This window comes from Nitrosomonas sp. GH22, from assembly GCF_009833115.1.
Taxonomy (GTDB): Bacteria; Pseudomonadota; Gammaproteobacteria; order Burkholderiales; family Nitrosomonadaceae; genus Nitrosomonas; species Nitrosomonas eutropha.
The window spans coordinates 287,811-345,481 of the sequence record NZ_QRCA01000009.1; the positions used below are offsets into that span (position 1 = coordinate 287,811).

Consider the following 57,671-nt stretch of genomic DNA (forward strand, 5'->3'; position numbering starts at 1 on the left):
GCAAGAATGACAGCGTCACCCTGGTAGGTTTTGGAACTTTCAAGGTTGGGGAACGGGCTGCCCGTACGGGACGTAATCCGCGTACCGGTGCCGAGATAAAAATCAAGGCAGCTAAAGTGCCCAAATTCACTGCTGGCAAAGCGCTGAAAGATGCTGTAAACTAGCGCTCCTTCGATAGCAAAGAAAAGATGGGTGGGTTCGGGTGCTTAGCTCAGCTGGTAGAGCGTCGCCCTTACAAGGCGAATGTCGGCGGTTCGATCCCGTCAGCACCCACCAACAGCATTATTGGGTAAAGTTATCTTGTAGCTGATCTCTTATTAGAGAGTGTAATACTGGGAGTGGTAGTTCAGTTGGTTAGAATACCGGCCTGTCACGCCGGGGGTCGCGGGTTCGAGTCCCGTCCACTCCGCCATATCTTTACTTTGCGTAATGTCCGGTCATGATGATATAACATCTTTTCCTCCCCCTGTTTTTCCCTGTTTCCTTTTTTTCGGGTATTCGCCGTGTTTGATTTTGTAAACCAAAAGAAGACGATAGTTCAGATCGTGCTTTTTATTGCCCTCTTGCCGTTCTTGTTCTGGGGGCTGGAGTCGTATCAAGGCATGGGTAGTGCGAGTGATGTTGCATCTGTTGATGGTGAGGAAATCAGCCGCCAGGAATATGAGCAGGCTTTACGTAATCAACAGGAAAATCTGCGTAATATGCTGGGGGAAAATTTTGATGCCAGTCTGCTGGACAGCCCGCAGATGCGTATGGCTGTTCTGGAAAATCTGATCCAGCAGAAGCTGTTGCGTCATGAGGCCGGGCGAGTTGGGCTGGCCGTACTGGATTCCCGTCTGACTGCCGAAATTCAGAATATCGCTCTTTTCCACGAGGACGATAAATTTTCGTATGAGCGTTACCGTGAATTGCTTCAGCGCCAGGGAATGTCTCCCGCAATGTTTGAAGCGAGGCTGGCGGGTGATCTTATGCGACAACAGCTGCTGGAAGGTATTACCGGAAGTGTGATCGTCTCCAAAACTGTTGCGGACAGAATAGCCTCACTCAGTGAAACCAAGTACGAGATTAATCGGGTGACAATCAATCCTGAGCAATATATTAATCAGGCTGAACCCGATGAGGCTGCTATTCAGTCATACTATGACAGTCATCGTCAGGATTTCACGTTACCAGAACGGGTTCGGATCGAATATGTTGTGCTTTCTTTGGAAGAATTAGCGAAGCAGGAGCAGATTTCTGATGAGGAAATCAAAAAATATTTTGATGAGCATCAGGATGAGTTTGGTCGGGTCGAGGAACGGAGAGCCAGTCATATATTGCTGACCGTTCCGGTTGATGCAACTGAAGAGCAAAAGGCAGCCATTAAGGCTAAGGCAGAACAAATTCTAGAACAAGTAAAGCAGGATCCGGACAAATTTCCAGAATTGGCTAAGGAGTTGTCAGAAGATCCGGGTTCGGCGAAAGCAGGCGGAGATCTTGGTTTCTTTGCACGTGGCTTGATGGTCAAAGCCTTTGAGGATACGGCGTTTGAGATGCAGCTGGATGAAATACGCGGCCCGGTAGAAACTCCGTTTGGTTTTCACATTATCAGGCTGACCGCAGTGAAAGATGCGAATGTGGCTAAATTTGATGAAGTCAAGGAAGGCATCAGACAAACGCTCCAGCGTCAGAAGGCTGCTGACAGATTTGGTGAGCTATCCGAAGATTTCAGCAATATTGTTTATGAGCAGAGTGATACATTGCAACCTGTAGCGCAGATGTTTAATCTGTCTGTTCAGCAAAGTGACTGGATTGATCGTAATTCGAAGGAGCCGTCAGTTATTGCCAATGAACGTATGCTTCAGGCGATATTTTCGGAGGGCGCTATTCGTGACCATTACAATACCGAGGCGATTGAAGTGGCTCCTGATACCTTCGTTTCGGCCAGAGTACTTGAGCATCGTCCCGCCAGTGTGCAATCAATCGGACTGGTCAAGGATAAGATTATCGAACTTCTAAAGCAGCAAATCGCAGCTGCAACCGCCGAGGAAGAAGGCAAACAGAAGCTTGCCAAATTGCAGGCAGGAGAGACTGATGAATCCCTGGAATGGGGAGAGCCAGTGGAAATTTCCTATACTCAGAAAAGAGGGAGTGATGAAGAGATGCTACACGCACTTTTTCAAACAGATGTGGAAAAACTCCCTGCTTATACTGGAGTCAAGACCAAGAAGGGTGGTTTTGACCTGATCCGGATCAATCAGGTGAAAGTACCAGCTGCTGAAAGTGGATCATCCCAATATACTATGCTCATCAATCAGTTGCAGCAGGTACACGGTCAGGAAGAATTAAACGCCTATCTTGCTGGCCTCAGGCAACGCTACGAAGTAAAAATCAAGCCAGTTGAGGAGAATGACTGATAAGAAGAGCAGTAGTAGCCTGCAGGCTACTACTGCTCATCAGTGTCCAGATTAAATGCGACGGTATTGAACCCGGCATCAACATAGGTAATTTCGCCGGTAATACCACTGGCCAGATTGCTGCAGAGAAAAGCAGCTACGTTACCAACCTCCTCGGTGGTCACATTTCTTTTCAAGGGTGCAACTTTCTCGGCATAACCTAGTAACCTGCCAAAATTACCAATTCCTGCTGCCGCCAGCGTTTTAATTGGACCGGCTGAGATGGCATTCACCCTGATCCCTTGTTTACCAAGACTTGACGCCATGAAGCGAACGTTAGCTTCCAGGCTCGCCTTGGCCAACCCCATCACATTATAGTTCGGCATCACACGCACAGCGCCGAGATAGCTGAGTGTCAGCAAAGCGGCCGATCTTCCCTGCATCAGCGGCAGGGCAGCTTTTGCCAGTGCAGCAAAGCTGTATGAACTGATATCATGTGCAATATGAAAGGCTTGCCGATCGACGTTTTCCAGATAATCACCAGTCAGAGCGGCGCGTGGAGCGAAGGCGATGGAGTGCACGATTCCATCCAGTCCATCCCAATGGCTCGCCAATTCACTGAAACAGCGGGTAATTTCTTCATCTTGGCTGACATCACAACGAAACAGCAGGTCGCTGTTAAATTCGGCAGCTAGCTTGCCAACGCGCTCGCGTAAATCTTCTGATTGATAAGTAAATGCCAGTTTGGCCCCTTCGCGATGCATCGCCTTGGCAATGCCGTAAGCAATGGATCGGTTGCTAAGCAGGCCTGTAATCAGAATTTGCCGGTCAGCTAGAAATCCCATAATCGAAAACTCCAATTAGTATTTGTTTGTCTTAAAACGTGCCTTGGCCGTATGAGGTTTTTTTACGGTTTAGCTTGCTGGATTGCTGTCCTTGTATAACATGTAGTGCGCATTGTATCACCGCTCATGGGCTCCGTCTTTCTGGGCAATGTCCCTTGCAATCTTGCTGGATGAGCCTTGATTCAATTGACGGGTTGTCTGGTATGATAAACCGATCTCTGGTTGCAGTTCGCTACAGAATATATGTTGCTGAATGATATATCCTGGCTGAACGGTTTCCAAAGCTTTCCTGGCCGATTTTCCGGTTCCTTTCTTCTCCATCAGCGCTATGACTTCTTCAACAATATCAGCAGTTTCAGAAGCAGTACAAAGAAAGATTATCAACGCCATTGCGACAGAGCTCAGTGTTGCGCCACAGCAGGTCAGCGCAGCGGTAGCCTTGCTGGATGATGGCGCAACCGTGCCTTTTATCGCGCGATACCGTAAGGAAGCAACGGGCAATCTGGACGATACACAACTGCGTCTGCTGGAAGAACGATTGATCTATCTGCGCGAGCTGGAAGAACGGCGGCAGGTCATCCTGACCTCGATTGGGGAGCAGGGAAAACTCTCCGATGAATTGCGCTACATAATCGAACAAGCTGCAACCAAGCAGCTGCTGGAAGATATTTATTTGCCCTACAAACCGAAGCGTCGAACACGGGCACAGATCGCGCGTGAGGCCGGGCTGGAACCCTTGGCAGACACTCTTCTGACAGATCCGACGTGCGACCCAGAACAGGAAGCCGCAAACTATATCAAGGTGGTGTCAGCAGCCGAAGGAGTAGAGGCAATCAATGTTCCCGATGTAAAAACAGCACTGGAAGGTGCGCGTGATATTCTGGCTGAACGTTTTGCGGAGACAGCGAAGCTGCTCGCCATTCTGCGCAATAAACTTTGGCAGGAAGGCGTGGTGACTTCAGTGGTTGTTGCCGGTCAGGAAATGTCGGAGGAAGAAAAATTCCGTGATTACTATGCTTATGCCGAGCCAGTGCGCTTGATTCCCTCACACCGCGCGCTGGCATTGTTCCGTGGCCGGGCACTGGGAGTGCTTAGAATTGATCTGGACCTGGATGAAACTTCTCGTGAAGTAATTCCACATCCTTGTGTTGCCATGATTGCTGCACATTTCAAAATCGAAAATCGTGGCCGGAAAGCGGATAAATGGTTGGGGGATGTTTGTCAGTGGGCCTGGCGTGTCAAAGTGCATCCGCATCTCACTGCGGAACTGTTGTTGCAGGTGCGCGAGGCAGCAGAAACTGAAGCAATCAGGATTTTTAGCCGCAACCTGCGTGAATTGCTGCTAGCCGCTCCGGCGGGGCCCAAAGCTGTACTCGGGCTTGATCCGGGTTATCGTACTGGCTGTAAAGTGGCTGTGGTCGATGCCACTGGGAAATTGCTGGAAACGACGACGATTTATCCGCATCAGCCACAAAGTAACTGGCAGGGTTCACTGGCAAGCATCGTGCAACTGGTGCTCCGGCATGGTGTTGAGCTGATTTCAATTGGGAACGGGACAGCGAGCCGGGAAACCGATAAATTAGCCACCGAGGTCATTCGGCTGGTGGCAGAGCAACACCCCGAATTGAAGTTGATCAAGCTTGTTGTCAGTGAAGCAGGTGCCTCGGTTTATTCAGCTTCTGCACTGGCTGCTGCAGAATTTTCCAATCTGGACGTAAGCTTGCGCGGCGCGGTTTCCATTGCCAGACGTCTGCAAGATCCGCTGGCAGAACTGGTCAAGATCGAACCCAAATCAATCGGTGTTGGTCAGTATCAGCATGATGTAAACCAACGTACTCTGGCGCGATCACTGGCTGCTACGGTTGAGGATTGTGTTAATGCGGTTGGTGTGGATGTCAATACCGCATCAGCACCTCTGTTAGCACAAGTTTCCGGCCTTAATCGCGTACTTGCCCAGAATATCGTCAGCTATCGCGATGCTCATGGTCGGTTTCCAAATCGGCGAACGATTCTCAAAGTGCCGCGTGTGGGTGAAAAAACATTTGAGCAGGCAGCGGGCTTTCTGCGCATCAACGACGGGGATAATCCATTGGATCGTTCCGCTGTTCACCCGGAAGCCTATCCGGTGGTGGAGCGCATTCTGGCGCGTTTGAGTAAAGGAATCGGGCAGGTAATGGGGCATCCGGAAACACTCAAAGGGCTTACTGCTGAAGAATTTACCGATGAAACCTTCGGTTTGCCAACTGTGCGCGATATTCTGTCCGAGCTGGAAAAGCCTGGCCGTGATCCGCGCCCGGAATTTAAAACCGCTACCTTTCAAGAAGGGATTGAATCACTGACTGATCTGCAATCCGGCATGATTCTGGAAGGCGTTGTGACTAACGTGGCTGCGTTTGGAGCATTTGTTGATATTGGCGTGCATCAGGATGGTCTGGTGCACGTTTCCTCACTGGCAAACAAGTTCATCAAGGATCCCCACCAGATTGTTAAGCCAGGACAGATCGTCAAAGTCAAGGTGCTGGCAGTGGATACCGTACGTCAGCGTATCAGTCTAACCATGCGGATTGATGATGTGCCTGAAGCAACCGAACAGCCTAAAATACATACAGTACATAAAGAAACAGGTAAAGACAACCGCCAGCCCCGGCGTGCTTCTCGTCAACCACAGGTTGCATCCAGAGTAGATAAATCCACATCTGTCAGTGCACTGGCTCTTGCACTGGCGCGGGCGAGGGAAAAGAAATAAAGCTGGATCTATGAGAGAAAAGATAACTTATACGCATGGATACCACGATTCAGTGCTGCACTCGCATAGAAATCGTACTGTCGAAAACTCTGTTGGCTATATTAAAGACAGGATTATCCCCGGGAAAAATTTACTCGATATTGGGTCTGGTGCTGGCACTATTACCGTTGATTTTGCCAGACGGTTAGCGCCTGGCCAGGTTACTGCTGTAGAAATAACTGCTTTAGCACTTGAGTTGACCAAAGCAGAAGTTGAGCGGCAGCATCTGGAAAATGTGAATTTTTTGGTTGGTGATGCCACCACGCTGGGGTTACCCGACAATAGCTTCGATATAGTACATGCGCACCAGGTCCTGCAGCATGTGGGCAATCCTGTACAGGCGCTCCGTGAAATGAGGCGTATCTGTAAGCCTGATGGAATCGTGGCAGTTCGGGATAGTGATTATGGTGGGTTTATCTGGTACCCCATGATTCCTGCACTTGATCAATGGATGAAATACTATCAGGAGGTGACCCGAAGTAACGGTGGAGAGCCTGATGCTGGTCGCTATTTACTCTCTTGGGCGCAACAAGCCGGGTTTACAGAAATCAAATCAACCTCCAGTACTTGGTGTTTATCCACTCCGGGTAGTCGTGCCTGGTGGGGTAGTATGTGGGCAGATCGAATTTTGAAATCGGACATAGCTGATCAGCTTCGTAATGACGGCATTGCAACAGAACAGGATCTTGAGTGCATAGCACAGGCCTGGCTGGCCTGGGCTGCCAAAGAGGACAGTTGGATGTCCATTGTCCATGGAGAAATAGTTTGTTGCCCTTGAATTACCAAAAAATTTCTTTCAGGAGACTTACGTCTCCGATATGCGCTCAATCACGCAGTACGGACAAGAAATTATGCGACTATAAATTGACAGAGTTATTGATCAGTATCAGACATTACAGCATGTTGCGTTTTGCAATATTGACCATTTACTTTGCGGTGTCTGGTGGGCTGTTAGTTAAATTTTTCGATTCTGGTTTCTCTCAACATTATCCTGAATTGCTCTGGTTATTTCAGGTTGGCGGGGGAACTGTCACCATTGCATTTTTCATATATGAAATTGTTCTGGATGATAATTTAAGAAGGTTATGGAAATCTGTTGCCGCGACTGTCAGAAAAAAGGATGATGTCTTGTTAAGCCATCGCCAGTGCTGGAAAAACATTTTGGTTCCGGTTGCAACGTATGGAATTTTTATTGGGACACTCGTTTTCTGGCTAGGTATCGCTTAGGAACACTATCCCTGTAATTAATTGTGCATTGGAGTGTGCATGGTGAAATCCATGTTTCACGGAAGGTGTATCGCAGCACATCATTGATGGTGATAAGGAGATTTAGTCTACAAAGCCACCATGATAATAACCGGTTTGCCATTATTCTTCCGGCCAGCGTATGGCAAACTGTTCCAGTAGAATATTCTTCAATTTATCGGATGGAACATGGTGCGCTATTACGCGACCATCTGGATGACGATGCCTGAATTCTCCATCCAGTAGTGAAAGACGTCCACCATTGGGCAGAGCGCGCGCAGCCATGATCTGTTTTGTAAAACTGGATTCCGGATATGTGCTGGTGTACCAGTTGGCTACTTTCTGATCGCTGGCTGGCATTTCTTCACCCCAGAATTCGTATATGTCCAGCCAGTGGTTATCTGTCCAAACCTGATGAAACCAGCGCCCAGCCTCATGCATCAGCCGGCGGCGATCATGCAATGTATCCTGCTCCAGATTTTCCTGCCACAGCAGAGCCTGTGTCAGCGAATAGCCACCTACACCAACATCGGTCAGCCATTGCTGACCACCCAGCTCGACGCTGATAAACAGGTGGGTACGTGCTGGCATCTCCAAACGATCGGTTACTCGCAGGCGTACCCGTGCCGCCAGCGGTCGTGCCTTGAACCCAAGTTGTAAGAGAATCTGTAGAAACAGACCATTTTGCTCGAAACAGTATCCGCCGCGCTTTGCCAGAACCAGTTTATTAAACAGAGCTTCTGTTTCCAGATGGATCGGTTTTTTCAGAAATACATCTAGATTTTCAAATGGTATCGTCTGCGTATGTGCGCGAGTCAAAGCATGCAATACCTCCAGTGTATTTTCTACCGCACCCTGATAGCCAATCCGTTCGAAGTATTGTGATAAACAGACAGGTGGTTCTTTGTTCATTTTTGATAAAAATCGGTGTATCATAAAGAAAAAATGTGCTGGCCTGACAGCAGGAACTGGTTTCTGGTAACAATACTCAGCCTGGTTGAAGTATGCTCGGAGAAGCCATCCTGTAAAAATACCGGAAATGCTTACAGATTGGTATCGGTTATGACTGCTGGCCTGATCCCGCTGTACTTTACCTGAGCATGCTTGCCAAGCGCGACGATCACAACTACGAGTGTAGCCACCAGCCAGGTGGTGAGGTCCGCACGCTCTCCCAATAGCAATACTGATGCAATAATGGTTAGAAATGGCTGCAATAGCTGGGTCTGGCTGACTTTTGAGATTCCACCCAAAGCGAGCCCGTGATACCAGGGAAAGAAGCCGAGATATTGGCTGATGACCGTGAGATAAATAAATCCAATCCAGGATTCCATAGGTAGGTTCAACGTGGTAGGCGCGTAAAGTACGGTCGGGATGATTAGGACGGGAAAGGAAAAAACCAGCGCCCATGAAATCACCTGAGGCCCGCCTAACGATTTGGATAGCCTCGCGCCTTCTGCATAACTGACGCTGGCACAAATCACTGACCCGAAAAGCGCGAGGTCGGCCAGATGAAGCTTGCCACCAGCCTGATTCAGTGAATAGCCGACTACCACTGCCGCGCCTATCAGTGCAAATAGCCAGAATTTGCCAGATGGGCGCTCGCCTGAAAACAGGGCGGCTGCAACTGCGGTTGCCAGTGGAAAGATGCCGAGAACAACGCCACCATGTGACGCATCAACATAACAAATTGCCCAGGCAGCTAGTAATGGAAAGCCAATCACCGCGCCGAGAGCCACAATTACCAGGCCTTTCACCTCTTCGCGGGTTGGCAGGCGCTGGCGGGTGAGCCATAGAAAAATAGCCGCCAGCAAAGCAGCCCCCGCCCCCCGGCCAAGTGCTACAAAAACCGGGTCAAGTGCAGTAACTGCTGCGCGCATGGCTGGCAGTGTGAGTGCAAAGAAAACTACAGCAATAAATCCATAGAAATAGCCAAGATTCTCGTTACGCGTGTTTGTCATGAAGATCTCGATCAAGATAGGAAGAAGTTCCGGGATGACAGATCTACACCCCGGTGCATGCACTTGTCTGGTGGTTATTCGGAGAGATCAGACAAGTTTGATCAACCCCGGGTAAAGCGCTACCAGTGCCAATGTCAATATCTGCAGCAGGATGAACGGGATAACACCCCGGTAAATATCAAGAGTGGTGATGGATGGCGGTGCAACACCCCGCAGGTAGAATAATGAAAATCCAACTGGCGGAGTGAGGAAAGAAGTTTGTAGATTGAGCGCGACCAAAATACCAAACCAGAGTGGATCAATTCCCAGCTTGATCAGTAGAGGGGTGATCATGGGAATAAAAATATAGGCGATTTCAACAAAATCGAGAAAAAATCCCAGCAAGAAGATGATTAACATCATCAGCAGAATGAATCCCCATTTACCGCCTGGTAAATGGGGCAACAGTAGTTCGGCCGCTTCATCACCACCGGTATAGGTAAACACCATTGAAAAGAATGTAGCACCTGCCAGGATGGTAAATACCATGGTTGTGATCTTAGTGGTTTCCATGGCAACCTGGTGCAGCATGCTGATTTTGAACTTTCCGTTCAGCATGGCCAGAATGATTGCACCGACCGATCCCATCGCAGCTGACTCAGTCGGCGTGGCAATACCAATGATAACTGTTCCCAGTACAATTATGACCAGGGACAAAGCCGGGATGATTGTTTTGAAGGCGTGCCAATATTGCTTGATGAGGGAGCCACTTTTGTTGGGTATAGGAGGGGCTGCTTCTTTTCTGAACCAGGCAAGTATCAGGCAATAAATGATATAAATGACGACCAGCAGCAGGCCAGGTACCAGTGCCGCTCGGAAAAAACTGCCGACCGGCCTTTGTAGTACGTCGCCCATGATAATCAGCACAATCGAAGGGGGAATAATTTGCCCCAACGTGCCCGATGCGCAAATTACCCCGGTAGCCAGCCGCTTGTCATAACCGTATTTCAGCATGATAGGCAGGGCGATCAATCCCATGGTAATGACTGAAGCGCCTACCACGCCGGTGGCCGCTGCCAGCAGCATCCCTACGATGACAGTTGATACCGCCAGACCACCCCGGATACGACCAAACAGGGAACCCATCGATTCCAGCATACTTTCCGCAATGCCGGATTTTTCCAGGATCAGCCCCATGAAAATGAACAGTGGTACCGCCATCAGGGTGACACTGGTCATGATTGAATGCATGCGCTCGGCGACCATCAGGAACAGATGCAATCCCTCGAAATACAGGCCATAGAAAAGTGCTACGCCACCAAAAGTAAAAGCAACCGGAAAGCCGAAAGCCAGCATGATCAGGCAAACCAGGAACATGGACAGCGCAATCATTTGGCAATGGCTCTGGTGAATATTCTGTCTGAGAGTGACAGAATGGCGGTCAGAAAAACTATCCGGACAAGGCTTGACAAGATCATGATTCTTTCTGCTGTGGGGCGGCGTAATCAGTCAGAGGTGGGTTATGTTTTTCCGCCAGCAGCCGCAGATTACGCAAGATTTCTGCCAGTGACTGAATCAGTACCAGACCATAGCCAATTGGTAGTAATGCCTTGAATGCAAAGCGGTAGGGCAGCCCGCCAGGATCGCTGGATGTTTCCTGTAACTGATAGGAATAACTGACGAAATCCCAGGAGCTGTAGAGAATTAGCGTACACATGGGGATGACAAAAATAAGATAACCGCAGATATCGATGATTGCTTTGCGGCGTGGTTTCAGATGGGCGTAAATGATATCTACCCGTACATTGGCGTCTTCTCGCACAACGTAAGCGGCACCCAGCAGGAATATTGCTGCGAACAGGTGCCATTCCAGTTCCTGCATGGCGATTGAGCCGCCGTGAAAAAAGTAGCGTGTGATGACATCAGTGAACACCACGCCGATCATTAGCACGCACAGCCAGCCTGCCAGCCAGCCTGTTGCGCCGGAAATCCTGTTAATCAGGCGTTCCAGTTTGCATAAGATTTCCACTTTGAATCCTTTCAAGGGGATGGGACAGTCGTTGATTTTCCAGTGGTTCTGGCGATATTTTATGTGCTGATAGCTTAATGTCCTGCGATGATCATGCGTTCAATCAGCAGCGAACCACAGTGGCGTGAGCCGCGCACGATGATATCGTCACCAACGGCAACAATACCGGACAACATTTCCTTCAGATTTCCGGCAATAGTGATCTCCTCAACGGGGTAGCTGATCTCACCGTTTTCCACCCAAAATCCGGCGGCGCCCTGGGAATAATCTCCAGTGACGAGGTTGACACCATGGCCAAGCAATTCAGTAACCAGTAACCCTTTATTCATTTTTTTCAGTAGAGCATCGAACGGCAGTGATACATCGTTTTCCAGGATCAGATTATGATTGCCACCGGCATTACCAGTGGAACGCATACCAAGTTTACGCGCTGTGTAGCTGCCCAGAAAATACCCTTGCACGATACCGTTTTCCACCACCTTGCGCGGATGAGTCGCCACCCCTTCATCGTCAAACGCACAGCTTGCCAGACCTTTTGGCAGGTGCGGCAACTCACTGATCTGAATGGTTGCAGGAAATACCTGTTTGCCGATGCTGTCCAGCAGAAAGGAGGATTTGCGATAAAGGCTGCTGCCACTGATTGCCTTGACAAAATACCCCAGCAGACCGGAAGAAATAGTTGATTCAAACAGCACCGGCACTTCGCAGGTAGCAATTTTTCTGGCACCGAGGCGTGCCAGGGTGCGCATACCGGCTTTTTGGCCTATTTCCTCAATGGCTTCGAGATCGCTGGCCGCACGCGCAACGCTGTACCAGTAATCGCGCTGCATGTTATTTTGTTCCCCGGCAATGACCGCGCAGCTGATGCTATGGCGAGATAGTGGATAACCCGCATTGAAGCCATGACTGTTGGCATATACAAACCGGGAAGCACCGGCCGATACACTTGCGCCTTCCGAATTGGTGATACGTTTATCTGTTGCCAGTGCTGCGGCTTCACACCGGCGTGCCAGCTCAATGGCTGTTTCAACAGACAGTGACCACGGGTGATAGAGATCAAGGTCAGGGAAAGAAGTCGCCAGCAGATCCTTGTCAGCGAGTCCCGCATAAATATCGTCAGCCGTGTATCGGGCAATCGACAGAGCGGCAGAGATGGTTTCGCGAATGGCCTGTGGAGAAAAATCCGAGCTGCTAGCATTGCCCCGCTTATGTCCAATATGAACGGTGACAGATAGCCCTTTGTCGCGTGTATATTCAATAGTCTCCACTTCCCCCTGGCGCACGGTGACGTTCTGGCCAGAGCCATCGGAAACATGCATCTCGCATGCGTCGGCACCTCCTTTTTTGGCAAGTGTTAGCACATCATTTGCAATTTGCTGCAGGGTCTCGTAGGGGTAGGTGAATGGCTGCAGCGGTTCCGGATAATTAGAATTATTCATGTAATTGGGTTGGAGACGGTTTATCAGAGCATTGAAAACAGATCCGTTTTCAGATCAGGGCTGATCCGGCCGAAAACGGAACAAAAGAAGAATGATCGTTACAGCTACAGGTTGCTTAGTGATGATCGAAGGTGGTTTTGAATCCATCCATGTGGCATGGACATTACTCTTCAGTGTGCCATGCTTATTACTAAGGTTCCCTAAAGCGGGTTATGATACCAGTTTCTTGACTGTTCCCGATACGTGTGACTGTGCCCAACCATCAGCAGGATATTTCCGACTCCGACCTTGAATCCCGGCCGAGTAAGACCCGTCTTAAACAAGAAATGCATGCTTTGCAGGTGCTGGGTGAGCGGCTGGTTGAGCTTGAACCGGCCAGAATAACCGAGTTGGATCTGCCAGAAAAACTGACAGACGCACTGCTTGAAGCCCGCAGAATAACCAGTCATGGTGCGCGTCGCCGCCAGATGCAATTTATTGGCAAGCTGATGCGTGCAATTGATCCTGTGCCTGTTCAGGAAAAATTGGATGCGTGGCAGCATTCCAGCCTGAAGCATACTGCATGGCTGCATCAACTGGAGCGATGGCGTGATCGCCTGATCAGCGATGAGGCGGCTGTGACTGAATTCGTGCAAAGCTATCCACAAACTGATGTCCGGCAGTTGCGTACCTTGTTGCGCAATGTTGAAAAGGAAAAACTGGCAAACAAACCTCCTAAAAGTTTTCGTGCCTTGTTTCAACTATTGCGACAGATTATTCCGGAAATATCGGCGTAGGTGTGTCATTGGGCTGGATTGCTTGCCATGACTAAAATACCGCCTTTGCGAACATTGCAGGTGTGAAGTAATCGAGCAAGTTTTGAAAAATTATTTTTAAAATTGCTGAAAATGAGCGAAAAATTCGGATTTGTCTATTGATTTGAAGGAGATTAGCAGATGCGGTTGAGATGGATTGTATGTTCAGTATTTTTGATGTTGATGGTTTTGCCTATGACATCATCGAGTGCCCAGCCAGCTGGCACCAATGCAATAGCGGCGAAGTGCAAAGGCTGTTTGTGCCCGGGTGATCCCTGTCAACTTTGCCGGTTGCCACCGCATACGGATGATCCGATTCCTGAAAATGAGCCAGCAACCTGTCGTGCTATTCGGGAAGCTGTTCCACCAGCGTCATTTCAACCAGGAGAAAATGAATATTTTTCTAATCTGGATAAATCGACCATGATGTGTATTCGCAGTGGTGGTGATGTCATTCCGAACACGCGCCGTGCACCAGGCTATCCGGCACGGGTTTATTGCAAACCGGATCTCACACGGCGTTGAGAATTTATTTACCACTATCATCGCATGAGAATTATCACTTTGAACCTGAACGGCCTGCGTTCAGCAGCCAGCAAAGGGCTTTTCGACTGGCTGCCTCAACAGGAGGCGGATGTAATCTGTGTGCAGGAATTAAAGGCACAGCAGAATGATATTAACGGTGTGATGCGCACACCGGATGGCTATAGTGGTTATTTTCACTGTGCTGTGAAAAAGGGTTACAGCGGGGTCGGTATTTATACCCGTCATGCACCTGATCAGATTGTGGAGGGAACCGGTATTGCGGAAATCGATGCAGAAGGGCGCTTTTTAAGAGTGGATTTCGGAAATCTGACGGTTATTTCAATTTATCTTCCTTCCGGCTCCAGCGGGGAACATCGCCAGGCTGCCAAATTTTTCTTTATGGAGCATTTTTTTCCTCTGTTGCAATCATTGGCGGAAGGTGGTCGCGAAGTGCTGCTGTGCGGGGATTGGAATATTGCGCATAAGGAAATTGATCTCAAAAACTGGCGTTCCAACCAGAAAAATTCTGGATTTTTACCGGAAGAACGCGCCTGGCTGTCTACTGTATTTGACGAGTTAAAACTGGTGGATGTGTTCCGCACAATCAATCCGGAGCCGGATCAATATACCTGGTGGTCCAATCGCGGTCAGGCGTGGGCAAAGAATGTCGGCTGGCGAATAGACTACCAGATTGCTACACCGGGTCTGGCGAGCACAGCAACGGGGGCATCAATTTATAAAACAGAACGTTTTTCCGACCACGCTCCTCTGCTCATCGATTACGACTTCAATCCATGAAATTGGATGCATGCATCGGCTGGTTGCATGCGCTGCGTATCTATACTCACCCGAGAGTACTGGGCATGCTGGTGCTTGGGTTTTCTGCGGGCTTGCCGCTGCTGCTGGTATTGGGCACGTTATCGTTCTGGCTGCGTGAAGCGGGTATTGACCGGACAACCATCGGTCATTTGAGCTGGGTGGGCCTGGCCTATGGCTTCAAGTGGGCCTGGGCGCCGCTGGTGGATCGGATGCCGTTACCGCTGCTCACTCGCTGGCTGGGACGCCGCCGCGCCTGGCTGTTTTTGTCACAGCTTTTGATTGGTGGTGCGTTGATCGGTATGGCCAATACTGATCCGGCTGGAGATTTATCGCGCGTGGTGATTTTTGCACTGATCGTGGCTTTCGCTTCGGCTACCCAGGATATTGCGCTGGATGCCTACCGGATCGAGGCAGTTGCCTTGCGGTTACAGGGTGCGATGGCGGCAACCTATCAGGCGGGTTATCGTCTGGCGATGATTCTGGCTTCAGCGGGAGTGCTGTGGATTGCCGCAGCATTTGATGTTTCCCCGGGAGAATATAGCGCCTTATCCTGGCAAATAGCATATTTATTCATGGCGGGTTGCATGCTGATCGGGGTCATTGCCACGTTGATCATCCGTGAACCGGATGTGCCAGTTGGTCAGTCAGCTATTGTGGATGAAATACAGGTAAAGGTAGCGCTTGCCGGTTTGCACCCGGATGGATTGCCAGCTCGGCTGCTTGCCTGGCTGTATGGTGCAATGATTGCGCCGTTTCGTGATTTTATCGTGCGCTATGGCTACCACGCACTGCTGATTCTGGCGTTGATTGCCATGTACCGGATTTCAGATGTAGTGATGGGTATCATGAGTAACCCGTTTTATGTGGACATGGGCTATACCAAGGACGAAGTGGCCACGATTTCCAAAGTGTACGGCGTGCTGATGACCATTCTGGGTGCCGGGATCGGCGGTGTGCTGATTGCGAAAACCGGTGTGATCCGTACCCTGTTTTTGGGGGCGGTACTGTCCGCAGCCACCAACCTGCTGTTTGTGTGGCTGGCGGGCAGAGGCCATGATGTCGGCGGACTGATATTCACTATTTCAGCCGACAATCTTTCAGCAGGCATAGCCTCCGCCGCTTTTGTTACTTATCTTTCAGGGCTGACACACACCGCCTATTCGGCCACCCAGTATGCACTGTTCAGTTCAATCATGCTGCTGCTACCAAAATTTATCGCCGGTTTCAGCGGCGAATTTGTTGATGCTTACGGCTACGCGGTATTTTTCACCGGTACTGCTCTGCTAGGCGTACCGGTATTGCTGTTAGTGTGGAAAGTGGGGCAAATTGACCATGCTGGATCAGTGAAAAATAACTTGCGAAAAGAGTAGGTAAATAGCCAGCCTTCCGGTCATAGATAGTCTGGGCAATTTGGGTTTGGGTTTGGGTATCCATGGCATCAATCGTGGCGATGCAGCCCTCAAGAGCCAGCGTCTGCGGCAACGACGGCATCTGGGCCGAGCGTCGGCAGAATGCTGCCAACCCAGCGACGGGGTGCTACCTTAAATTCCTCCAGGCAGATCAGCCAGAAGAGACGGTCCAAGGTGTCGTGTAGAGGGTGAGCTTGAGATACTGTCGAAGCCAATCCAGCTTCTCGTTCGCCCAGGCCAGTATCTCATTGATCGTAATTACCAGCACTTTAACCAGATCATGCCGACTTTTCCGCTGCCGAGGATCCGTGATTGATACAAAAACATCTGCCAGACGCAGCTTGCCTTCCGTCTCTATAGGATACCCAAAAAACAGAAAACTACACAAATCAACCTTCTGTGAACAAAGATTTTGTAGCTGATTAATCGTAAACATCTATTTCAGACAGTCAACAACATTGGCATTCGTACGATTACCCTGCATTGGAGAATATGACCCCGTAAAAATTTGAGAAAAGTGCTTAACTATGTGGTCGACTATTGCTTGGCAGGAACAGTTTTCACCGGCGTTGCTATTGAAGTGTGAGAGACAGTTGTTATCGACAAGCAAATAGTAGGCCTGCATGACAATCGACTGCTATATGGGTGTCATGCGCTCAGCAAGATTAGCCATAATCCAGATGGTGCCAGCCACCATGATGATCAACAGCGAAGTAGAAAACAGGACCAATAACAGATCCTCACGCTTGCGTTTGCGGTCAAGGTGCAGGAAGTAGCGAAAGTGCACCACGGTCTGCACCAATGCCAGCACCGCGATAGTTATTAACAACGGGTCACGTGCCATGGCTTGCCACTGTACCAGCGCAAAGGGTACCAGCGTGAGGCCAAGCGCTAGACCAAACCCCCACATGTAAGACATGAAATCACGCCGCTCATTGGCCGTGAGCGCGTTGGTCGCGGATGTCCGGGTAACAATAGGTTCACTCATGCCAATCCCGCCAGATAAACTACTGAAAAAATAAAGATCCAGACAATGTCCAGAAAATGCCAGAACAGTGCCAATCTGAGTAGCCCCAGCTTGGTCTCGCTATCCAGGCCATGAACGGCGATTTGCCCCAGCATGCAAACCAGCCAAATGCAACCTGCCATCACATGCAAGCCGTGCAGCGGCACGAGACCAAAGAAGCCCGATAAAAAGCCGCTTTGCGTGGGCAGGCCGCCGGCAGCAAACATGGCGCGAAAATCATTCAGTTCCATCCCCAGGAAAACTACGCCAAGCACCAGTGTGATCAGCAGCCAGCCGACCAAGCGTGATGTCGGGTGTTTGTATTTCATGGCGATTGACGCCATACCGAACGTAAAGCTGCTCGTCAGCAACAGCAGTGTTTCAATGAAGATGGGACCCAAGTGGTACAGTTCGCGCGGGCCAGGGCTGTCTGCAGTGCCATGCAGCAAGGTGGCGTAGGTAGCAAAAGCCATTCCGAAAATAATGGCGTCGCTCATCAGGAATACCCAGAAACCAAACACAGTTGCTTCGGCCTGGGTGTGCGCATCCGAGTGTTCGACCCCGAGGTTCAGGCCCGGGTAGATAAAAATCTCCTTGTTCTGGCGTGCGTCAAGGTAAAACTCCAAGCGCTTGAAAAGCTCTGAGATCATGTGGGCACCTCTACGGTTTCAATCGCGGCACGCCCTTTGTTCGCGGCCGTGTGCTCTTGGCTGCGCTTGATCGGCAGCGCCAAGCGTGCAGCCTGGATCCAGTGCTGATGCGTCCGGCAGACAGCTTCTGCCGGGATGATTTTAAGTGTGTCACGCTGAAAGCCGCGCATCACCAGGGTGCCAATCGTTATCAATCCTGTCAGGATTACGAGCCACCAGATTTGCCATACCAGCCCGAATGCTAACAAGAAGCTAGTGCCGCCAAATACTGGACCCATTGCGCTGTTCTGCGGTATTTCGATATTGACGTATGCATCGGGTTCCTGATAGCCGACGCCAAATTCCTTGGCGGCGGTAAAAGCATCACGATCGTTGATACTTGGAACAACTGGGAAATTGTACTCCGGCGGGGGCGCTGATGTAGCCCATTCAAGGCTGCGACCGTTCCATGGATCGCCCACAAAAACGCGGTTTTTTTCACGATACTTGATTGAAACCCACAGCTGAATTACAAGCGCCATGAGCGCTGCTGCAACCAGTAGAGCACCTACAAATGCAACGATTTCCAGTGGTACGTAGCTAGCCTGTTCGTAGGCAACACTGCGGCGTGGCAACCCCATCAAGCCCAGAATGTACAGCGGGAAGAATGCACCCATCCAGCCAAAAATCCAGCAGTATGCGGAAATTCTTCCCCAACGTTCATCCAGGCGAAACCCGAATGCTTTGGGAAACCAGAAGGTATAACCCGCCAGCATGCCAAACAGTACGCCTGGTACGACCATATTATGAAAATGTGCCACCAGAAAAACCGTGTTGTGTACTTGATAATCCAGGATGGGATTGGCCAGCATGATGCCGGTAATGCCGCCAATCACGAACAGAAAGATGAACGCCAACGAATAAATCATGGGTACACTGAAGCGTATGCGACCGCGAAGCATGGTCCACATCCAGTCATAAATTTTGACTCCGGTAGGAATGCCGATCAGCATGGAGGCAATCCCGAACACCGCGTTGATATGGCCCGATTGACCCATGGTGAAGAAGTGATGCAGCCACACCAAAAATGACAGGAATGCAATCGATATGGTTGCCCACACTAACGATTTATAGCCAAACAGAACTTTACCGGAGAAGGTCGAGAAGATCTCGGAATAGACACCGAAGGCAGGCAAAATCAGAATGTAAACTTCAGGGTGACCAAAGAGCCAGAACATGTTGAGGAAATTCATCTGATTGCCGCCCAGGCCGTTGGTGAAGAAATGAAAATCGAGGTAGCGATCCAGTGCCAGCTGTAGTGTCACTACAGTAAGTGGAGGCATGGCAAAAATCATCATGATAGCGGTGCATAGCGCGGTCCAGGTAAAGAGCGGCATGTAATAAAGCTTCATGCCAGGCGCACGTTTTTTGTAAATGGTGACGGCAATGTTGATGCCGGTGAGTGTGGAGCCCAAAGAAGCCAGTGTGAGTGACCAGATCCAGTAATCAACCCCGATGCCCGGGTTGTATAAGGTTTCGGTATAGGGGGGGTAACCAAACCAGCCACCGGTAGAAAAAGCTCCGACGACAAGTGAAATCATCACCAACGCAGCACCTGCTGCAGTTAGCCACAGGCTGATGGAATTGAGTATCGGGAAAGCAACGTCGCGTGCGCCGATTTGTAGCGGTACGACATAGTTGATGAGCCCCGTGAGAAACGGCATCGCCATGAAGAAGATCATAATCGTGCCGTGCGTACTGAAAAGCTGGGCGAAGTGGTCGGATGAAAGAAAGCCGCCACCTAATCCGACTGCGCCCTGCGCGCGCATCAAAACTGCTTCGGCGATGGCACGCGTTAACATCACCAGTGCCAGCACTACATACATGATCCCAATCTTCTTGTGATCGGTGCTGGTGAGCCAGTCGAACCACAAAGTGCGCCAGGCGCGGTAGCGCGTCAGCAATGCCACCACCACCATCACGCTGATGATTACGAGCGCGGCTGCAAAACTGCCTAGAAGCCCGTTAATAAAAATATCGCTATCATCGCTGCTGAGCATGGCCAGAAACGGAAACGAATCCGCACCGAGAAGTCCTAGCGGATGATTGAAAATGGTAGACCAGCTCATAGGTTATTGACCCTTAGTGATCGCGGGCGCCAGCGCGGTTGACGGCAATGGTTTCTCATCCATGACTGATATCACTAAATCGGTGAAGAAATTAGCTTTCACGCCTGTGAAGTAAACATTACCATCGAAGGTCGGAGCTGCTGGTGCCAGCGCTGTGCTCAGCTGTGCCTTGGTTCCTTGCGTTGCAATGGCGTTCAATGCGGCTGCATCGAACGGGATTCCGGTAGCGCGGACTTGCTGCACCCAGGCATCAAAGTCTGTCAGCGTCATCGCCACAGCGACAAACTTTTGCTGGTGGAAGCCATCGCCGCTATACATGGTGTTTTCACCGAGGAAGTGGCCCGGCCGGTCGGCTTGCAGATTGAGCTGTGTGACCATGCCGCCCATGGCATAAATCTGGCTGCCTAATGCTGGAATGAAAAATGATTGCATCACCGTGGCTGAAGTCAGCTCCATGGTTAGCGGCTGCTCGGCAGGAAACGCCAGCATGCCGACGCTGGCAATGCCATGCTCAGGATAAACAAAGAGCCACTTCCAATCGTAGCCAATTACCTGGACATGGGTTGCTGGTTTACTGGACGCAAGGGTGTGATAAGGGTCAAAGCGTTCTGTATCTTCCCATACCAAGACGCTTAAAAAAAGAACAATGGCGATTGGGATGCCCCAACTGAAATATTCGAGTGGTTTGAAGATCTCCCATCGTGGCACGTATTTGGATTTGGTGGCGCCATAGCGATAGTGCCATGCAATCCACGCCGTACCGATAAACACAGGCAGCGCAATCAGAATGAAGAGGATGGCCACGACCAGCCAGAAATGTTCACTTTGAGCTGTCGCAATTGGGCCTTGTGGATTGAGGAAGCTCAAATGTTCGGCACTGTTACATCCTGAGAGCAACAAGAGTGCAACATAATGAACAGACAAAGTGCCGGTTTGTTGTAAGCCAAGGCCATGCATGTGTAGCACAGACACTGGCGTTGTGGATTTGGGCATCACTGTTCTCATTTGGCTCTGCGTCGATAATAACTACAAACTACGATCAACCAGTCCTACATTAGATACTCATGCATATTGACCAGTTCAAAAACTGGCTTGCAGTATGATTCATCTACCAGAGCAATTTATTGCTTCGTATTGATCGGAGTTCAGTTTTGTGCATCCATGTCATAACATAATATAACTATGCCGGCTTCATCATAGGAAAATTAGTACCGATCGAGTATCCTTATTTGAATTTGAACAAAATAATCTTCTATCATGAGCGTAGTAAAAAAAGCTGTATTCCCGATCGCAGGTCTTGGCACCCGCTTTCTACCTGCAACCAAGGCATCTGCCAAAGAGATGTTACCAGTCGTAGATAAACCGTTAATTCAATATGCCGTTGAAGAGGCGTATGCTGCCGGAATCCGACACATGATTTTTGTGACAGGCCGCACCAAGCGTAGCGTCGAAGATCATTTCGATACGGCCTACGAGCTGGAAAATGAGTTGGAGTTGGCAGGCAAGACCATGTTGCTGGATGTCGCTCGCGGTATTGCTCCCGATGATATGGTCTGCACCTATGTACGTCAATCCCGTGCGATGGGGCTTGGTCATGCGGTGCTGTGCTCAAAAGAGCTGGTTGGTCATGAACCCTTTGCAGTATTACTCGCTGACGATTTAATGATTGGGAAGCCTACGGTAATGGCGCAGATGGTTGAGCAATTTGCCAAAAGGCAAGCCAGCATCCTGGCTGTTCAGGATGTACCACGTGAACATACCAGGCGCTACGGAATCGTCAGCGGCCGTAGTGTGGCGCCAGACCTTGTGGACGTCAGCGGAATTATTGAGAAGCCTGCTCCAGATGTTGCGCCTACAACGCTGGCCGTTGCTGGTCGCTATGTTTTGACCCCGGGTATTTTTAAAGAGCTGGAAAACATGCCTCACGGTGTCGGTGGCGAAATTCAGCTCACTGACGGTATTGCCCGACTTTTGCAACACGAGAAGGTTTTTGCTTATCGCTACAAAGGTGTTCGTTACGATTGTGGAAGCAAGCTGGGATTTTTGCAGGCAACAGTGGATCTTGGCGAGTGCCACGATGAAGTTGGGGCCGAATTTTCAGCATGGCTGCAACAACGCGACGTACATTTGAAGGCTGATAATTAATTGTTTAAAGTGGTGTCTGGATCTGTTCTTACTAACGATGCCTGAAATGTAAGTCCTCAATTGAGGATTTACATTTCAGGCTGAATTCCATCATTTCATGATTTTATATTTTCATAAGTTATAAACTGTGGGGGTTTATTTCTGAAATTTTGTCTGAATTATATACTGATCATTGCGCGTACATCCGCACGACTGATCGAAGCATTTAAAGATCGCCCAATCCATGAATTCGGCCCGCAAACTACTTTGCAAACGGGTAATAATTTTCCGATGGAGAGCCCGTTTTCGTTCGCTGCAGAGGGATTGGATCGTGCCCAAATTCCCAATGATACAGGCTACCTCAAGGAATTCTTTAACCGCGTAGATAAAAGCTTACAGGAAATTCAGAACAATCCCGAGCGTAAACGTTTGCCGGTAATTATCGTCGGCGATGCGCGCAATGCAGCCTTTTTCAAAGAGGTTTGTGACCAGCCAACCGATATCGTCGGAGAAATCACCACTGTGCCTGATTTAAAGGTACCTGCTGAAAAAATTATTCCGGAAGTGCAGGCCATGCTGGTTGAATATCGCCTCAACCGGGCAAAAACAGCTCTGCATCATCTTACCCAGGCACGCGACGCTCATCAATTACTGACAGATTTTTCCACTATTTTCCGTGCTGTGGCCGAAGGAAATGCAGTGCGCTTGTTCGTGCGTCAAGGCTATATTCAGCCGGGCATCATTGATTTTGACCAAAAGATCGTTACTGTTCACGATGATGCTACTGCATCGGATATGACAGATGATGTGGTGGATACATTTATCGAGCTGGGCATGCAACAGGGTGGTGAAATCTGCTTTTTGTCAGCTGAGCAGCTGGGAGAAGAGAAGCCGCTCAGCTTGCAGACAAGATATTAATTGGTTTGTAGAGAGAGTCATGATTCTGACAACAAACCCTGCAACCGGAAAAATACTGCGAACGTACAGGCGCTATTCCGAAACGATGATCTTCAGTGCGCTGGAACATGCGCATGCGGCTCATCTGGCATGGCGGCAGACGCCTTTGTCTGAACGGGCAGGAGTGCTGCTGAAACTGGCAGAAGTTCTGCGAAAGAAATCTGAACAATATGCCCGGCTGATGTCAGAGGAAATGGGCAAAACCAGTCGCGCAGCACGGGCGGAAATCGAAAAATGTGCCTGGTGCTGCGAAGTGTATGCAGCTAACGCTGCAACCTGGCTGGCTGAGGAAGAGGTTGCAGCAGATGGCCGAAAACATCGTATCGTTATTGAGCCGCTGGGGGTCATTCTGGCGGTTATGCCCTGGAACTTTCCGTTCTGGCAGGCGATTCGTTTTCTGGTTCCGACACTGCTGACAGGCAATGGCGCTTTGTTGAAACATGCCGCCAATGTCACGGGATCTGCCCTGAATATTCAGGAGGCAGTAAGTGAAGCCGGGTTTCCACAAGGGCTGTTCAGCACGATTCTCGCTTCTCATGAACAGATCGAACAGATTATTGCTCATCCGTTATGTCAGGGTGTTTCACTGACTGGCAGCGCTGAAGCGGGCAAAATTATTGCTGCCACAGCCGGAAAATACCTGAAGAAAATCGTACTGGAACTGGGGGGTTCTGATCCCCTGGTTGTACTGGCGGATGCAGATATTACCGCTGCGGCAAAGGCAGCGGTAACCGGGAGATTTCAGAATAACGGGCAGAGCTGCATTGCCGCGAAGCGCATCATCGTTCTGCGGGAGGTACAGGAAGCATTTACTGCAGCGTTACTGGCTGAAGTTGAAAAACTGGTGGTGGGGGATCCGCTCGACGAAAAAACGGATATTGGTCCGCTGGTCAATGAACAGGCCGCAGAAAAAATGGAACAATTCGTGGCTGATGCACTTGCGAAAGGTGCGGTGGTACGAACAGGCGGCAAACGTCAGGGGGCTTATTTCCCGCCGACTGTGTTGACCAATGTGACTCCGGATATGAATGTACTGACCGAAGAAGTATTTGGCCCGGTCGTGCCGGTCATCGTCGCTCAATCCGTAGATGAAGCCGTTGCATTGGCTAACAGTACCCGGTTTGGCCTGGGTGCGAGCGTATGGAGTCGTGATCTGGTGTATGGCGAGCAGGTCGCACGCAAACTGGAAGCAGGCGCCGTGTTTGTCAACAGCATCACCAAATCGGATCCGCGCATGCCTTTTGGTGGCATTAAGGAAAGTGGTCTGGGGCGTGAGCTTTCCCGGTGGGGATTGAGAGAATTTGTCAATATCAAGACCATTAACGTTTATGATAGCTAGAGATAAAAACCATACAGGAGAGACTCACATGCCTATTTCAAAATTCATATTGGTCGGCTGTATGCTGACAGTTGCCGGGATTCCCAGTGCATTTGCGCATACCGGTCATGGCGGCAACGAGATGCCTGCCACATACGGACAGGAATCTGCTGTACCGACGACGGATGAATCGCTGGCGGACGAACGGCAAGCCTCGGCACTCCTGAATCTCGGCACACATACCTTCCCGGTCAGTACACAAAACAAGCTGGCGCAACAATTCATCAATCAGGGAATTAATCTTGCCTACGGCTTCAATCATGCGGAAGCCGGTCGTGCATTCAAGGAGGCAGCCCGCCTGGATCCCGGGCTGGCAATGGCCTATTGGGGACAAGCACTGGTGCTGGGCCCCAATATCAATGCAGCAATGGATGCCGGTGAAGAATCGTTGGCGGTGAAGCTGATCAATCAGGCTAAATCACTCATGACCACAGCGTCGCCGAAAGAGCAGGCACTGATACAAGCACTGGAAAAACGCTATTCAGACATGGCCGAAGCACGTAAAGTCAACGATAAAGCGTATGCGGATGCCATGCGTGAGGTGCATCATCAGTTCCCGGATGATCCGGATATTGCCATGCTGTATGTAGAATCCACCATGGATCTTCGCCCTTGGGGCTACTGGATGCGGGATGGTTACCCGTTTGAAGGGACAAATGAAATTGTCGCATTGACTGAAGATATGTTGCGTCGCTACCCGAACCATCCGGGGGCGCTGCACATGTATATTCATCTGATGGAGCCCACCTCCAATCCAGAACGAGCTGAACAGGCAGCGGATAAATTGCTGACACTGATGCCACAAGCCGGACACATGATTCACATGGCTTCACATATCTATCAACGTGTAGGCCGCTATGCAGATGCTGTAAAAAGTAATCAGATGGCGATCAAGGCGGATGAGGAATATATCGCACAGTTCAAGGCGCAAGGGCTGTACCCGGTGGTGTACTATCCACATAACATTCATTTCCTCTGGTTCGCGGCTTCAGCTAGCGGTCAGTATGCACTGGCACTTAAAAGTGCTCGTGACGCAGCCAGTAAAGTGGATGATAAGTTACTGAGTCAAATGCCTTTTACTGCAATTTTCCGGGTCTTGCCTTACTGGACACTTGCCCGATTTGGCCAATGGCAAAGCGTACTTGCTGAACCGGCTCCGCCTGCGGATAACGCCTTTCTCACAGGAAGCTGGCATTATGTGCGTGGCCTGGCCTATATAGCGATGGGACAATTACAACAGGCCGGGATGGAATTAGCGCAATTGCACAAAATTGTAAAAGATCCTTCACTTAATACCCCGTTGCTTTCTCAAAATACGGCGTACAACGTATTGCGAATCGCCCCTGAAGTACTGGCAGGCGAACTCGCCGCTGCACATGGAAAACTTGATGTCGCCATTGCCCACCTGGAACGGGCAGTCCGACTTGAGGATGGCCTAGTCTATACAGAACCTGCTGAATGGCATTATCCACCACGGTTGGCATTAGGAGCGATTCTACTGGAAGCAGATCGTCCCGATGAAGCGGAGACCGTATACTGGGAAGATCTGCGGCGCAACCGCGATAATGGTTGGGCACTGTTTGGTTTGCAGCAAGCTTTACGTGCTCAAAACAAAACAGTAGAAGCAGATGTGATCAAGGCCCGTTTCCAAAAAGCATGGGAACATGCAGATATCCCACTCTCTGCTTCACGTATGGGATGGTAAAACGGGGTAAAGATTAGCGTGAGTGGCTGTAGCTCACGCTAGGAGTGGTGGGTAAACAGGCTTTATCTATAATCATCCAGGACTGAACACTTAATGGCTGACATAAAGCTTGTCAATTTCGGCCTGGTAGTGTTTATAAATATTTTTTCGTTTTAATTTGAGAGTGGGAGTGAGCATTTCATTCTCTACTGTCCAGGGTTCAGGAATAAGCAGTGCACGGTGAACTTTGGCGTAGCCTGGGAAGCCGCTGATCTGTCGGGCGATTTTTTCCAGAATGATTTCTTCAGCATATTCATCATAAGCCAGTGCATGCGGATCATTTTTTGTATTGCAGTGCGTAGCAACGACTTCCCATCCATGCTTGCTCAGGACAACCAGCGCGCTCAAATAGGAACGTCCTTCTCCAATAATCATGACCTGTTCGAAGATCGGATCATGCAAAATGGCCGCTTCCATGTCAGCTGGCGGTATTTTCTCACCGGTGGACGTGACGATAATATCCTTTAGCCGGCCGGTAATGGTGATTCTTCCCTGTTCGTCGATCTGTGCGGTATCTCCGGAATCAAGCCATCCATCTGCAGATAAGATGGCACTGGTGGCTTCCGGATTGTTCCAGTAACCCAGCATGACGTTGGGACCGCGAATCAGCAAGGCATTCTGCTCGCCCAGCTTGACCTCCACTCCGGGAATAGGTTTACCGACGCTGGCCGGGACATTATCGTTCAACCGGTTGGCGCAGACGACCGGGCTGGTTTCGGTCAGCCCGTAACCTTGCAGGATAGGTAATCCCAGTGCGATAAAAGTATGCGAAACTTCTGGCGATAATGCTGCGCCTCCACTCATTACTTGCCACAGCCGTCCGCCCAGTTTTTCCATCACCTTGCGGGCGATCAATCGATCAAGCAGTGGCCACAGCAGGTGTGAAATTCGCCAGCCAGTACGTCCCTGCTGATATTCAAAACGGCTGTATCCCACATCGACAGCCAGCTTGAATAACAGTCTGGCCACTGCAGAGCCTTCGGCCAGTTTTTCCTGGATTCCCACATAGATTCTCTCGTAAATTCTGGGTACTGAAATCAAAATGGTGGGCCGGATGATCAAGAGATCTTCCGATAACTGGCGAGTGGAACGTGCATAGGCGATTGTTGCGCCACATAGCATGGGAGTGTAGTAGCCGGCTGTGCGCTCAAAAGTGTGGGACAGCGGCAAAAACGACAACAATATATCATCCGGCGTCACCGTAACAATCTGTGCACAAGCATGGGCATTGGACAAAATATTGTGATGGCTCAGCATTACTCCTTTCGGGCGACCAGTTGTACCGGAAGTGTAAATAATGGTGGCCAGGGAATCAGGCTGATTCTCAGCGAGTGGACTATTCTCCGGTTTTTCCGGCAGCCAGTCCCGCAATGCGATGGCGCGTTGATGACCTGTCAGATGCACGTCTTGTGAAGTAGTGCTCATAATGACGATGCGCTTCAGTTGGCCAAGTTGCCCGGCAACTTGGCTAAATGCCTCCCACCGCGCCATGTTCTCCAGTAGCAGCAGACTGGCACCTGCATTATCCAGACACCAGGCGGCATTCTCAGCCCGATCCTCGATATAAAGCGGTACGACCACCAATCCCAACCCAAGTGCTGCCTGTTCAAACATGACCCATTGCGGGCAATTACGCACCATGATGGCCACCCGATCGCCAGGAGAGAGATTTTCCCGGGAAAATGCAGTCCGCCAGAGTTTAACAGCGCTGGCCATATCATCCCATGTGTAATCCAGCCAGGCTTCCTGGCTGACATCGTAGTCACGATAGGCGGTTGTGTGGGGGGTGCGTCTGACCCGTTCTTGGAACAACCCATCAAGCGTCCGGGCCGTTTCAACGGGGATCACGTCTATGTTCCGGGATGGTGTGGCGGCAGTTATATGATTCATGCCGGAATTTCTCCTTGTGGATTACCCACCTGCTGCAAATCAGGTGAGAAATCATCCACCATGATGACGCGGTGGCGCAAGGCTTTCATTTCTGCCAGTAAAGTAGCTTCTCTATCGCTAATAATGCCTTGCGCCAGCGCCTGATTGATTTGTTCATCTTCGTGGGTAGTCAGGGTTTTATCTTTGACTGCTTGCCTCAGTCTGGCTTCAATTGGTTCGCAGGAGATGGCGCTAACCATGGCTTGCCCGAGTAATGCCAGAGGATCATCCTCGTCAGCCGGCAGGTAAATTCCCATTGTCAGGCGATCACGTGCTTCTCCAGGGGTCAGAATGAGCCGGGCGACTTGATGTGAAAGCGTATCAGGAGGCGGCTGGCAGCGCATGCCGCGCGGAAAAACCATGAGTCGCAACAGGCACCGCGTGACTTTGCTGACCGGGAAATTAAGCAGGAATTCATGGAGTGCTTGCTGCATACGGTAGAGTGCATCCTGCATGGACCAGTGTAAAAATGGCAGATCGGCAGCAGGGCGGCCATCATCCTCAAAACGTTTAAGCGTGGCTGAACAAAGATACAACTGGCTGAGCACATCGCCCAGACGTGCGGAAAGACGTTCACGCCGCTTGAGTGTGCCACCCAGCTTCAGCATGGCAACATCCGTTAGCAGCGCAAAGGAAGCAGAGAAACGTGTCAGCTGTCGGTAGTAATTGACAGTTTCACTGGCTGCATTTGCCGGCACTTCTTTGATCAATCGCAGACTGAAACCAAAAATCAGACTGCAGAATGCATTGCGCAAGGTAAAGGCTACGTGTCCGATCAATGCCTTATCAAACGCTTGCAGACTGCGCTTCCTGTCTTGATCCCAAGCTGCGCTGATTTCCTGCAGCGTGAAAGGATGGGCACGGATAGCACCTTGTCCAAAGATGATCATGTTGCGTGTCAGGATATTGGCACCTTCTACGGTGATTCCCACCGGTGTCTGCTGATAGGTGCGTGCCAGATAATTGGAGGGCCCCAGACAAATTCCCTTGCCGCCGTGAATATCCATGGCATCGTTAATCGCCTGGCGGCTGCGTTCGGTCAGATGATATTTGACGATTGCTGAAATGACCGAGGGCTCCTCGCCTAGATCAACTGCACCGGCAGTCATGACGCGTGCGGCATCCATCATATAGGTGTTGCCGGCGATGCGGGCAAGTGCTTCCTCCACCCCCTCGAAATAACCAATTGGCAATCTGAATTGTACGCGTACCCGACCATAGGCACCGCTGCTCCAGGCAGATAACTTGGCTGCACCGACACTGGTGGCCGGCAGCGAAATCGATCGGCCGACGGAAAGACTGTTCATCAGCATGCGCCAGCCTTGTCCTGCTTTTTCCTGTCCACCAATGATCCAGTCCATGGGAATGAAAACATCCTTGCCGGAATTGGGCCCATTCTGGAAAACACCATTCAGGGGAAAATGTCTGCGACCAATATCAATCCCCGGTGTATTGGTCGGAATCAGTGCCAGCGTAATGCCGATATCTTTTTCACCGCCAAGCAATCCATCCGGATCATATAGTCTGAATGCAAGCCCCAGCAAGGTGGCAACCGGCCCCAGCGTGATATAGCGTTTTTCCCAGTTGATGCGTATTCCCAGTACATCCGGCTGACCATTAAATTCAGCGCGGCAGACGATGCCGGCATCCGGAATGGATCCGGCATCCGAACCGGCTTCCGGCCCGGTCAATGCAAAGCAGGGGATTTCGGTACCATTGGCCAAGCGCGGCAAATAATGATTTTTCTGCTCTTCCGTTCCGTAATGCAGCAATAACTCGGCCGGACCGAGTGAGTTGGGCACCATCACCGTAACCGCTGCGGTGTTGCTGCGCGAACTGATTTTCATCACCACTTCTGAATGTGCCAGTGCAGAAAAGCCGAGCCCACCGTATTCCTTGGGAATAATCAGTGCAAAAAAGCGGTTTCCCCGGATAAATTGCCAGACATCAGGCGGAAGATCATGCCGTTCATGCGTGATATGCCATTCATCCAGCATGGCACATAACTGCTCAACGGGGCCATCGAGAAAAGCCTGTTCCTCCGTACTCAAAGTTGGTTTGGGATAGGCCAGCAGCTTGCCCCAATTTGGTTTGCCGCTGAAGAGTTCACCTTCCCACCAGACGGTACCAGCATCGAGTGCCTCCTGCTCGGTTTGGGAAATTTGTGGCAACAGCTTGCGAAAAACTCTCAAGGCAAGGTTGGAGACAATGTTGCGACGCAGAAATGGCACCGTGAATAATGCCACGATGAGGACAAGCAACGCGACAAACAGGAGCAAAACAAACTCGGGCATGGCTTTCTCCATGAATTTTTAGTGATTATTGATCGCTACACTACCCGAGAATAGGATGCTGTCAAGATTTTGTTTGTATCCGTACTGATGCTCAACAAACTTGGAGAAGCTTGATTTTTCCGGTAACAAATGTACCTCGAAGCATTGGGCAGTATTCTGATTGATGAAATTGGCCTGCATGCTGCCTTGACAATGCGCCATGATATGCCGAATGACTGGCATATGCTGAAGAAGAATGGCTTTGTTGATCTGACTATTGCCAAATTCAGAATCCCGAAAAACCAGATTCCCATGCGGGTTGCAGCAAAATCGCGCACTCGTCGTGTTGTGCCCCTGGGCTGGGCTTCGTAGGATGACTACGACCTGCGGCAGCATGCCCTGCGATCATTGCGATTTTGCCAGCAACGCGGCTCATGGAGGATCCGTGCAGAGGTTCCCTAACGATCAGTTTCGGATATCTATGATTTCATCAAGCTCTGCTGCGACGGCTGTCCAGGCTGTAGCCACCGGCACCATGCACTGCCAGCAGAATGAAGCCACCTGCGATGGCAATATTTTTCGTGAACATAATCATTTGTGTTTGATCAGCAAGATCATGGTGAAAAATCACGGCAGCTGCCAGTGCGAACACTGCCAGAGCGACAGATACCAGGCGGGTTTTCCAGCCAATGATAATTGCCAGAGCCCCACCCACTTCAAGCAGAATGACCAGTGGCAATAGTGTTCCTGGAACGCCCATTGCATCCATATAGCCTTGTGTATCTGCATAGCCACTAATTTTTGAAATACCTGCGAGTAAAAATATTTGTGCCAGAAGCAAACGTGCAACGAATTGACTGATTTTTTCCATTTGAATCTCCTTGCCAGTAAGCTGGTGTTTCTTAAAAATACTTTTTATTACTTGCGTTTAATCCATGCTTTATCACGCACAAACTGATTGGATTGGTAATCCTGTAGCGCCTCATCAATTTGTTCGCGAGTGCTCATGACAAACGGGCCATACTGCACGATTGGCTCGTGCAACGGTTTTCCGCTGACTACAATGAAACGTGCCCCTTGTTCTCCTGCCACGAAGTCGAAAATACTGTCGTCAACACCTATCACAACCAAAGAATGAAGTGCGACAGCCTGTCCGTTAAATTGTCCATTGCCTTCAAATACATAAGTGAAGCTTGTGTTCTGCGCCGGCAACTGGTGCTGAAAATGCCGTCCGGGCTGTAGCTGTACATCAAAATAAGTTACCTGCGTCAAATCATCCTGGATCGGTGCAACGGTATCGCCGAAACGGCCAATTAACACTTTCAGCCGGTAGTCTGCTGTTTCTATCACTGGGAATGCCGCTGCAGGAAATTCCTGATATTCCGGATGATCCATTTTGTTGACCGCGGGCAGGTTAATCCACAGTTGAAATCCACGCAGCAAGCCATTTTCCTGTTTCGGCATTTCAGAATGAATCACCCCGCTGGCCGCTTTCATCCACTGTGCTGAGCCCGGTTCGAGGTTGCCGGTATTGCCCATGCTGTCCTGATGCTGCATATAGCCATCCAGCATATAGGTGAAAGTGGTAAACCCCCGGTGCGGATGTGACGGAAAGCCGGCAATGTAATCATTCGGATTGTCACTGCTGATGTGATCCAGTAACAGGAAAGGATCATAATTGCGCAATGCTGCTGTGCCGATGGTGCGGTGCACGATTACGCCGGCCCCTTCAGGTACTGCTGTCGCGGGAATGATTCGTACAGAATTTACTAAGGTATTCATTGTTTTCTCCTTTTCCGTCCTGTCATGCATTGACAGGTTCTGCTTACCAGAAGCATTATCTACGTTGTAGTAATAAGAATAAATAGTGTTTTATGTAAAAAATTGTTCTTGTATTCAGAACGACAAAAGGCTCCTATGGATCGATTTGAGAACATGAATACATTTGCGCACATTGTGGAAGCGGGTGGTATCAGTGCAGCTGCGGATCGTATGGATGTGGCCAAATCTGTCATCAGCCGACGATTAAAGGAACTGGAAGCACACTTGGGCGTTCAGTTATTTCATCGTACCACGCGGCAAATGAAGCTTACCGACAGCGGGCGTGCTTTTTACGAACAATCTGTTCGTATCCTCGCGGATATTCTCGAAGCCGAGCACGCCGTATCGCAATTTCATGGTGCTTTAAAAGGTAATTTGAAAGTGGCAGTTCCACTTAGCTTTGGTTTGATGCATCTGGGCCCGGCCATCACCGCATTCCTGCATACTCATCCGGATATCAAATTTGATCTGGATTTCAATGACCGTCAGGTTGATTTGCTGGCGGAAGGTTTTGATCTTGCCATCCGTATTGCCAGTTTGCCTGATTCCAGCCTGATCGCGCGTTACCTGGCACCGGTTCAAGCCGTTATGTGCGCCAGCCCGGCGTATTTGGAACACATGGGTACGCCGCAGACACCTGAAGAGCTCATCGGGCATCGTTGTCTGGCCTACAGCCTGATCAGTAATAGCGATAACTGGAATGTGTATGACTCTACGGGACAATTGATCAAAACTAGAATTACGCCCTACCTGAAAGCCAGTAATGGCGAATTTCTGCGTGATGCCGCCGTCGATGGGCTGGGTATCGTATTGCTGCCAGCTTTCATTGTTTATCGGGAAATTGAACACGGCGCGTTGCTGCCGATATTAACGGAATATCACTATTCGCAACTGGCAGCCTATGCTATCTACCCGCAAACTCGTCACCTCTCGCAGCGTGTCAGAGCATTCGTCGATTTTCTGAGCAAGCGATTTGAAGAAATGCCTTATTGGGATTCTTGCTTACGCCATACAAAAAAGATTTCATGAAGTTTTCTCCAAACTATCAGCTGTACGGGATGAGGCGCAGAAGCTTGACAAGTAATCTGAGGCTGTTTTAATGCTCTTCAGTAGTGATACTGATTACAGTCAGGTGCTTCGTCTAACTGTTGCAGATGTGGGGAATCCAAAAAATCCTATTCCTGAACCAGCCACTGTCTTGTTGATCGGACTGGGTAGCATGATGATGTTGTGGCAGTGGCGCCGGAGTGCCCTGGCCAGCTAATAGCAGCAATCAACACATTTTCCCGCTGCACATGCGTGCAATAGTCAAGCCGATCTTTACATTTTAGAGGAGTTAAATTCAATTATGCCGACCAGTTATGATGTCAGGTTATTGCAGAAAAAGGAAATAGCTGAAGGAACTATGGAATTCACGCTGGAAAAGCCCAAGGGCTTTGAGTATCGTGCGGGTCAATATGGTGATCTGGTGCTGCCGCCTTCTACCGGGCTGAACGACAGCAATAACAAACATGGTTTTTCATTCGTTAGTGCACCATTTGAGGATACGTTGCGCATGGCTACCCGCATGCGTGATTCGCTCTATAAAAGAGCAGCAGCCAAAGTTCCGGAAGGGACCATGGTGCAACTGCTTGCGCTGTGGGGAGATTTCACACTACAAAAAAACGAGGCTGTACCGGTAGTGTTTATCACAGGTGGCATTGGTATTACACCAGTGCGCAGCATTATTGCGCAGGCTACGCATGACAAGACAAATTACAAAATCACACTGATTTACGCCAACCGCACACCTGCACAGGCTGCTTACACTGATGATCTGAAATGGCTTGCAGGAGAAAATAAAAATTTTACTTTTGTACCGGTGTACACATCAACCCAAGGTCACGTTAATGCAGAGCTCATCAAACAACATGTGCCTGATATTATTGCGTCGCGCTATTATTTGTCTGGCCCGGAAGGCATGGTTAAGGCCATGCGCGCACTGCTGATTGAGATTGGCGCTGATGAAGACAACATCAGAACAGAAGAGTTTGAAGGATACTAGCACAAGCATATGACGACAAAAAATTCTACTGACATTTATTTATATCTGATCTGGTACTTTGCACCGAAAAAGCTCAATTGATCTATCCGCAGGATCATTCTGATTCAAGGCCCCCTGTAAAAAAGGGAGCCTTCTACTATTTCACCAGCCAGCGAGTGGACATTCCAGCCATCATATGATCGTTGACGTGGCAGTGGAATAACCAGTTGCCTGGTGAACGGGGAACCATGTCAACAGATCTCATGCTGGCAGGCATGATCTCGATTACATCAGTTCGGCGACCATTATCCAGCACGGTCTGCCCATGCCAATGTACTGTGTGGTTATCCACTTCATTGCCCAGTGCGATCAGATGCCAGCGAACACGCTGGCCACGTGTAGTTTCAAAGCCAGACAGATTGCCGAAAATCCGGCCATTGATCGTATGTTTCAGGCCGCTTTCCTCATCATTTTCTTCGTTGAATATCATGTATAGCGCGATAAACTCCTGATCTACATCGCGTGGAATAGGGCCTCTATTCGAACGCGCTTTATTAGCAGCGGTGACAATGATGGTTCCGATTAACCCCAGGTTGATTTCGTGTTCTGCCATGACATGCGAGTGATAGAGCCAGACAATGGATGAAGGGTCATCCGGACCGGGGCCGGCATCCCGATCAACGACCCAGGTATAAGTGTAGCGTCCACCCGGAGGAATACTGCCGCCCGCACCACCATCAGCACCTTCATTATCCTTGTTATACATCACGCCATGAGGGTGTATTGAAAGTGGCAGATCAGTGTTGTTCAGAAAATGGACCTTGATGATATCGCCCACTACTGCGCGGATGGTGGGACCTAGAATCCCCATCCATTCAGGCTGAGATATAGGTTGGGAGTAACTGTTGTCGGTATAACCGATATAGCGATATTTGGTGTAAACCAATGTGTTTCCGTAGACACCCAGACCATTTTCGGGATTGATCAGATTTCCGCCAGATGGCGCATAATTCCAATCTGTCTTTTCTGCGGCGATCCAGTACTCTTGTGTGTCCCTGGCTTGTACTGAAAAAGATGCCACCAGCAGAAGCAGAAAAACAAACAAAATCGGATATGACCATAAGAATGGATAGCTGTTTTTTGTATACATGGATGGACTCTCTTTTAGTTTGCTCTCAACGCATGACGCTGTTAGGGATACTCTGAAAAATGATCTGTGTTGCCTCACTACGGTAAACACAGTCTCAAAATACGCATTTACTAGCTGTAAACCGTATTTTTCGCCTGTGTTTACCTTGTGCTGGCTTCTTCATTAATATTTTCAGAGGATCCTGAGTAACAGATGTTATGTGTGTAATGATCAAGTTGCTGGCAAATGTGATGAACCCGGTTTGTTCAGATAACGGCTGCCTCGGGAGAGAATCTCAACCGCCTTGCCAAAAGTAACCAGATCCGATCGTTGCAACATGACGCAATATTTGCGAGTACGCTGGCAATATCGTCTGACGGTAAAAAAATCTTCATGGTTGATGCAGTCCGCCGGACAAATCACGATATTTACGCAATCAAGCAGAGCGAGTAGACAATTTGCATTGCCCTGCACGCTACTGCGAAATGCCATAAAGTGGCCACCAGCAGCCTCAATCAGACGGTGATAATCCGGATAGAGTGCTGCACGTCCGCCTATACATAAAACAGACTGATCAATGAGATGACAGCAACCATCTTTCGGACAGCTGATAGCGGGTGTGACGAGATATGGATGTGGCTGGCCTGATCTGATCCAGTGCAAACTGGCATCAACTGGCGTTTTCAGTGTGTTGGTATTGACGTGGCAATCAATCGGAGTTTTGGTGTATGCGGGATTTTCAGGCTGAAGTCGGACTGTGTTCCCATGCGCGGTGCGTGACAAAGCTGAACAGATCAAGTGATACAAATGCTTTAATCTCCATCCCAGCCTGGGAGCTTGTTGCTTGTCTTGATAGGAAAATGTGGTGAACACTGCTTTGCTTCGATGAATTTCGGGTAATTTGCTGAAATTTGGCTGTGCATCCTGACCGACTGACGCCAATGCTGTTTTTTCCAGAAATTTCATAATCAATTCCATCTCAGAAAAAAGGCTGGCTTGCCCCGGGAGGAGGGGCTGGCTTGCCGTCATAAATCACTGGAAGAGGAGAGAGAGAACTGCCAGTGATTGCTATGAAAGTTAATATCCGTCAGCTTTGAACGTAGATCAAAAATACGCTTGTAAATTATTTTGTCAGTATCAGTTTATCGTTGCGTGTCAGGCGTAAGTGATATTGCTCGCCCCGATGCTGAATAAGTATTTCATTGCCTATCCCGAACAAAGTTTTGCTGCTGATCAACTTGATGGGAAACTGTGAAATCAGTCCATCATTCAATTTAGGATCCGTATGATATTCGGTATTGATGGTATTCATATCTCGTTCCAGTCAAATTAGTTAATGAGAATGATTATCATTATACTGGTAAAAATAATTTGTGCAAGCGTTTTTTGGAAGCAAATTGAATTTTGGAAGGGGTGCAGAGATTAATTTCCCCGGTTATTTCTCTTTTGGCGACTTTGACTGGAAACTTTTCAATCCTTATGCCCGGTAACGCATATCTACATTTGCCCGTCGACGGGCAGTAGCAAAGACATGATAGCCGCGCTTTTGCAGGCCATGAGCAGTGCAATGGCTGATACCACTGGAGCGTCCAGTGATCAATGTCTTTTTCTTCATTTTTCGTTTTACGTGGTTTAGGTTGAGAATCCAGATTCTCGTTTTTATTGCAACCGGTTACGGGTAAAGATGATTACCATGGGCAGTGTAGTGAGGGAAATCGCTGTCAGTGGCCAGAGGTTTGCAAGGATGTCCCAGGGTGGAAGCGCCTTGAGAAAACAGCCTTCGATAATGATCAAAAAATGAGTGAGCGGGATGGTTTGAGATAACCATTGCAACAATACTGGCATATTTTCGACTGGCGTAGATAGTGTAGTCATGAAAGCTGCACGCACTGCCTCTCTCGAAGCCAATGGCAATGATGCGAACAAGGAGTTTATGGTTCTTCCGGACACACGCGTGCTATCGTTGCGCATGACGCCGATGGCAACGGGTACATGGCGTGTCACAGACACATACTGGTCGTGTGCTGTCCGGCACATTCAATGGAAGGCGTTGTGAGCAGCTTGTCGGATAAACAATTGATAATTGCGTGGCGGTTCGATTGATTGATCTTTATGGAGATTTGCTCTTATGGCTAGCAACTTGCTTCCTCTCAGCATTCTGGGTGCCGTCGAGACCAATGGCACGGTGAGTTTCGGATTCTGGCTACCTTGGGTGTCGGCTGTCGACGGTAATGCAGTCACGGTCAAGATTATTCACGAGCACGATCAGTTTTTGCAGGAGATTCCGCCACGGGAATTCCCCATGGCCCATAGCGTGCGTTCGCCTTACGGCGACTTTTGGTCGGCGACTGTGCCGATTGTCGGGACGACACCGGCAAATCCCGGATCGGCCTGGGGTACGGCTGGACGGTATGTCTATCGCTATCAGATCAACAATCCGAATGTCGGCATCCTCGACTGGATCATCGATCCGTGCGCGCGGGAGTTTGGCGTTGGTAAGCTTTCAGCGTTTACGCTCGGTTATCAACCGTATAACTGGAGTGTAGCCGAGGCAAATTGGCGCACGCCGGAGCTCTCTGATCTGATAATTTATGAAATTAACATCGCGGAGCTTGGCGGCGACCTGGAGCGCACGCGCGATCTCATGGTCTATCTTAGCGATCTCGGCGTGAACGCTATCGAAATCATGCCGTTGTCAAACGTTGCCATGTCGGTCGATTGGGGATATCTCCCCATCGGCTATTTCGGTGTTGATGAACGATTCGGTAAGCGCTCTGACTTCCAGAAACTCGTTGATATTGCTCATCAGCAAGGCATCGCCGTCATTGTCGACGTCGTATATGGTCATACCGGAGTCGATTTTTCCTACTACGACGCTTACAATCGCCTGCAGTATCACGAAAACCCTTTTATGGGATCTTTCGCCAAAGATTACTTCAGCAGCTTTGGAAAGAGCACAAACTTTGAGAGCCCATTCACACGCAACTATTTTTTCACGGTTAACCATCATTGGCTCGAGGTTTATCACATCGACGGGCTGCGCTACGATTGCGTGCCGAATTACTGGGATGGGCCATTCGGTGTGGGATATGCAAACCTTGTCTATGAGACTTACCAACTCACCAAAAACAAGATTGCGCAAAATCAGCGCTATTGGAATCGTTTCAACGCGGGTGCAGGCACGTCGCTCAGGCTCATTCAATGTGCCGAGCAATTAGAAGGGCCAGAGGAGGTGCTGCGCACAACTTACTCCAACAGCACCTGGCAGAATCATACCTTCGACGCTGCCAAGGCGGTGGCACGTGGCGACCAGAGGCGACTGGCTGACTGGGGTTTATCGCTCGGTTTACTTGGTTACCCGGAGCAAGAGAACACCAATGGAGACGTGATTACTAAAACTGCGTTGCAATACATTGAGAATCACGATCACGAGCGCTTCATTTGTAATTTCGGTTTGATGAATCCGGACGAAGCCGGTAATCCGCTTTTTCTCGAGGGCGACCGCAGTCGCTGGTACATGCTCCAGCCCTATCTCATCGCCATGCTGATGAGTAAAGGCGTACCGATGTTGTGGCAAGGTGAGGAATTTGGTGAAAGCTATTTTTTGCCCGATTTCGGCGCAGGGCGCGTGGGGCTTTTGCGCTCGCTACGGTGGGATTATTTCTACGACAGCCCGGGTCAGCAGTTGGTGCAACTGGTAAGAAAGCTGTTACGCATCCGGCGCGATCAGTCGCAGATCCGTCGCGGCAATTATTTTTTCTTTAATGATTGGGACCGCTATCTTTCAAAGCGTGTCTTGCTGTTCGCACGTTACAGCGACGCACAATACACGCTTGTTGCGATTAACATCGGCGATATTGATCAGACGGTACCTTTCTGGTTTCCCATCGGTGGCGACTACAATGAAGAACTTCATGGCGGTGATCTGGGGCTCAAAGGAATTACACCCCTTCAACAAACTTGGCTCAAGGTTCCTTCCCATTATGGTCGGATTTGGACGGTGTAGGAGTCGCAAGGGTATTTATTGTTGGATAAATAAAAATTTGATAAGAGGGTTCCATGTTCCCGCTACTCTTGATTTTGATGGTCGCCAGCATACCTAAATGAGTCATTATGTTTTGAGTACAGGCGTCTTTTGTGGTTCGTTTATAACCCTAATCAAGACTATGCTTAAAAGTGCATGCATTGTATAGAGTGAGGCGTGTTGTCAAAAATAGCGGGCAGGATAAGTTGCTCAGTGATTATCAGGGTAATAAAGTTCTACTGATGATGAACATCGCCAGTCAGTGTAGTTTTGATCTGCAATATCAAGGGCTGGAAATGCTTTATCGCCACTATCGGGAAGATAAGTCGGAATCATCGGCCAGTGATATTGAACAGCTGCTGTAACCTGCCACACAATTCAGATTCAAGTCCCTACATGAGCAAAGCTGGATAGCACGAATCAGAATTGATATGAAACAGCCAGTTTGTAGTTGCGTCCCGGATCTTTCAACACGTTGAGGTGACGGCGATAATCCTTGTCAGTCAGATTGTCGATTCCAAAATCAAGACGTAACCCTTTAGCCGGGCCGTTTTGTGGCAGCCAGGTTAATGTTAGATCATGCAGTGTATAGCCAGGTGTCGGGGTGCCACCTGTTGGTACACGATGTTGTGCACTGACAATACTGCTGCGCCAGCCCAGGGAAAGATCATGAGTTGGCCAATTTAACCCGGCCATTACAATCCATTTATCTGGCTGAACATTGGACAATACCCCGCCACTCGTCCGGTTGTGACCCCGGGTCTGAGCGTAGGAGAAGCCGGTGTAGCCATATTTCGCCGCATAGCTGGTCTCTATTTCGAATCCTTTCAGCAGGGCATCATGTACATTGTCACTGGTTGTGGTGCCGCCTCTGCCTGGGTTGCCAGGAACCGGGCGAAAGACAAAATCAACCATCAGATCAACGAAATTTTTAACCTTATTATGGAAATAAGTTCCGCGCATCGTCAGTTGATCGTTTTCAAACAGCAGATTCGATTTTTGTATGCGTGCGCCAATTTCCTTATTGAAGGCAGTTTCCGGTTTAAGATCGGGATTGGGGGTAAACAGATTGGAACACCCTGGTCCACAAGTGAAATGTGTGCCGGTCGTAAACAGTTCGCCTAGTGTCGGTGCGCGAAATGCTTCGCTGTAGCCACCAGTGATTGAGAACCATTCAGTTACCTTAAGCAGTCCACCAAGCTTGAAATTGACGCGATCATTTTGATTGGAGACGGATATGCCATCTGCCTTACTGCTGAAATAATCCCAACGTATACCAGGAATGAGTGACAATCGTTCCCACAACGTGATTTCATCCTGCAAATACAGGCCAACGACATCTGCTTCGCCCCGGGGGAATTCCGGTCGTGTGGCGCCATTGCGTTTGCCTTTAGCTTCATTATGAAAATAATCAACGCCATAGGTAATTAATTGGGTTGTAAAACTGTTCAGCTCAAGGCGCGAGCTGTTGCGTGCATTGATGCCGGTCGTGGAGAAATCAGTTTCATCGCGCCGCCGGTCAAATAACCGTTTCTCGAGACTGTAGGTGGTATTGTGGTAGACCAGTACTTCAGGATTGAGCCAGGCATTATCCACATTTTCATAACGATAGCGCAGTGTATAGTTGCGCTGCTCGGTATCCCGATCTACCAGTGTGTTGGCCGTAGAAGCGGCTTGCGAGTTGGAAGGTACTTTACCGGCCTGATCGAACGTTTGTGCAGAAAATGTGAAGCGATGATCGCCTGGTGTCCAGTTAAATTTGGCCAGACTGGCATAGGATTCAAAGCGGGAGTTTTGTAGTTTGGAGCCGTCGCCGTGACGGATATCGTCGGCTGCATTACGGTAGGAAAAATCAAGCAGATAATCGAATTGTTCTCCAACCAGCCCGTAAGCACTGATGCCGGGAATATATTGCTCGTTCATGCTCTGGAATCCCCCTCGAACTTTCATGCCGAAACGCTCACCGGAACGCAGCAGATCGGTTGCATCCAGCGTGGTTAAGGAGATAACGCCACCGAGCGCGCCACTGCCCCATACGGTGGAAGCCGGCCCGCGCATGACATCCACGCGCTTGAGCAGACTAGGGTCGGTAAAGATGCGGGCATTGTGACCACGGTTGAAATCCTGTCTGGCACCATCCAGCAGGAACAGGATGCGATCATCCCCCATGCCGCGCATGACCGGACTAAGGCCCAGATTGCGCGGCCCACCACCCAGTTCAACGTTAGGCAGGTAACGGAGGACATCTCCTATATCAGCTGCTTGCCGGGTCCGTATCTGCTCGGTATCGACCACACTGACTGATTCGGGCACTTCGCTTACCTTTCGACTGGTGCGGGTAGCGGTAACGGTGATTTCCTTCAAGTCAGCGGAAGCCAGCCTACTTTCAGATTTTGTGCCAGCTGATGTTGTCTGTGCATGAACAGCATTAGAAAACATCGATACAGCCATGATGATTGCAAAATAAAAAATGTTGAGTGCGGCTGGATAATGCTTGCATCTCGGTGACATAAAAATACTTCCTCCAGAAATGAGTAATTTCTGGCTGGCTGGCGTAGTGCTGGCTGGCTGGCTGGAACAGCGGTTTTTGTTGCCACGGTAATGTTTTTAGTTATTGATGGCTTCCTCGTGCTGCTTTATTCCTTGTTGAATTTGTTCATCGACCCATTGCGTGAACAAGGGGTGAGGCGCAAAACCTTCTCCCAGTTCGAATTTGAGTCCCTCCAGGAATTTTTTTTCTGGACCAGTACTGGTTGTGCGTGCGGGGATGACGATGGCTGTGCCCCCTTGTTTGTTGGCTTCGGTTACCATGGCTCTTGTTTTTTTAACCCAGGGCGCACGTTTTTTTGGCCAATCTTCGCGCCAGGTGGCAACCTTGAATGCTTTGAAATTTTCACCGCCATTGCTGCGTATTTGATGGGTGATGTTTTCCAGATTTTGCAACCATTTATCGTTGTGCTGATCATCCTGCGCGCCGTGCGCAGTCAGAATGACAGTTTCTTTAGATGGATCCTTGGAGAGCGCAAGTACACGATCGAACAGAGCTTTTGCAAACAGGGGGCTATCCCCATAGCCGCCTGTCCAGATGACCGGTAAGGATGTCAGGATCCTGGGAACGGGTTTGCTGGATTCTCCATGTCCGTGCTTGCCATGTCCATTCTGTGTTTTGCTGTTGGCTATAGCTTGCTTGGTTTCAGGATCCTCGATATCTATCCCGACCAGATGTGCGATTTCCTTACGGAATGAGTTTTTGGTTGCGAAGGCACTGACAATAATTGCTGCTTTGGCGCCGCGCTGCTCCAGCTTGTGCAGTGCATGTTCGATTGTAAGAGGATCCGCCATGGAAAAGGCAAATTCGATTTTGTAGCGATCCATCAGGGGGTGTACTGCTGTACGCAGATTCTCATTCCAATGAAAATCAGAACCATGAGCAAACAGGATAACGCCGGTATCTTCTGCTGCCAGGGGCAGATGACGATTAGCTTCCCGCTTCATCCACATCGTCAGTTGCTGTGGTTCGATTCCAAAGTTATTGAGTACTGCATTCTGAGGTAACAGCTGTTTCAGTCGTGCGTCGAGCGACATCATGCTGTCATGTTTGGGGCCCAGAGCAAACAAGATAACCTGGTTCTTGCTATTTTTAATGGCCGGAAGAGATGTCAGTACGTTGGAAAGTTTTCGTTTTATACTATTCATGTAGCCTTCCGGAGATTCGTTTTCTGATCTTTCCGGAAGGATCAGGGCATTGATCGAACGAAAATTGATTCCTGCTGATGCCTGTTTGATAATTCGCATCCAGTCGTTATACATCGCACGTCTGTCCTTATCATTTTGTGCGCCATAACCTACTACAAGTAGGTTTTGACGGGCTGTATGTTCCATGGTGCGCAACCAGGCGGTGAGCGTCTCAACTGCGAAATAACTTTCACCATAAGGTTGCGCAAAAATAGTGGGGGCAATTTTATTTTTCTGCGTGATCAGCTGATAAATGAGTTGATAATGCGGTTCTGCTGCAGAAATAAACAAAGGCAATACCACAATACGGCTGACATTGCGGCTATGCAGGCTGGCCAATGCAGATTGCAGGGTTTGCTGGGTACGCTCGTCAGTAACGAATACCAGTGCTGCCGGATGATTGACGGAGAAAGGTAAGAATGCTTCGCGGATCTCCTCGTTGCCCACAAAGCCTCGATCGGCTGTAATCACCAAAAAACCGGTTTGATCTGTCGATTCTGTATTGGTCGCATACGCCTCGCCGGTACTTAGCAGAACAAATACCAATAAATAAAGCGACATAACAGTTTTTACTGTTCTAATTCCAAAAGACATGCTTTCTCCGTGTTGTGTTATGAATCGAAAAATAAGAAGAGCAAAAACTGACCAGCAGATAACGTTCAGCACCTACGCCGTGGTTTCGGGTAGCAAGCTAGATAAATTATTGATGCTGGCTTCGCCTGCTGCAATTTTTGCTAATGCCGTGGCGAAGCTGGAAATGCCTGTTCCCTTGAACAATAAACAAGGCTTGCGCCCCAGGCGGCAAAGTCTTTTGATCTGATAGTAGGCAGCATGGCTGACGCAATCAGTCGGGCAAATCACCGCTGTGGCGCCGTATACCATTTCCGGTAAGCGGGATAACGCATCTTCCTGTCCGCCGTCATGATGTGACAATTTGAAGCCAAACTGTCTGGCAAGTACGCGGTAGTGTGGTAGTTGTGCCGATCGACCGCCCACGCACAGAATGCAGTCGTAAGAAGCAGTGGGGGCATCAACTATATCGGCTGACTCTTTATCCATGGTATGAGTGGCACTAAAAGCCAGCAGCAGATTCTCCAGTGTATCTCGCTCGGTATGGAGGGTATCCCGTTCGCGATAAAGTTCAGTCAGATTGTGGCAGGCTTTTTTGAGTGATCGCTTGAGTTCATCAGCTTGAGCGACCTTGATTTGCAGTTGCTCGTTTTCTGTTGTCAGCAGCATCAGGCGCTGCCCCATACTGATCATGGTGCAGCCGGATTCCAGCATTTTCAGGCGCTGACGCAGGGTGTCATCTTCCCGTCGGGATTGCTGTAATTGCCGAATTTCTACAGTCGCCTGTTCCAGCCGCTGGCGTAAGCGCAATTCGGTCTGCGCGTGTTTTCCCTTGGTCAGCTCCAGTTGCTCGGTCAGCTCCTTCAGTGTCTGCTCTGTTTGACTTACCCGATTCTGCATAGCCGAAAGCTTGGCGACTGCTTCATGCATGTGCATATGAACCGTATCGTGAATTTCCTCCCTGGTTTCAGAACTGATGCGCTTGTGGGTAAGTGCTGCCCACAGAGGCCCGGCTACTTTCCCGTTGGAAAAGTGTGTTCTCCAAAGTGTCAATACCTCGTTGTCAGTTTTGGCTGCCTCGAATTGTTTGATATAGCTCCGATGCAATCTGTCCAGACGCTTATGAATCGTTTCTGATACGGCATTTCTGGATGTTGCGCAGCAAACCGCCTCGACATGTAGAGCATGTGCGTTATTTGTTGGAGCATTAAAGTGAAAATGTCTGGCAAAGCATTCAAGATCTGAAGGAGGAAGGCAAAGGCCGATAACAGGGCAGTGATGGGTTCTGTCCAGCTCCCAGAGTTTCATGCGTTTTACAGGAGGCGTATGGATGTCGATTGTTTTTTCAGGTAATAAGCTATTGATTCCCGACTGTCGCAGAATTGCTGGTGCATGCATGCGGTATCTCCTTGTGGTGAAAATATCGATCTGAATCAAATTAGACAATATGAAATAAGAATGATACTAATTATCATTGGCATCATCAACAATTACATTGTAATCGATTGGATATACCTCGCGATCAGGGCTTTATTTACATATCAAGATGCGACAATTTGTCGCATTTTTATTTTTTTTTGAATCAGTTATTCTCTGATTTTTGACGTAAATCATGAAGAAGTTAATGTTTTTTCTCCCTGCACTGGCTGGATTATTTTTCACACTTGTTTCCACGGTTACGGTCGCAACTGGGCTAAGTGCCAATAGCTCAACACAGCAACCGCTTGCAGTGCCTGCCTCAAAATCCTCCAGATCTGCACTTGGGGTAGGGGTAATACTGGATCAGGAAGGGCGGTTATGGTTGGCAAAAGTGGCTAATCAACACTTGCTGGTTTCTAGGTCAGAAGATGACGGAAAGCATTTTTCTGAGCCTGTGACCGTTACTCTTGCACCGGAAAACATAGCCAACGATGGTGAAAATCGCCCCAAGATTCAGGTTGTAAGTGATGGTACGGTGCTTGTCACCTGGACACAGCTACTAACAGAAAAATATGCCGGAAATATAAAGTTCTCCCGTTCAACCGATTTAGGCCGGACTTTCTCGGAGCCGGTCATTCTGAATGATGATGGTCATGTGACCAGTCACCGTTTCGATTCCCTTGCCATTGATGGCAAGGGAAGAGTAGTAGTGGCCTGGCTGGATGCAAGAGACCGTGATACAGCGCGGGGAAGAAATGAAGAGTTCAAGGGTGTTTCACTCTATAGCAGTCAATCATTCGACAATGGTGCGCACTTCGAGCCCAATCGGCAGATTCACCAGCATACCTGTGAGTGTTGCCGGACTGCTCTTGCCTGGACCAGTGAGGGGCCAGTTGTGCTGCTGCGGAATATTTTTAGCGCCAACACCCGTGATTTCGCCGTGGTTAATCTGGACAAGACGGAAGAGGAGGCAAGAAGAGTTACCCATGATGAATGGCAGATCGATGCCTGTCCACATAACGGCGGCAGTCTTGCGACAGACAGCAAAGGGCAATTGCATCTGACCTGGTTTACCAATGGTACAGCCGGCTCAGGCCAGTTCTACAAACGGATCAGTGGCAACCTTGAGTCGAAACCCATGGCGCTGGGGGATATAGATGCCCAGCCCAACCACGCCGCAGTGGTAGCACATGGTGAAACCATCCTCCTCACCTGGCGTGAATTTGACGGGAACGTTTATTCCGCAAAGATGATGTTTTCAAATAATGGTGGCGAGACGTGGAGTGAGCCATGGCGCCTGATGTTATCTGCTGGTGCAAACGATTATCCACTGCCACTAATTAGCAATGATAAAGCCTTGGTTGTATGGAATACCGACAATGAAGGGCTGCGAATTCTACCCGTTGAAAGAGTAATTAATCGATCCGGCAGCTGAAAACCATCTTCAAAACAACAATAAACAGCAGACAAACTTATGACATGTATCACAAATGAGTGATACGGCATCAGGCATTGCTGTAAATTTAATCACAAATCTGAAAGGATGGCTCAGACCATGAAGCAATTTCCTCTGACATTGATCGGCCTGTTTTGTGCAGTATCAAGTTACGCTGCTCCGGGTGATGGTTCACCTGGAAAGCAAGCCCCGAGTGAGAGTAACAGGGAGTATGCGGGAGAGCAATTGGCGCAAGTGGCTGAATCAGGCAGTAATGCAGGTGCTGATAAGGAAAAAGGGAAGAAGAAAAAGGCAGGTGAGATTGCCCCACAAAACAGAACAGTTTTCAGGGAAATGGTGGTGACAGGCGAGATAGAGCGAGATTCACGCGTTACTTCACCTTCAATGCGTGTAACTCGGACGCAGGTCGAGCAGCAGAATGCACAAACTACGGAAGAAGTGCTCAAATACATGCCCAGCCTGCAAATACGCCAGCGTTATGTGGGTGATCCGAATGGTGTGCTGGGGATCCGCGGGGCAGATATGTTTTCAACTGCGCGCAGCATGGTTTATGCCGATGGCCTACCGTTGCACAACTTTCTGCAGGCTTCTTTCAATGGTGCGCCACGCTGGTCGCTGGTCGGGCCGAACGAGATCGATTCGGTTGATATTGTTTATGGTCCTTTCTCGGCCGAGTACAGTGGCAACTCGATAGGGGGTGTCGTCAATATTAGAACGCGTATGCCGAACAAGCAGGAGTTTTATGCTGAGGGCAGTGTGTTCATTCAGCCTTACAAGAATTACGGGTCGGATAAGGGAACATTCATCGGTGACCGGCAATATTTCTCTTACGGTAATCGAATACAGGACAAATTCACGGTGTTTCTGGCTTACAACCGGTTGGAGGCCCAAGGGCATCCACAATCCTATTTCATCGATAACACCGGATTGTTCAATGTGCCCGGAGGAATGCCAGTGACCGGAGGTATCAGGACGCCGGATACGCGTGGCACGCCCAGTATCATTTACGGTGATACCGGCCCCGAGAAAGTGAATACTCACTTGTTCAAGGGGAAATTCGGATATGACATTACTTCTGACCTGCAGACGCTGTTCACCGTAGCGTATGAAGAACGCACCCGCAACCAGAATCATCCCAATAACTATCTGCATACAGCAAACGGTAATTATTTCTGGGGAGGAAGTTCACCTGTCTGTAACTCGGTTGTCACCTGTTCAAATCCGGGCAATGCTTCCCTGGATGGCACCCGTTTCGACGTGGTGCGAAATGGTTTTGGCAGTAGCCGCGACAAACGCGAGACATTGAATCTGGGTTTGTCGCTGCGCGGTGCGCTAACGCCTGACTGGGATGTCGATACCACGCTCAGCTATTTTGATGTGTTAAAGGATATTCGTGCGGCTGCATTTTTCAATCATGCTGATCCAGGCAATACCGGTGCCGGGCAATTGCAGGATTTTCGTAAATTCAACTGGTGGAATTACGATCTCAAGCTGAGTACACCGATGTTGCTGGGTTACGACAAACTGTCGTTTCTGACCGGATACCATTTTGACCAGTACAACCTTAGTTTCCGGCAATATAGCCTGACCAATTATGATGATCTGACCCGGGGCGCATTGCAGGCCAATCGCAACAATGATGGTCGCACATCGACCCATGCGATCTTTGCACAATCGATGTTTCGTTTCCTGCCGGACTGGGATATTACGGCTGGTGTGCGTCAGGAATGGTGGGAAGCAAGCAAAGGGGTTGCTTCCAACGTGGTGGTGCCGGATCGTACCGAGACAGCCACTTCTCCCAAGGTTTCACTGGGATATGAACCCCGGCAGTGGAAATTCCGCTATTCGTTCGGGCGTGCGCATCGCTTCCCGGTGATTGCGGAGCTTTTCCAGTCACTCGGTACGCCTACCAGCATTCTGACTGCAAACGCGCTACTCAAACCTGAAAATGGCGTGCACCATAACTTTATGGTGGAGTACGGGCTGCCGAAGGGTTATGCCCGTATTAACGTATTCCGGGATGACATCAAGGATGCCATCCGCCAGATCACTTCCGCCTCAGGAGTACTTACAACCAGTGCATTCCAGAATATCGGCGAAGTTGGCACAACCGGAGTGGAGCTGATCTTCGAACAGAGAAATATTCTCGGTACGCGATTTGATTTCATGTTCAACGGCACCTGGATGAATTCAAAAGTGGAAGAGGGGCCAGTTGTGAAATTTACCGAATCAACCGGTGTGTCTGCCAACTACAGCTTGACCGGAAAACAGGTTATTCGCCTGCCGCATTGGCGAGCCAACTTTTTCGGCACTTATCATGTGACGGATGCCTGGGACGTTTCCTTATCTGGCCGCTATACCAGCGATTCATATAACGACCCTGATAACAGAGATCATGTGAACAAGGTATTTGGTTCCCAGAGTGATTTTTTCTTCATGGATTTCAAAACCAGTTACCGGTACCGATTCAATAACGGGTTGAAAAGCCGGTTTTCGTTCGGCATCAGCAACCTCAACAATGACAAGGCATGGGTATACCACCCCTATCCGCAACGTACTTATCTGCTTGAGGCAGCGTTTAGTTATTGAGCTCCAAATAATCCGCTCGCCGTTATTCGGCGTCCTGATGGATTATTGGGATTGAAGTTACGGGTAACCAAGAGCAGGGGCCTTTCTGGTTGAGTTTGATACAAAACACATCTCGGCTATCTGGTGAAATTCAGCCTGTCGGAATTTTTGTCATATTCTCCGTCTATGTGTCATCTGGTAACAACCCTGTCGCTGGATACGTCTCCAGGCCATGTTTAACTGGGGATGCGACAATTTGTCGCATTGAGATGCCTTTCTGCCCGGCTTATGATTGAGGCTCTCAATAATTGGTCATCATATAGAGAGCTTCTAAAATTGGTTTCTGGGTGAATTTTACGCTTCGTCCCGCACCATCAGATTTTTAGAGATACCCATACGTTTTAAAGGCTTCAAAACAGGGAAAAACATGAAAGGCAGAAAAATTAAACAAAAATGTGGATTGGGAGTCAAAAAGATTGGTTACGGCAAGTCTTTAATGCCATTGACGGTTGCGGTAACCGGAGTGCTGACAGCTGTTATACCAGTCTGGGTACAGGCGCAAAGTACGGATGAACCGATACAACTGAAAACAATCCAGGTGATAGCACCAGAGATGGAACCAGCGATCACGGTACCGAGCTTGCCGGAAGCAAAACGTGCCATGCGCCGGGTGCCGGGTGGCGCCAATGTGATTGATAGCGAAACGTATGCCACGGGCCGTGCTTCAACAGTGCAGGATGCGCTGGGGTATTCGCCTGGCGTATTTGTCCAGTCTCGTGCCGGTGCTGAAGAGTCCCGCCTGTCGATTCGTGGCTCAGGTATACAACGCACATTCCATTTGCGCGGCATCAAGATTTTGCAGGATGGTTCACGGCTGAATCTGGCCGATGGCGGGGCGGATTTTCAGGCAATCGAGCCCTTGGCTACCCGCTATATTGAAGTGTTCCGGGGAGGTAATGCACTGCAGTATGGATCAACCATGTTGGGAGGCGCGATCAATTTCGTTACGCCGACTGGTTACGATGCGGAGCGTTTCCGCGCGCGGGGGGAGGCGGGTAGTTTTGGTTATAACCGCCTGATGGCTTCTTCTGGTGGCGTGCATGGTTCGCTGGATTATTTTGCCAGTGTTTCCCGTTACAGTCAGGATAGTTTTCGTGATTGGGCTGCTACCGATAACTGGCGTATGTTCAGTAATGCGGGATACCGTATCACCCCCGATCTGGAAACACGTTTTTACTTGACCTATGTTAAATCCGACTCGCAACTGCCAGGCAATCTGACCAAAGCGCAATTAAAATCTGATCCCAGGCAGGCGAATGCGTTTAGTCTGTTTGGACGACAAAAACGTGACATTGATCTTATCCGGGTGGCTAACCGTACCGTACTCAAACTGGGGAACAGCCAGCAACTGGAATTTTCCGGATTCTACTCACACAAGGATTTGTGGCATCCAATTTTTCAGGTACTGGCTCAGCCCACCAATGATTATGGCATAGGGTTGCGCTATATCAATGAAATGCCGATTGCGAGTTACCGTAACCGTTTTGTGCTGGGCTTCGAGCCAAGCTGGGGCAATGTCATGGATAACCGTTTTGTGAACGTTCGCGGTAATGCGGGTGCGCGTACTGCCAAATTTGATCAACATGCCAGCAGCTATGTTGTTTATGGAGAAAATCAGTTTTATTTGCTGCCAGAACTGTCGTTGATTGCTGGCGCACAATATACTTACACGACACGCAAACAAAAGGATCTGTTCATGGCCGGCGGGGTGGATCAGAGTAAGAGCAAAAGCTATCAGCGCTTCACTCCCAAGGCGGGGCTAATTTATGAATTGAATCCAGATGTGCAATTTTTCAGTAATGTTAGCACCAGTTTTGAGCCACCCAGTTTTGCCGAGTTGACCAGCGGACCAGTTCAGGCACCGACATTTGCTAAAGCGCAGCGTGCCATTACGTTTGAGGTAGGCAGCCGGGGCCGGTTATTTAATATGGCTGAGTGGGATGTGGCACTGTACCGTGCGCATGTGCGCAATGAATTGCTTGCGCTGGTGGATCCTGCTACCAGCTCCCCAATAGGTACGGCCAACGCAGATAAGACCGTGCATCAGGGGATTGAACTAGGTTTGGATGTGGAACTGGCAAAAATGCTTTACCTGCGCCAGATGTATATGTTCAGCGATTTCAAATTTGATAAGGATGCCGCTTTCGGCAATAACCAGCTGGCCGGTATTCCGCGTCATTTCTATAAAGCCGAGCTGACCTATCGCCACGCTGACGGTTACTATATTGGTCCGAATGTGGAATGGTCGCCGCAGAAGTATTACGTGGATCATGCCAATACGCTCTCGGCTGATTCCTACGCACTGCTGGGCTTTAAAATTGGCAAACGGAGCAAAAGCGGATTCTCCTGGTTTGCCGAGGCACGCAATCTGACCGATCGCAAGTATGCCGCTACTACGGGCGTAGTGGAGAATGCAAGAGGTATCGATCAGGCCCAATTCCTGCCGGGAGACGGGCGCTCCTTCTTTGCCGGTCTGGAATATCGAATGTAGCATATTCATTCTTCCTGCTGGCCAGTTCGGCTGGCAGGTTGGTATTTAACTTAAATGGAGTGAAAATGTCGATTAAACATCTCATTACAGCAATCATTATGGCTGTAATTTCTGCAGCAATTCCTTTTACTGAGGCGGCAGAACATGCCCATGACGCCAAGGCAGCAAAACCCAAGCATGATATGAACAAAATGTGGGCAGAAATGCGTACCCGGGCAGTTGGTATGGCTGTTTCCGTGGCGGCCGATGAAAAGGGAGTGTTGTGGCTGGCACGTATGCAGGACGGCCATATCAAAGTGAGCCGCTCTGAAGATAATGGCAAGCATTTTTCCGAAGAGGTGACTGTCAATCCACAACCGGAAGCAATTCTGGCGGAAGGGCAGAATCGGCCTAAGATCGCGGCACGTAACGGCGTCATTGTCGTTACCTGGGTGCAGGCATTACCAAAAGTGTTTTCCGGCAATGTCCGTTTTGCTCGTTCAGTGGATGAAGGCAAGACTTTTTCAGCGCCGGTAACAGTCAATGATGATCACGAAGAAACCAGCCATGGTTTCAGTACATTGACACTGGATGATCGTGGCCATGTAACAGTGGTCTGGTTTGATGGACGTGAGCGCGATGCAGCCGTCAAATCCGGGCAGGAATATATTGGCAGTACCGTTTATTACGCAGTGTCAGAGGATGGAGGGGCGAGTTTTTCTGCAAATCGTAAACTGGCAGATCATGCGTGCGAGTGCTGCCGGATCAGCATGACACTGGGGGTTAATGATACCCCGTTTGTTTTCTGGCGTCATATCTTCGATGGCAGCATGCGCGACTTTGCACTGGCGCGATTGGGTGCACAACCCAGGGTAGTTCGGGCCAGTGAGGATGGCTGGGAAATTAATGCCTGTCCGCATCATGGGGGGGATATTGCGGCAGATGCAGTGGGTGACATTCATCTGGCATGGTTTACCGGTAATTCGGAGCATCCTGGATTATTCTATCGGCGTATTGATGGTGAAAAAATGACTACAACTACCCCCCATGCATTTGGTGACCTCGACTTTCAGCCAGGTCATCCCGCTGTATTTGCGCATGACAAACAAGTGATTCTGGCCTGGCGCGAATTTGATGGTGACAATTACCGGATGATGACCTCTGTTTCGGCAGATCGGGGCGATACCTGGTCAACAGCGCGCATCGTGGCAACAACCAGTGGTGCAGCAGATTTACCGATATTTGTAACAGACGCGCACAAGCCGCTTGTTGTCTGGAACAGTACGCGAGACGGGATACGTCTTTTTGATGTGGGAGGTGATTAATGATGCGTCGCTTACTATGTATATTGCTGCTGGTAGTGGCAGGTGCTGCTTCGGCAGCGGATAACTTGCGTCCCTTTGTGTCCGGCAGTATGGCGCAAATTCAGGAAGAGTATGCTGGCAAGCCTTTTGTGATGTTTCTCTGGTCGCTGACCTGTACCTACTGTCCAACCGAACTGGAAATGCTTGGAAAATTCAAGCGGCAGCATCCAGAGCTGAATCTGGTGTTGATTGCAACGGATACACCGGAGGATAGGCCGGAAATCGTTTCTCATCTTGCCGGCTACGGATTAAGTGAGATTGAGAGTAACTGGGTATTTGCTGAAGATATGCCTGAACGTTTGCGTTTCGAGATTGACCGCCGCTGGTATGGTGAAGTGCCGCGTACCTATTTTTATGATCAAGCACATGAACGCCTGGTCAAGACCGGTCTGGTCGGTGAGGCATTTGTCAAGAAATGGCTGACGCTTGTCAGCATGAATACACCATCGACAGGCAAGTAATCCATACCCGTACTTTTCCGATCAGATCTATGTATAGCTGATCTGCAGCCGGTTTTCGTTCTTTTTAGTTGGGCAGCTTGCTCTTTAGGGCTCATGCTTGTAATCTTTTTTATCAGGCTCAATCCTGCTCTAGTTGCGGCAGGTGGTGTCTGGCCTGAAATTTGACCATGCGGGAGGTGTCTTGAGCAATCCATTCATTGTTAGAAAGGCTGCAGTACTGGGGGCGGGAGTTATGGGTGCTCAAATTGCAGCACATCTGGTTAATGCCAACATAGAGACATTACTGTTCGAATTGTCGGCCGAATCGGGCAATCCCGATGCCAATGTACTGAAGGCGATCAACAGACTGAATAAACAGGACCCTTCTCCCCTATCGGTAATTGACCGGGCAAGCTGTATTGAACCCGCCAATTACGAGCAACATCTGGAAAAGCTGGGTGAGTGCGATCTTGTGATCGAAGCGATTACCGAACGGCTGGAGCTGAAGTCGGAGTTGTACGAAAAAGTTGCACCCTATCTGAATAATCAGGCCATTCTGGCCAGTAATACTTCTGGTCTTTCCATCAACCAACTGGCTGCAGCCGTTCCCGAGGCCCTGCGACCGCGCTTTTGCGGCATTCATTTCTTTAATCCACCCCGTTACATGTATCTGGTGGAATTGATCCCAGGAAAACAGAGTGATCAAGGCGTACTTGATGCACTGGAAAGTTTCCTGGTGACCAGTCTGGGTAAAGGTGTTATCCACGCCAAGGATACGCCCAACTTTGTTGCCAACCGGGTAGGGGTCTTTTCCATGCTGGCGACCATGCATCATGCCCGGCAATTCGGTTTGAATTTTAGTCTGGTGGATAAGCTGACTGGTAGGTTGATCGGGCGGCCGAAAAGTGCAACCTTTCGTACTGCTGATCTGGTCGGACTGGATGTGCTAACGCATGTCGTACAAACCATGCAGAACAGCCTGACAGAGGATCCCTGGCATGCGCATTACGCTGTTCCCGACTGGTTGCAAAGACTGGTTAATCAGGGCGCACTCGGACAGAAGAGTGGCAAGGGGGTTTATCAGAAGCAGGGCAAGGAAATCCATGTGTTGAATCCGGATACGGATACGTATCAACTGGCGCAGAACGAAGTTGACAGCGAAATCGAAGCACTGTTGAAACAGAAAGATCCTGTAGCCCGGTTTGTGGCGTTGCACGATCATCCCCATCCGCAGGCCCGATTTCTGTGGGCGATTCATCGTGATCTGTTCCATTATTGTGCCGTCCATTTGGAATCAATTGCCCATAATGCACGTGACCTTGACCTGGCGATACGCTGGGGATTTGGCTGGCAACGGGGCCCTTTCGAGATTTGGCAGGCAGCGGGATGGAATACGCTTGCTGGTTGGATAGCAGCGGATATTGCTGCTGGCAAAGCCATGGCTGCAACGCCGCTGCCAGCTTGGGTGCAGGTGGTTGGACAGAGTGCTGCTCAGGGAGTACACGCACAGGAGGGCTCCTATGCGCCGGTGGCGAACAATTTGCAGCCACGTTCGCAGTTGCCGGTGTACCGGCGTCAGCTATTCCCGGACAGGCTGGTTGGCGAGGAAAGGGTCTATGGTGAAACAATTCTGGAAACAGACGCACTGCGCATGTGGCATACCGGAGATCAGATTGCCATCGTCAGTTTCAAAACCAAGAAGCATACTATTGATAATCTGGTTCTACAGGGGATGCAACAGGTTATCACTGAAGCCGAGCGTCATTTTCGCGCATTGGTAATCTGGCAGACCGAACCGCCATTCTCACTAGGTGCCAATCTGCAAAAGGCGGCAGAAAAACCGAAAACAGAAGTATCGCAAGCTCCCTTGGCACCTCCGGCACCACCTTCAGCATTTGATCTATTTATCCGGAAATTCAAAAAGTCTGCACAGTCCACCATTCTGCAAGCAGCCCGCAGCCTGGATATAGCCGACAAGTTAATGGCTGGAAAACTGGCTGAAGTGGAAGTGATGATTGCCCATTTTCAGCAGATTTCGCAGCAGCTTCGCTACAGTATGATACCGACCGTTGCTGCGGTAGATAATATGGCGCTGGGTGGAGGATGCGAATTTGTCATGCACTGTGATCGCGCGGTAGCAACACTGGAAACCTACATCGGCCTGGTTGAGGCGGGTGTAGGGCTACTGCCAGCCGGAGGCGGGTGTAAGGAATTTGCCTTGCGCGCCGCGCGTAATGCGATTGATGGGGACCCTTTCCTTTATCTAAAGCATTATTTTCAGACGGTGGCTATGGCACAACTGGCTAAAAGTGCAGAGCATGCAAAGGCATTGCATTATCTGCAGCCTGCTGATGTAGTTGTCATGAATCGTCTTGAATTACTGCATATTGCCAAGGCACAGGCGCTTGCGTTGGCAGAAACCGGGTATCGTCCGCCATTGCGTCCGCGTGAAATCGTAGTGGCAGGGGCAACGGGAGCTGCTACGATCAAAAGTAATATGGTCAACTTGCTGGAAGGTGGCTTTATTTCCGAGCATGATTACCTGATTGGCAGCAAGATCGCGCATGTTATGTGTGGCGGTGATATTGTCGCGGGCAGCCGGGTGGATGAAGAGTGGTTGCTGAAGCTTGAGCGTACAGCATTCATTGAGCTGCTGGCGACCGAGAAGACTCAGGATCGCATTGCGCATACGCTGAAAACCGGTAAACCGCTGCGCAACTGAGTGATTTGGAGTTGCGGAAGATGGGCGTGATGAAATAAAAATTCAAGTATTGAAGGAGAAACTGATGACCAGGCAAGTGCAGGAGGCTTATATCGTAGCCGCTACACGCACACCGGTAGGTAAAGCGCCACGGGGCATGTTCAAGGATGCTCGGCCGGACGACATGTTAGTGCATGTGCTGCAGGTAGTGCTGAAACAGTGTGCAGGGCTGGATCCGGCAGCGGTTGAAGATGTTATCGTCGGTTGTGCCATGCCGGAAGCGGAACAGGGGATTAATGTGGCGCGCGTAGCACTGCTGCTGGCTGGTCTGCCGGTTAGCGTGCCGGGTGTAACAATTAATCGGTTTTGCGCTTCCGGCCTGCAGGCGGTTGCCATGGCAGCCGACCGGATTCGGTTAGGTGAAGCGGATGTCATCATTGCTGGCGGCACCGAAAGCATGAGTATGGTGCCGATGATGGGTAACAAAGTGGCGATGAACCCGGCTTTATTTAAGCCAGAGAGTGAACAGGTAGCCATTGCTTATGGCATGGGGATTACTGCCGAAAAGGTGGCGGAACAATGGAAGGTCAGCCGTGAGGCGCAGGATGAATTTGCACTGGAAAGCCATCACCGTGCGATTCGCGCCATCGAACAAGGGGAATTCAGGGATGAAATTTCTCCTTATCCCGTTCATGAAGACCGGCCGGACCTGAATACGCACGAAATCCACGATTTCTCCGTCATCAGGGATACTGACGAGGGACCCCGGGCGAATACCAGCCCGGAGGCACTCGCCCGGTTACGTCCGGTGTTTGCAGCACGAGGATCTGTCACGGCGGGTAACAGCTCGCAAATGTCGGATGGAGCAGGTGCGGTGGTGGTGGCGAGCGAGGCAGCTTTGCAGCGCTTTAATCTGACACCGATCGGGCGATTTATTGGTTATGCGGTGGCTGGTGTGCCGCCGGAAATCATGGGGATAGGACCTGTCGAGGCGATTCCTAAAGTGCTGAAACAAACCGGCATCAAACAGGATGAACTTGACTGGATTGAGTTGAACGAGGCATTCGCTGCGCAAAGTCTGGCTGTTATCCATGATCTCGGATTGGATCGGGCAAAAGTTAATCCACTGGGTGGGGCCATTGCACTGGGTCATCCACTGGGTGCAACCGGTGCGATTCGCGTGGCAACATTACTGAGCGGATTACGTCGTCACAAACTCAAATATGGCATGGTCACCATGTGCATTGGCGGCGGAATGGGAGCGGCAGGCGTATTTGAAGCGCTATAAACAAAGCATCAGTCCGATAGAGCAAATCGGACTGATTTTGGCGGGCGGCTGATTTATTGGGCAGGTATCTGTAATCTTCCTGTAAAAATTGTTTGATTACTGGTGGAATAAGTCGCCTCGCCCTGATGCTCCCACCACTCATTTTCTCCCGCAACATAACGCGCACCTGATGCAGAAATTGCAAGATTAAGAATCTCCATCCTGCCGTCGGGAAAAGTAAGCGTCACCGTAT

50 protein-coding genes and 2 tRNA genes (2 of these 52 cut by a window edge) are annotated in these 57,671 nt (G+C 49.7%); 28 read left to right on the forward strand and 24 right to left on the reverse strand.

Annotated features, from left to right (window positions below):
• From ABF86_RS03335 to ABF86_RS03350, 4 genes are all read left to right on the forward strand, one after another.
• On the forward strand, nt 1-164 hold the 3' portion of the coding sequence (locus ABF86_RS03335) for an HU family DNA-binding protein (RefSeq protein WP_011633774.1). The gene continues 109 nt to the left of window position 1, outside the view; the window shows 164 of its 273 coding nt (coding positions 110-273); the start codon falls outside the window, past its left edge; its stop codon occupies nt 162-164.
• A 36-nt stretch (nt 165-200) separates the two neighbouring features.
• Nucleotides 201-276, forward strand: a tRNA-Val gene (locus ABF86_RS03340).
• Between the two features lie 59 nt (nt 277-335).
• Nucleotides 336-412 (forward strand) — tRNA-Asp (locus ABF86_RS03345).
• 91 nt (nt 413-503) lie between these two features.
• Nucleotides 504-2,396, forward strand: coding sequence for a SurA N-terminal domain-containing protein (locus ABF86_RS03350; protein WP_011633775.1), 1,893 nt, complete (start codon nt 504-506; stop codon nt 2,394-2,396).
• A 29-nt stretch (nt 2,397-2,425) separates the two neighbouring features.
• Here ABF86_RS03350 and ABF86_RS03355 read toward each other — a convergent pair whose 3' ends face one another.
• Nucleotides 2,426-3,220 carry an SDR family oxidoreductase gene (locus tag ABF86_RS03355; RefSeq protein ID WP_011633776.1) on the reverse strand — a complete coding sequence of 265 codons (795 nt, stop codon included), beginning with the start codon at nt 3,218-3,220 and terminating at the stop codon, nt 2,426-2,428.
• A gap of 328 nt (nt 3,221-3,548) precedes the next feature.
• Here ABF86_RS03355 and ABF86_RS03360 point away from each other — a divergent pair, with 328 nt between their 5' ends.
• From ABF86_RS03360 to ABF86_RS03370, 3 genes are all read left to right on the forward strand, one after another.
• Entirely contained in the window at nt 3,549-5,966 is a 2,418-nt protein-coding gene (locus ABF86_RS03360; protein WP_074455492.1) for a Tex family protein, read from the forward strand.
• Nucleotides 5,967-6,018: 52 nt separating this feature from the next.
• On the forward strand, nt 6,019-6,783 hold the full coding sequence (locus ABF86_RS03365) for a methyltransferase domain-containing protein (RefSeq protein WP_204987552.1): 765 nt from the start codon (nt 6,019-6,021) through the stop codon (nt 6,781-6,783).
• A 122-nt stretch (nt 6,784-6,905) separates the two neighbouring features.
• Nucleotides 6,906-7,232 (forward strand): hypothetical protein, encoded by a 327-nt coding sequence (locus tag ABF86_RS03370; protein WP_107818325.1) that lies wholly within the window; start codon nt 6,906-6,908, stop codon nt 7,230-7,232.
• Between the two features lie 141 nt (nt 7,233-7,373).
• Here the strand turns inward: ABF86_RS03370 and ABF86_RS03375 are convergent, their stop codons facing one another.
• The 5 genes from ABF86_RS03375 to pmbA form a co-directional block, all read right to left on the reverse strand.
• Entirely contained in the window at nt 7,374-8,162 is a 789-nt protein-coding gene (locus ABF86_RS03375) for an arylamine N-acetyltransferase (RefSeq protein WP_041353690.1), read from the reverse strand.
• A gap of 131 nt (nt 8,163-8,293) precedes the next feature.
• Complete coding sequence (locus tag ABF86_RS03380) at nt 8,294-9,208, reverse strand: DMT family transporter (protein WP_011633782.1); 915 nt, start codon at nt 9,206-9,208, stop codon at nt 8,294-8,296.
• An 87-nt stretch (nt 9,209-9,295) separates the two neighbouring features.
• A complete protein-coding gene (locus ABF86_RS03385; RefSeq protein ID WP_011633783.1) occupies nt 9,296-10,579 on the reverse strand; it encodes a TRAP transporter large permease subunit in 1,284 nt (427 codons plus the stop codon).
• Nucleotides 10,580-10,661: 82 nt separating this feature from the next.
• Nucleotides 10,662-11,216, reverse strand: coding sequence for a TRAP transporter small permease subunit (locus tag ABF86_RS03390; RefSeq protein ID WP_011633784.1), 555 nt, complete (start codon nt 11,214-11,216; stop codon nt 10,662-10,664).
• 74 nt (nt 11,217-11,290) lie between these two features.
• Nucleotides 11,291-12,655, reverse strand: a complete 1,365-nt coding sequence (gene pmbA / locus ABF86_RS03395) for a metalloprotease PmbA (protein ID WP_011633785.1) — start codon at nt 12,653-12,655, stop codon at nt 11,291-11,293.
• Nucleotides 12,656-12,900: 245 nt separating this feature from the next.
• On the opposite strand from pmbA, the gene yjgA reads away from it, so the two are divergent.
• The 4 genes from yjgA (at nt 12,901) to ABF86_RS03415 (ending at nt 16,163) form a co-directional block, all read left to right on the forward strand.
• A complete protein-coding gene (yjgA, locus tag ABF86_RS03400; RefSeq protein WP_011633786.1) occupies nt 12,901-13,431 on the forward strand; it encodes a ribosome biogenesis factor YjgA in 531 nt (176 codons plus the stop codon).
• Nucleotides 13,432-13,644: 213 nt separating this feature from the next.
• The gene (locus ABF86_RS03405) at nt 13,645-13,974 is read left to right on the forward strand and encodes a hypothetical protein (protein WP_240142196.1); all 330 of its coding nucleotides are present in this window, start codon (nt 13,645-13,647) and stop codon (nt 13,972-13,974) included.
• A 24-nt stretch (nt 13,975-13,998) separates the two neighbouring features.
• Nucleotides 13,999-14,772, forward strand: a complete 774-nt coding sequence (locus ABF86_RS03410) for an exodeoxyribonuclease III (RefSeq protein WP_011633788.1) — start codon at nt 13,999-14,001, stop codon at nt 14,770-14,772.
• Nucleotides 14,769-16,163 carry an MFS transporter gene (locus ABF86_RS03415; protein ID WP_011633789.1) on the forward strand — a complete coding sequence of 465 codons (1,395 nt, stop codon included), beginning with the start codon at nt 14,769-14,771 and terminating at the stop codon, nt 16,161-16,163. The genes ABF86_RS03410 and ABF86_RS03415 overlap by 4 nt, the downstream gene beginning before the upstream one ends.
• A 190-nt stretch (nt 16,164-16,353) precedes the next feature.
• Here the strand turns inward: ABF86_RS03415 and ABF86_RS03420 are convergent, their stop codons facing one another.
• From ABF86_RS03420 to ABF86_RS03440, 5 genes are all read right to left on the reverse strand, one after another.
• Nucleotides 16,354-16,638, reverse strand: a complete 285-nt coding sequence (locus ABF86_RS03420; RefSeq protein ID WP_011633790.1) for a DDE transposase family protein — start codon at nt 16,636-16,638, stop codon at nt 16,354-16,356.
• A gap of 201 nt (nt 16,639-16,839) precedes the next feature.
• A complete protein-coding gene (locus ABF86_RS03425) occupies nt 16,840-17,190 on the reverse strand; it encodes a cytochrome C oxidase subunit IV family protein (protein WP_074710041.1) in 351 nt (116 codons plus the stop codon).
• Nucleotides 17,187-17,858 (reverse strand): cytochrome c oxidase subunit 3, encoded by a 672-nt coding sequence (locus tag ABF86_RS03430; RefSeq protein WP_011633792.1) that lies wholly within the window; start codon nt 17,856-17,858, stop codon nt 17,187-17,189. The genes ABF86_RS03425 and ABF86_RS03430 overlap by 4 nt, the downstream gene beginning before the upstream one ends.
• Complete coding sequence (locus ABF86_RS03435) at nt 17,855-19,966, reverse strand: cbb3-type cytochrome c oxidase subunit I (RefSeq protein WP_011633793.1); 2,112 nt, start codon at nt 19,964-19,966, stop codon at nt 17,855-17,857. Before ABF86_RS03435 ends, ABF86_RS03430 begins: the two co-directional genes overlap by 4 nt.
• Before the next feature lie 3 nt (nt 19,967-19,969).
• Nucleotides 19,970-20,959 carry a cytochrome ubiquinol oxidase subunit II gene (locus ABF86_RS03440; RefSeq protein WP_160803458.1) on the reverse strand — a complete coding sequence of 330 codons (990 nt, stop codon included), beginning with the start codon at nt 20,957-20,959 and terminating at the stop codon, nt 19,970-19,972.
• 264 nt (nt 20,960-21,223) lie between these two features.
• Here ABF86_RS03440 and galU point away from each other — a divergent pair, with 264 nt between their 5' ends.
• The 4 genes from galU to ABF86_RS03460 all read left to right on the forward strand — a co-directional run bounded on the left by galU (nt 21,224) and on the right by ABF86_RS03460 (nt 26,130).
• Entirely contained in the window at nt 21,224-22,111 is an 888-nt protein-coding gene (galU, locus tag ABF86_RS03445) for a UTP--glucose-1-phosphate uridylyltransferase GalU (protein ID WP_011633795.1), read from the forward strand.
• Between the two features lie 171 nt (nt 22,112-22,282).
• Nucleotides 22,283-23,008, forward strand: coding sequence for a hypothetical protein (locus ABF86_RS03450; RefSeq protein WP_256201559.1), 726 nt, complete (start codon nt 22,283-22,285; stop codon nt 23,006-23,008).
• Between the two features lie 19 nt (nt 23,009-23,027).
• The gene (locus tag ABF86_RS03455; RefSeq protein WP_011633797.1) at nt 23,028-24,386 is read left to right on the forward strand and encodes an NAD-dependent succinate-semialdehyde dehydrogenase; all 1,359 of its coding nucleotides are present in this window, start codon (nt 23,028-23,030) and stop codon (nt 24,384-24,386) included.
• Nucleotides 24,387-24,414: 28 nt separating this feature from the next.
• Nucleotides 24,415-26,130 (forward strand): hypothetical protein, encoded by a 1,716-nt coding sequence (locus ABF86_RS03460; RefSeq protein WP_011633798.1) that lies wholly within the window; start codon nt 24,415-24,417, stop codon nt 26,128-26,130.
• Nucleotides 26,131-26,220: 90 nt separating this feature from the next.
• On the opposite strand, the gene ABF86_RS03465 is transcribed toward ABF86_RS03460, so the two are convergent.
• Complete coding sequence (locus tag ABF86_RS03465; RefSeq protein WP_011633799.1) at nt 26,221-28,059, reverse strand: long-chain fatty acid--CoA ligase; 1,839 nt, start codon at nt 28,057-28,059, stop codon at nt 26,221-26,223.
• Nucleotides 28,056-30,392 (reverse strand): acyl-CoA dehydrogenase, encoded by a 2,337-nt coding sequence (locus ABF86_RS03470; RefSeq protein WP_160803459.1) that lies wholly within the window; start codon nt 30,390-30,392, stop codon nt 28,056-28,058. Before ABF86_RS03470 ends, ABF86_RS03465 begins: the two co-directional genes overlap by 4 nt.
• 129 nt (nt 30,393-30,521) lie before the next feature.
• Here ABF86_RS03470 and ABF86_RS03475 point away from each other — a divergent pair, with 129 nt between their 5' ends.
• On the forward strand, nt 30,522-30,743 hold the full coding sequence (locus ABF86_RS03475) for a hypothetical protein (RefSeq protein ID WP_074684913.1): 222 nt from the start codon (nt 30,522-30,524) through the stop codon (nt 30,741-30,743).
• 118 nt (nt 30,744-30,861) lie between these two features.
• On the opposite strand, the gene ABF86_RS03480 is transcribed toward ABF86_RS03475, so the two are convergent.
• Nucleotides 30,862-31,242, reverse strand: coding sequence for a DoxX family protein (locus tag ABF86_RS03480; protein ID WP_074684914.1), 381 nt, complete (start codon nt 31,240-31,242; stop codon nt 30,862-30,864).
• Between the two features lie 47 nt (nt 31,243-31,289).
• Nucleotides 31,290-32,153, reverse strand: coding sequence for a pirin family protein (locus ABF86_RS03485; RefSeq protein ID WP_074684915.1), 864 nt, complete (start codon nt 32,151-32,153; stop codon nt 31,290-31,292).
• Nucleotides 32,154-32,306: 153 nt separating this feature from the next.
• Between ABF86_RS03485 and ABF86_RS03490 the strand changes: the two genes are divergently transcribed.
• The 3 genes from ABF86_RS03490 to ABF86_RS03500 all read left to right on the forward strand — a co-directional run bounded on the left by ABF86_RS03490 (nt 32,307) and on the right by ABF86_RS03500 (nt 34,236).
• Nucleotides 32,307-33,221, forward strand: coding sequence for a LysR family transcriptional regulator (locus ABF86_RS03490; RefSeq protein ID WP_240142197.1), 915 nt, complete (start codon nt 32,307-32,309; stop codon nt 33,219-33,221).
• 70 nt (nt 33,222-33,291) lie between these two features.
• Nucleotides 33,292-33,456, forward strand: coding sequence for a PEP-CTERM sorting domain-containing protein (locus ABF86_RS03495; RefSeq protein ID WP_083341427.1), 165 nt, complete (start codon nt 33,292-33,294; stop codon nt 33,454-33,456).
• A gap of 84 nt (nt 33,457-33,540) precedes the next feature.
• On the forward strand, nt 33,541-34,236 hold the full coding sequence (locus ABF86_RS03500; RefSeq protein ID WP_074684917.1) for an FAD-dependent oxidoreductase: 696 nt from the start codon (nt 33,541-33,543) through the stop codon (nt 34,234-34,236).
• A 136-nt stretch (nt 34,237-34,372) separates the two neighbouring features.
• On the opposite strand, the gene ABF86_RS03505 is transcribed toward ABF86_RS03500, so the two are convergent.
• From ABF86_RS03505 to ABF86_RS12720, 5 genes are all read right to left on the reverse strand, one after another.
• Entirely contained in the window at nt 34,373-35,365 is a 993-nt protein-coding gene (locus ABF86_RS03505; protein WP_011633807.1) for a multicopper oxidase domain-containing protein, read from the reverse strand.
• Between the two features lie 210 nt (nt 35,366-35,575).
• A complete protein-coding gene (locus ABF86_RS03510; RefSeq protein ID WP_074684918.1) occupies nt 35,576-36,310 on the reverse strand; it encodes a DUF2325 domain-containing protein in 735 nt (244 codons plus the stop codon).
• A gap of 157 nt (nt 36,311-36,467) precedes the next feature.
• The gene (locus ABF86_RS03515; RefSeq protein WP_011633809.1) at nt 36,468-36,656 is read right to left on the reverse strand and encodes a hemin uptake protein HemP; all 189 of its coding nucleotides are present in this window, start codon (nt 36,654-36,656) and stop codon (nt 36,468-36,470) included.
• A 165-nt stretch (nt 36,657-36,821) separates the two neighbouring features.
• Nucleotides 36,822-36,959, reverse strand: a complete 138-nt coding sequence (locus ABF86_RS03520) for a hypothetical protein (protein WP_176752566.1) — start codon at nt 36,957-36,959, stop codon at nt 36,822-36,824.
• A 44-nt stretch (nt 36,960-37,003) separates the two neighbouring features.
• The gene (locus tag ABF86_RS12720) at nt 37,004-37,381 is read right to left on the reverse strand and encodes a hypothetical protein (protein WP_240142198.1); all 378 of its coding nucleotides are present in this window, start codon (nt 37,379-37,381) and stop codon (nt 37,004-37,006) included.
• 91 nt (nt 37,382-37,472) lie between these two features.
• Here ABF86_RS12720 and ABF86_RS03530 point away from each other — a divergent pair, with 91 nt between their 5' ends.
• Both ABF86_RS03530 and ABF86_RS13065 read left to right on the forward strand, forming a co-directional pair.
• Nucleotides 37,473-39,350: an alpha-amylase family glycosyl hydrolase gene (locus tag ABF86_RS03530; RefSeq protein WP_074684919.1), complete on the forward strand. Its 1,878-nt coding sequence runs from the start codon at nt 37,473-37,475 to the stop codon at nt 39,348-39,350.
• A 188-nt stretch (nt 39,351-39,538) separates the two neighbouring features.
• On the forward strand, nt 39,539-39,733 hold the full coding sequence (locus ABF86_RS13065; protein WP_074684920.1) for a hypothetical protein: 195 nt from the start codon (nt 39,539-39,541) through the stop codon (nt 39,731-39,733).
• 55 nt (nt 39,734-39,788) lie between these two features.
• On the opposite strand, the gene ABF86_RS03540 is transcribed toward ABF86_RS13065, so the two are convergent.
• The 3 genes from ABF86_RS03540 to ABF86_RS03550 form a co-directional block, all read right to left on the reverse strand.
• Nucleotides 39,789-41,819 carry a TonB-dependent hemoglobin/transferrin/lactoferrin family receptor gene (locus tag ABF86_RS03540; RefSeq protein WP_240142199.1) on the reverse strand — a complete coding sequence of 677 codons (2,031 nt, stop codon included), beginning with the start codon at nt 41,817-41,819 and terminating at the stop codon, nt 39,789-39,791.
• A gap of 156 nt (nt 41,820-41,975) precedes the next feature.
• Nucleotides 41,976-43,697, reverse strand: a complete 1,722-nt coding sequence (locus ABF86_RS03545) for a CbiX/SirB N-terminal domain-containing protein (protein WP_074684922.1) — start codon at nt 43,695-43,697, stop codon at nt 41,976-41,978.
• A gap of 72 nt (nt 43,698-43,769) precedes the next feature.
• Nucleotides 43,770-45,071, reverse strand: coding sequence for a DUF2325 domain-containing protein (locus ABF86_RS03550; protein WP_074456360.1), 1,302 nt, complete (start codon nt 45,069-45,071; stop codon nt 43,770-43,772).
• Between the two features lie 214 nt (nt 45,072-45,285).
• On the opposite strand from ABF86_RS03550, the gene ABF86_RS03555 reads away from it, so the two are divergent.
• The 7 genes from ABF86_RS03555 (at nt 45,286) to ABF86_RS03585 (ending at nt 57,439) form a co-directional block, all read left to right on the forward strand.
• On the forward strand, nt 45,286-46,527 hold the full coding sequence (locus ABF86_RS03555; protein WP_074684924.1) for a sialidase family protein: 1,242 nt from the start codon (nt 45,286-45,288) through the stop codon (nt 46,525-46,527).
• A 120-nt stretch (nt 46,528-46,647) separates the two neighbouring features.
• Nucleotides 46,648-49,137, forward strand: coding sequence for a TonB-dependent receptor (locus ABF86_RS03560; RefSeq protein WP_074684927.1), 2,490 nt, complete (start codon nt 46,648-46,650; stop codon nt 49,135-49,137).
• Nucleotides 49,138-49,543: 406 nt separating this feature from the next.
• On the forward strand, nt 49,544-51,667 hold the full coding sequence (locus tag ABF86_RS03565; RefSeq protein ID WP_083341429.1) for a TonB-dependent receptor: 2,124 nt from the start codon (nt 49,544-49,546) through the stop codon (nt 51,665-51,667).
• A gap of 65 nt (nt 51,668-51,732) precedes the next feature.
• A complete protein-coding gene (locus tag ABF86_RS03570; RefSeq protein ID WP_074456362.1) occupies nt 51,733-52,971 on the forward strand; it encodes a sialidase family protein in 1,239 nt (412 codons plus the stop codon).
• Nucleotides 52,971-53,471 carry a redoxin domain-containing protein gene (locus tag ABF86_RS03575; RefSeq protein ID WP_074456363.1) on the forward strand — a complete coding sequence of 167 codons (501 nt, stop codon included), beginning with the start codon at nt 52,971-52,973 and terminating at the stop codon, nt 53,469-53,471. The genes ABF86_RS03570 and ABF86_RS03575 overlap by 1 nt, the downstream gene beginning before the upstream one ends.
• Before the next feature lie 181 nt (nt 53,472-53,652).
• On the forward strand, nt 53,653-56,172 hold the full coding sequence (locus tag ABF86_RS03580) for a 3-hydroxyacyl-CoA dehydrogenase NAD-binding domain-containing protein (protein WP_041353699.1): 2,520 nt from the start codon (nt 53,653-53,655) through the stop codon (nt 56,170-56,172).
• A gap of 64 nt (nt 56,173-56,236) precedes the next feature.
• Nucleotides 56,237-57,439, forward strand: a complete 1,203-nt coding sequence (locus ABF86_RS03585; RefSeq protein ID WP_074456364.1) for an acetyl-CoA C-acyltransferase — start codon at nt 56,237-56,239, stop codon at nt 57,437-57,439.
• 53 nt (nt 57,440-57,492) lie between these two features.
• Here the strand turns inward: ABF86_RS03585 and ABF86_RS03590 are convergent, their stop codons facing one another.
• Nucleotides 57,493-57,671 carry the 3' portion of an MliC family protein gene (locus ABF86_RS03590; protein WP_074456365.1) on the reverse strand. 160 nt of this gene lie beyond the right edge of the window, so the window shows 179 of its 339 coding nt (coding positions 161-339); the start codon falls outside the window, past its right edge; its stop codon occupies nt 57,493-57,495.

Coding starts and splice junctions, on each gene's coding strand:
- ABF86_RS03355 (WP_011633776.1), bottom strand. CDS start 3,220: ATGGGATTTCTAGCTGACCGGCAAATTCTGATTACAGGCCTGCTTAGC.
- ABF86_RS03360 (WP_074455492.1), top strand. CDS start 3,549: ATGACTTCTTCAACAATATCAGCAGTTTCAGAAGCAGTACAAAGAAAG.
- ABF86_RS03370 (WP_107818325.1), top strand. CDS start 6,906: ATGTTGCGTTTTGCAATATTGACCATTTACTTTGCGGTGTCTGGTGGG.
- ABF86_RS03375 (WP_041353690.1), bottom strand. CDS start 8,162: ATGAACAAAGAACCACCTGTCTGTTTATCACAATACTTCGAACGGATT.
- ABF86_RS03380 (WP_011633782.1), bottom strand. CDS start 9,208: ATGACAAACACGCGTAACGAGAATCTTGGCTATTTCTATGGATTTATT.
- ABF86_RS03385 (WP_011633783.1), bottom strand. CDS start 10,579: ATGATTGCGCTGTCCATGTTCCTGGTTTGCCTGATCATGCTGGCTTTC.
- pmbA (WP_011633785.1), bottom strand. CDS start 12,655: ATGAATAATTCTAATTATCCGGAACCGCTGCAGCCATTCACCTACCCC.
- ABF86_RS03405 (WP_240142196.1), top strand. CDS start 13,645: ATGACATCATCGAGTGCCCAGCCAGCTGGCACCAATGCAATAGCGGCG.
- ABF86_RS03410 (WP_011633788.1), top strand. CDS start 13,999: ATGAGAATTATCACTTTGAACCTGAACGGCCTGCGTTCAGCAGCCAGC.
- ABF86_RS03415 (WP_011633789.1), top strand. CDS start 14,769: ATGAAATTGGATGCATGCATCGGCTGGTTGCATGCGCTGCGTATCTAT.
- ABF86_RS03420 (WP_011633790.1), bottom strand. CDS start 16,638: ATGTTTACGATTAATCAGCTACAAAATCTTTGTTCACAGAAGGTTGAT.
- ABF86_RS03425 (WP_074710041.1), bottom strand. CDS start 17,190: ATGAGTGAACCTATTGTTACCCGGACATCCGCGACCAACGCGCTCACG.
- ABF86_RS03430 (WP_011633792.1), bottom strand. CDS start 17,858: ATGATCTCAGAGCTTTTCAAGCGCTTGGAGTTTTACCTTGACGCACGC.
- ABF86_RS03435 (WP_011633793.1), bottom strand. CDS start 19,966: ATGAGCTGGTCTACCATTTTCAATCATCCGCTAGGACTTCTCGGTGCG.
- ABF86_RS03440 (WP_160803458.1), bottom strand. CDS start 20,959: ATGCCCAAATCCACAACGCCAGTGTCTGTGCTACACATGCATGGCCTT.
- galU (WP_011633795.1), top strand. CDS start 21,224: ATGAGCGTAGTAAAAAAAGCTGTATTCCCGATCGCAGGTCTTGGCACC.
- ABF86_RS03455 (WP_011633797.1), top strand. CDS start 23,028: ATGATTCTGACAACAAACCCTGCAACCGGAAAAATACTGCGAACGTAC.
- ABF86_RS03460 (WP_011633798.1), top strand. CDS start 24,415: ATGCCTATTTCAAAATTCATATTGGTCGGCTGTATGCTGACAGTTGCC.
- ABF86_RS03465 (WP_011633799.1), bottom strand. CDS start 28,059: ATGAATCATATAACTGCCGCCACACCATCCCGGAACATAGACGTGATC.
- ABF86_RS03470 (WP_160803459.1), bottom strand. CDS start 30,392: ATGCCCGAGTTTGTTTTGCTCCTGTTTGTCGCGTTGCTTGTCCTCATC.
- ABF86_RS03475 (WP_074684913.1), top strand. CDS start 30,522: ATGTACCTCGAAGCATTGGGCAGTATTCTGATTGATGAAATTGGCCTG.
- ABF86_RS03480 (WP_074684914.1), bottom strand. CDS start 31,242: ATGGAAAAAATCAGTCAATTCGTTGCACGTTTGCTTCTGGCACAAATA.
- ABF86_RS03485 (WP_074684915.1), bottom strand. CDS start 32,153: ATGAATACCTTAGTAAATTCTGTACGAATCATTCCCGCGACAGCAGTA.
- ABF86_RS03490 (WP_240142197.1), top strand. CDS start 32,307: ATGAATACATTTGCGCACATTGTGGAAGCGGGTGGTATCAGTGCAGCT.
- ABF86_RS03495 (WP_083341427.1), top strand. CDS start 33,292: ATGCTCTTCAGTAGTGATACTGATTACAGTCAGGTGCTTCGTCTAACT.
- ABF86_RS03500 (WP_074684917.1), top strand. CDS start 33,541: ATGCCGACCAGTTATGATGTCAGGTTATTGCAGAAAAAGGAAATAGCT.
- ABF86_RS03505 (WP_011633807.1), bottom strand. CDS start 35,365: ATGTATACAAAAAACAGCTATCCATTCTTATGGTCATATCCGATTTTG.
- ABF86_RS03510 (WP_074684918.1), bottom strand. CDS start 36,310: ATGAAATTTCTGGAAAAAACAGCATTGGCGTCAGTCGGTCAGGATGCA.
- ABF86_RS03515 (WP_011633809.1), bottom strand. CDS start 36,656: ATGAATACCATCAATACCGAATATCATACGGATCCTAAATTGAATGAT.
- ABF86_RS03520 (WP_176752566.1), bottom strand. CDS start 36,959: ATGAAGAAAAAGACATTGATCACTGGACGCTCCAGTGGTATCAGCCAT.
- ABF86_RS12720 (WP_240142198.1), bottom strand. CDS start 37,381: ATGTGCCGGACAGCACACGACCAGTATGTGTCTGTGACACGCCATGTA.
- ABF86_RS03530 (WP_074684919.1), top strand. CDS start 37,473: ATGGCTAGCAACTTGCTTCCTCTCAGCATTCTGGGTGCCGTCGAGACC.
- ABF86_RS03540 (WP_240142199.1), bottom strand. CDS start 41,819: ATGGCTGTATCGATGTTTTCTAATGCTGTTCATGCACAGACAACATCA.
- ABF86_RS03545 (WP_074684922.1), bottom strand. CDS start 43,697: ATGTCTTTTGGAATTAGAACAGTAAAAACTGTTATGTCGCTTTATTTA.
- ABF86_RS03550 (WP_074456360.1), bottom strand. CDS start 45,071: ATGCATGCACCAGCAATTCTGCGACAGTCGGGAATCAATAGCTTATTA.
- ABF86_RS03555 (WP_074684924.1), top strand. CDS start 45,286: ATGAAGAAGTTAATGTTTTTTCTCCCTGCACTGGCTGGATTATTTTTC.
- ABF86_RS03560 (WP_074684927.1), top strand. CDS start 46,648: ATGAAGCAATTTCCTCTGACATTGATCGGCCTGTTTTGTGCAGTATCA.
- ABF86_RS03565 (WP_083341429.1), top strand. CDS start 49,544: ATGAAAGGCAGAAAAATTAAACAAAAATGTGGATTGGGAGTCAAAAAG.
- ABF86_RS03570 (WP_074456362.1), top strand. CDS start 51,733: ATGTCGATTAAACATCTCATTACAGCAATCATTATGGCTGTAATTTCT.
- ABF86_RS03575 (WP_074456363.1), top strand. CDS start 52,971: ATGATGCGTCGCTTACTATGTATATTGCTGCTGGTAGTGGCAGGTGCT.
- ABF86_RS03585 (WP_074456364.1), top strand. CDS start 56,237: ATGACCAGGCAAGTGCAGGAGGCTTATATCGTAGCCGCTACACGCACA.